Raw genomic sequence first — 57,671 nt, forward strand, 5'->3', positions numbered from 1 at the left:
TCTCGGACACGATCTGGTTCATCAATAAACCAAAGAAGGTTTACGTAGACGTAATTTTGGGATTAACAACTATGACGCTTATGAATAGTTGGTTGTCGATTTTTCGTACTATCTATCTATTTTTTAATGATGCTGTCCGCTTTGAGCAAAAACGCGAATGGCCGCCTGAATAATGTCCCGCTTGCGGTTGGGATCGGCTTTGCGTGGCATAGTTGGCCCCTGTTCATGCAAGTGTTTTGATTAATACCGACCAGTCGGTCATTAATATGCGCTATTTTTAGTTGAAGTCAACCCTTTTTTTCAATTTTAGGGTTTATATAATGCGGACGCTGAGCGGGGGGGACGCCGGGCTGTCCCAACCCAAAACAGCGAATATCGCTTGGTTCACAATAACAAACTGAAATTTATATTATATCGTAGCTCCCTGAGAAGATATGGACGTCGATTTATAGAGTGAGACAAAACTTGACAATCCCAATTGTGGTTGATAACTCAGGCCTTTTGTTTATAACTGCTATAGGTTTGAAATCCCCCGCAACCAATGCGAACCAATAGCACCAGAAGGACTTGATTTTTATAGCCCCTTACCCTGTGCCTCTCCCCTGGCGAGAGGGTACGCAAGGATGTGAGAGTTGAGTGTTTTGAAATTAAGGTGTTGTCCTGGTGGGGGTGAATAAGGATAAAAAGATCTGCAGTGCAACCCTCCAACGCCGATAGCCGCCGGCCGGTCCTCCCTCGCCCCCTCAGGGGGAGAGGAAAAATAAGATGCGCCAATCAGATGTTAACAATTATTTCTAACCTAACTCGTCAATCGAAATTTTTTTCGACAACTATCGTGACATCGTGACAAAAAATTGAGAGAAAAGTGAGGGAGTAAAGATGATGAGGCTTTCAGGGCTTTTTCTATTTATCGCTTTTGTTTTATCTGTATTACTTTCTTTTTCATCTTTTTCCTTTTCACAGGAGGCCCGGGTCTGGACGGACCTTGGACTCTATGGGGGTCAGGCCGTGGAAATCGCCATTGATCCTGTCAATCCGGACAAGCTGTTTGCCGCAACTTATATGGGGGATGGACTCTTTGTAACTGAAGATGGCGGCAATACCTGGCAGGCGGTGGGAACGGAAAATGATTCCGAATCAGAAAGCATATTTAAGAATCATTCTGTTATCGCGGTAAAGATCGCACCCAGCGATAATACTGTGATCTGGGCGGCATACAACCGCTATGTCGCAAAGAGCATGGATGGGGGCTGGACTTGGACCCTCATCGAAGTGCCTGACATTTATGTGAATGATCGGTTTTGCCATTCGCTTGCGGTTGACCCTTCTGATTCTCAGACGGTTTATGTGGGCACATCCGGACCCGTTGACGATGGTGACAATGGCGCGATCTACAAAACCGATGATGGTGGAGAAACCTGGACAAAAATGAATCAATTTGCCGACTTTGACTTTACGGTTATAGATATCGCTGTTGACCCGCAGAACAGTCAGATAATCTGGTCCGTTACAAATTCCGAGGGAACCGGCGGCGTATTTGGTGGGACCCTTTATCGAAGCGGCGATGGCGGTGAGAACTGGGACGCGATCTTTTCATTGACACCTCTTGGGGGTACTTTCTTCGCGGTCGCCGTAAAACCGGATGATTCAAATACTGTCTTTACCGCATCGGAGGGAGAATCAGGAAGTGATTATAGCTTGGGACTAATCAGACATTTCTTTGACGGTAACAACTGGAATCAAGAACAACCGTATGACAGTGACTGTGTCCTGGACTTAACGTTTGACCCGCAAGATTCAGATACGTTGTATGCATCTGAGATTGATCGTATCAGGAAAAGTGATGACGGAGGAGAAACTTGGCAGACGTATGATAATGACACCAGTTTTTGGTCCATCGCCGTTCATCCCACAGATTTTGATGTGATTTTTGGCGGTGAAAATAACCGAGGTGTCTATAAAGGTGTGTATGACGGGCAGGCGGACAATTACACCTGGACGCCCATGAACGATGGCCTCAATGCCGTTTTGGTTCAAGATATAGCCCTTGATCCCAACGACACAACCCATATCCTTGCCGGTACCATTTCAGGTCTTTATGAGAAAAAGACGGGCGCATCCTGGTCGCGTATCCTGGAAAGTAACACCCATTCAGTCCTGTTTCATCCGACCGACAGCGGCATATTCTATGCCGGCTTGCAGTATCGCTTGGCAAAAACAGTCGATGGCGGCACAACTTGGTCTTACTGGTCTCATGAAGACCATTTCAACTCCGTCGAAGATATCACCATTGACCCCACCAATACCGATACGTTGTTCATCGCTGTTGCCGGCTATGGAGGTCCCTACGGAGAGATTCACAAGAGTACGGATGGAGGAGAAACCTTTAACAAGGTATTGGATGGCATAAACCGGTACGGCGAGGAATATTTTTTCAACGTTGTCGCTATCGACCCTTCTGACACCAATCACATATTTGCAGGGGGCGGGAACTATTTTGCACCTACGGTTCTGGGAGATCTTTGGGAAAGTACCAATGGGGGGACCGACTGGAATCGAACCGGTCTCCAGTTTGAATGTGTGAATGACCTGCTGATTGATCCCCGCGATTCGAATGTCATGTACGCCGGCTGCGGTGATAGCGGCGGGACAAACGTCCCGGTGTATAAAAGCGTTGACGGTGGCGATACCTGGGTTCCATCGTATCAGGGTATCCCTGGTTCCGGTTCCGGGCTGGCAGGTCTCGGGGGGGCTTTGGGGGCTGATGTCTTTTGCGTGGGATATGACGGCAATATTTTTCATTACGATGGCGCTGCCTGGACCCCCATGCTTAGCACCGTAGAAGAAGATCTCAAGGACGTCTGGGCATCTTCCGGCGTGGATGTCTTTGCTGTCGGGACCAACAATACGATCCTTTACTACGATGGCAATAGCTGGTCGGCAATGGCAAATCCTGGAATACCTCACGGGCTGATAGGCGGGTTTCGAGGGGTATGGGGAAGTGCATCCGTAGATTCAGGCACCGGGTTGGCAAACGATGTCTTTGCCGCAGGAGATTATAACACGATCCTCCACTTTAACGGCAGCACCTGGGAGGAATCAATGGGAACCTTGGCGGCGGGAATTCTCCTTGATATATGGGGAAGCGTATCTGTCGCCCCGGACAGCGGGCTGGCAAACGATGTCTATGTTGTGGGTGTTGCGGGTAACATCTTCCATTATAACGGCAGTACATGGGATGCAATGCAAAGTCCGACGACAGAAATTTTATATGATATATGGGGGAGCGCATCTGTTGCCCCGGGCAGCGGGCTGGCAAACGACGTCTATATTGTGGGTACTACGGGCACCATCCTTCATTATAACGGCAGTAGCTGGGAATCAATGCAAAGCCCCACAACAGAACATCTTTTGGGTGTATGGGGAAGCGCATCCCAGGACGCTGGCAGCGGGCTGGCAAACGATGTCTTTGCCGTTGGTAATACAGGCACCATTTTGCACTATAACGGCAGCTCCTGGATTGAAATGATCAGTCCCACAAAAGAAGATCTCCAAAATGTGTGGGGGACTTCAGGTGCTGATCTTTTTACCGTAAGTGGCTGTGGCACCATCTTCCATTATGACGGCACACGTTGGACGGTCATGAGGCCTGCTGGAGCGTCAAATAATTCAGTCACAGACCTTGATTTTCACCGTCAAAACCAGGATGTCCTTTATGCCGGCACTGACCTGCAAGGGGTGTATGTCACCCCCAACCAGGCCGGCGCGTGGCTGAACATGGGCACACCCGCATATAATCTTTATGCTATCTCAACCGGATCACTGTATGCCGCGACACAGGGCGGGTTATTGCAATGCACCGGAACCGGTCTGATTGCCGGCCGTATTACAGATGCGCTTACCGGGAAAGCCATTGATAACGCCACTGTTTATACCGACCTGGGCGTCCAGTGCATCAGTATTGCCGGAGAATATATGATGGTCAATCCATCAGGAAACTTTTCGGTTACCGCCATTGCCGATAATTATAAGAATAATAGTGAAGAGAGTGTGACCGTATTGGGGGGGAATGTCGCTTGGAGAGATTTTAGTATGGAAAGTGGCTATCCTGATCCTGCTACACTTGGGTCCAGCGATACATCTTCCTCTGGAAACTATTGTTTTATCGCCACTGCTACCGGTGATTCACCTCTGGCGAAAATAGTTATAAGTCGTGCAACAATCAAAGGCTTTTTCTGCCTGTGCATTTTAATCTGCGGTCTTTTTGTTATCAGACGGCTTGATGCAAAGAGAACAGTCCTAACGCCCTTACCATCGAAATATGTGCTTACTATCACCCTGATTCCCATTTTTACGATTCTGATTTTTACAGGCAGCAGCTCGAATGCCGCAACGCTTTTCCAAAACATGGGAATTGCTTCTTCACCCAACCCGGTGGGGTCCGGGGCAAGAGCCATGGGCATGGGAGGGGCTTTTATTGGTGTGGCGGACGATGCCACCGCCGCTTCCTGGAATCCAGGCGGGATTATTCAATTAGAGAAGCCCGAGCTATCAATTGTTGCAGACTTCAATACCAGGAAGGAGGAATTCTCTTCCGGCAGTCAACCCCGCATTAATAATACAGGTGAGGTGGACGACCTTGAGCTGAATTATTTCAGTGTCACCTATCCCTTCCATTTCCATCGAAACATGGTGGTTTCGGTAAACTACCAAAGACTTTATGACTTCAAACGCAATTTTAGCCATCTCTATGACTATTCCTCGGCCGGCTTGGACCTCGAACAAAATAAACATTTTAGCCAGGATGGTACATTAGGCGCTTTGGGCTTGGCCGGCGCCGTTCAGATTACACCAAAAATTTCTCTGGGGGCAACCTTTAACATTTGGACGGACGAGTTGGGGTGGGAAAATGGATGGGGCGAAAACTATAGCGAGCATGGTGTCGGTACTCAGGGCGGCGTTCCGGTAACAATTGACACTCGGATCGAAGACCAATACTCAAATTTTAGGGGGATAAACGCGAATTTTGGCCTGCTTTGGTATGTTAACGCATATCTAACTATCGGCGCAGTAGTCAAGACACCTTTTACGGCTGAAATTAAACACGAGTTCAGCTATGAGCAGACACAGACCTACGGTGCACCTGTTGACGACACCTCGACCACCCATCAGCAGTTTAAAGAGGATGTGGAGCTTGACATGCCGTTGTCATACGGTATTGGCTTGGCATGGCGGTTCTCTGATGCATTTTCCATGGATCTGGACGTGTATAGAACCAATTGGAGTGAATACACGTTAACCGACGATCAGGGGAACGAATTCAGTCCCATCGATGGGCGCTCCAAAAGCCAGTCCAACGTTGAAGATACCACCCAACTTCGGATCGGTGCGGAATATCTTTACATCATGCAAGACAAGAATATGGTTATTCCGGTAAGAGCAGGTCTTTTTTACGATCCAGAGCCATCGGAAGGGGCTCCGGAAGATTTTTACGGTTTTAGTGTCGGATCAGGAATTGTATATAACCGGTTTGTCTTTGACCTAGTCTATCAATTAAGATGGGGAGAGGATATAGATACGGGTAATTTGATTGACGGCTCAAAGGCTGATATTACCCAGCATACTGTGCTCTCCTCGCTGATTGTGCATTTTTGAAAATTACTACTCGGATTCAAATAAAGAACGCCGGCTAAAAATATTGAGGGGCAATGAAAAAATGCCAATTCTTCAGGGCATAAGAAAAATGAGAACAGGCTCTGCTGGCCGAGTCGCACAACGAATTCTTGGCAGCGATTCAGTTGCTGCATGCTTGGTTTTTCTGACTATCACACTGGGTTTGACAGGATGTCAAACAATCCCTGAAAAGGCGCCCATAGAAAAAGACGGCAACGTTTACGGCACCACCAAAGGCCTTTTCCGGCATCGCTGGTGGAATTATTACGAGCGGGCGTTATCTTTTGCTGACGGTGGCTTCTGGGATGATGCCAGTTCGGACCTTCTGCAGGCCATCAGCCAGAGAACGGCCGATCAGAGACGAGCGCGAACTTATGGGATGCATTTTGTTGATTATTTTCCGCATCGTGAACTCGGGATTGTATTTTATAACAAGGGGCATTTGAATAAGGCGCTCAGTGAGCTTACGGCGTCCTTGGCATCGGTAAAGTCGGCAAAGGCAGAGCTTTATCTGGATAGAGTGCGCAAGGCGTTGATTGAAAGAGATAATCTTGACAGGCGTCCTCCTGAGGTGAATATCGATTCTCCCAAGCTACCATTTTTTACGAATGCCTCTTCCATTTTAGTTCAAGGTGTCGCCCATGACGATACTTTCGTCAGAGACATAAAAATCGGATCGGATGAGGTTCGCATCGACGTTTCAAACAAAAAAATACCTTTCAAAGTAAAAGTCCCTCTGGTTCCAGGGCTGAACAATATTCCGGTTGTGATTACCGACCTGGCCGGCAAAAAGAGCAAAACTTTATTGAAAATAGCAGTAGACCGGTCGGGACCGATAATAAGGATTGATGAAACAGCTGGTAGGGATACGTACCTCAAAACCGATTTTTCACTAAAAGGGCAGGTATTCGATGATCAGGGATTGGCCGAATTGGTTGTAAACGGACGCACATCTTCTTGCAGAGGCAAGCCAAGCCTTAAAATCGACCAATCCCTGTCTCTTGCGCCCGGGGAGCAAAAATTTTTAGTTGAAGTGCGCGACTTGGCCGGAAACACTACCACCGCGACTTTGGATGTCAAGCAAGATACAAAAAGGAAAGGCCAAAAAAATGCAACTAATAGAGAAAGGGACCACACGCCCCCCCTCATTTCGATAAGAGGAATAACGGAAAAAGAGACAACCTTTCTTGATCAGGCCTTTATCGAGGGAAATGTGCGGGACAACGACGTCGTCACTCAAATTGCTATAAACGGCGTTGATATTTTGGATAAACCGGGTCGTAACTTGTATTTCAGCAGGTTGGTCAAACTCAAGGCAGGTGTTAATGTTTTAAACTTTCGCGTTATGGATGGTTCCGGTAACGTCAATACCAAACAAATAAATATAGAGCGCGTCCCTTTGAAAATCCGCCAAGTCGGATCGCGTTTGCGGGTTGCCGTAAATGCTTTTAAAAGAGCGAGTATTGGAACTGATCAGCAAAAAAGCTACGGATTTGAAGATTTACTTACCGCGTCCATGATTAATCGGAAACGTTTTTCGGCCGTAGAAAGACAGATGTTGAGCTCACTACTTGAGGAACTTAAACTCAGCCAAACGAATATCGTGGATGAAAGTACGGCTTTGAAACTCGGCAGAATACTTGCAGCAGATTGTATGCTGCTTGGCTCTATCTTGGAAAGAAAGGAATCCGTTGAAGTTTATGCTCGTTTGGTAGACACAGAAACCACTGAGGTTCTGGCAGCTGTGGATGTATATGGCGAGGATGTCGATGTCGGCGTACTCAGGACACTCAGCGAGGGTATGGAGCTGAAACTGAATAATGAATTGCCCGTCGTTGAAGGATTGATCGTCAAGGGTGGCAGTAAGGAGTTCATTCTTGATATTGGAAAAGATGCGGGCATAAAAAGTGGAATGAAGCTGATTGTATATGACCTATGTGATTCAGTTGTTCATCCAAACAGCGGCCAGCTGATTGGCCGAGATTTCGTAGAAATAGGGCAGGCCCGAATCCAATCCGTCATGGAAGGGATGTCTTATGCGTTTATAATCGATGATATTAAAGAAGAGATGATCAAGTCTCGGCAACGTGTAATAACACGTTGAGTTTACAATTATAAATCCTTTATTTTACAATATCTAAGAAGTCCATGAGCCAAGTGTCAGTTTTTAGAGACAACTCATGACACCTGATAAAATTTCTCATTTTATTTCCCAATACTCGCTTCAATTTAGTCACATTGCATCATTTTGACGCAATAATTGAAATGTGTAATCATCACAGAAAAATAGCGAGATAACCACCGACAGTCTGCATCATTTTGAAGCAGTGGCTTGTTTCTCACCCCACCAAATATAACTTAACATTCTGTAATTAAATAGAAAAATGATATGGCATATTAATTGCTTATCAACGGGAATTGACAAAAAGAATTCCCAAGCTTCAATTCCTATCTCGATAGGCAAACGTCTGTGAGTTTTTCCTATCGCTGTTTCCATTTTTCTTTTTACCGATCTCAGATAACGAGATGATTTTATCAATTCAAGGGTCCATTTTTGGGCCTTTTCAAGAGCTGGATCTTTAATTATTAATCTTACAACGCAGAAAGGAGAAAAATGAGTAAAATTGGAAGACGGTTTCTTGGGAAAGGTTGCCTTTTGTTTTTCATCATTGCGATAATGGTTGTTGCCTGCGGGGGAGGCGATGACGATGGAAATGATCCAGTAATAAACAATGCAAATCTTGATGGTATCTGGCTTGGCAGTTATGGAGACAGAAGTACAGTCGTATATTTTTTTATGAATGATGGTGAAATGTACGGATTTGATGAAAACGGAACGATTTATGACGGAGATTATACCGTCTCTGATTCAGATGATAATTTCTCGGCAAGCATTCAAAGTGTTGCTGCAGACATTGAAATTACGGGCAGTGGTTCAGAGCAAGGCCAGATCAATGGTACCTACGTGAGTTCAAATGGCAATACGGACGATCTCAAATTAGCATTCGATAGTGATTACAACAACCCTTCGTCTTTTGAATTGTTGGCAGGTGAGTATGCATATGAAGAAACTAATTTTTCAATTGATACCGACGGAGGCGTTACTGGAACGTTATACGGCGAGTGTCAAATTTCCGGGGCTTTTTCCATCATAGATTCCGAACACAGTCTTTATGGCTTAGACCTTGATTTATCGCAATGTGAGGTCGAAGGGCAATACAATGGGCTGGCAAGGATTGATGGGGATGATATTTGTGTAGCCGTTTTTGCTAATACTTCCTATAAGTTGTTTATGAGCGGAGATAGACAATAGCCAGATAAACAAAACTGAAAAAGCACTCAATTGTGGATAATGAAGGAATGTGTGAAATCTAATATCAGACCTACAGTTATAGGAGGAAAGTGAATAATGAAGTGGCCTAATCTATGTTTCATCGGCATGCTGTCTATTTTTTTGATAGGATTGAGTGGATGCGCAAAAAATGTTGCTTTGAAAAAAACACTTTGGGAAAAGCCAGACGCTAAAGTTGGTATTGCCATTGAGACGTTGCCAGAGCTCCATACACAACAGAAGGGCGGTGGCTTGGGATTACTCGAAGTAGGTATTAACGCTTTGGTAAATTCAACTCTCAGAGACCATTTGAAAGAGACCAGTTGTGATAGTTTCTCAGGTATCAAGAAAAAATTTGCTGGTCGTATAAAAGCTGGCGGGCTGGAACCAATAATAATTGATGATTATATCGATGTTAAATCACTTCCCGAAGTAGAGAATAAACAAGAGGGGAAAAGCGACATCGATGTTAGTTCTCTTGCAGAAAAATATGATGTCGACTATCTTCTTATGCTTAAAATAAAATCAGTAGGAACTACCCGGAACTACTTTTTTGTCATTCCTGTAGGAGCACCTAAAGCATACTGTGTTGCGGGCGGTAAATTAATCGAAGGGAAAACCAACGAAGAGTATTGGGCCTACACCATGAAGCAAGATGAAGTGAAAGTCGATATTGAAGGAGAGTGGGATAACCCGCCGGATTATCCTGAGCTGGACGCTGCTATTGAGAAGGCAATCGCGCAGGCTGTCGCTCAGGTTGAATCGAACTTTAATTAGTGTCCATCCAGACCTCCAAAGGTGCGGGAAAAAAAATAATTGTACCAGATCGCGCCGGATTTGCGTTCGTCTACAAGGCGCATTCGCCGTTGCATATTTGGAATCTGTGCCGGCGGATGGAACGCCGTAGACGAGCGCAAGGACAAGCAGGATAAGGTAGATATTTTTTTCCTGCGCCCTAACCCAATCGGTGACCATCAAATTCCTGATAGCTGCTAATCGCTCACAATGGAATGCCAAAAGCAACAGCTGAAAAGCTGCGGCGGTTTTTTCATGGCGAACGCTATGCACTTCTAATTTACTCGATAAGTAAAACACAAAAAGGGAGCCCGGTATGAATGGAGGGCTTTAGAATAATAATGAAAACAATTATCCGACCGGAAATCCAAAAGATAGATTTCATTTTACCTATGACACCGAGGGATGGGAACCGCTTCAACAACCGGGTGTCTCTTGTGGTTATGGATTAGCCCCAAAAAATTCTCGCTTATTTTGGGGTTAAGAGATTGATCCCAAACTTAACCGAATTGCTACAGTAAGTACGGGGTCAGGCCTGCATGTTTTCAAGCCAGGGCGAACCGGGTTCTGTTGGATATACCCTTTTTGTACTGGCTACCAACCTGTCTTTGGAATTCAGTGGAATATTATCTTTCTCTCAATGATTTGTATCCAGATGAAGATTTTGAAATTGAATGGGAACAAAAGAGACTATAGGAGAAATACTGTGGGCAAAATAAAACCAAGCATACTATCTTTCATTGCTTTATTCCTTTTTACAACAGTTGTATCGGGTGCGGTATCCAAAAAAACCGATCCGGAGGTAATGACCAAAGCCAATCGGATAACGATTCCGTTCGTGGAAAACAAAGGTCAACTCGAGGAGCCGAACGTTTTATTTTACTCCAATACCTTTATCGGCAGAGTGTCGGTAAACAAGGATGCAAGCATCGGCTATGAGCTTGGGCCATCCAGTGGGGATAAAGAGAAACAGCACCATTCTATAAGGGAAACGCTTGGCGGTGCATTGAAACCGTTACCTTCGGGCGGGCAAAAGGCAACCGCCAAGGTCAGTCATTTCAGGGGCAAAGATCCTGCAAAATGGGTCAAGGATCTTTCCACATTCAACACTGTTGATATGGGAGAAGTGTACAAGGGAATTCGCCTCAGCCTACAGGCTCATGGCAACAATGTCGAGAAAATATTCCATGTCCAACCGGGCGCGGATCCGAAAGCGATCCAATTAACCGTCGAAGGGGCCGACGCCCTGCGGCTGACGCCGCAAGGAGAGCTGGAAGTCAATGCAGGTACTCGTTCGATGCGCTTTACCCGGCCGGTGGCCTATCAAAACGTTGATGGGAAAAAAACACCGGTGGATGTGGCTTACGCGGTCAACGGTAAATCATATGGGTTCAAGGTGGCTGCATATGATCGAACGAAAGAACTGATTATCGACCCGCTGATTACGGCAATTTTTCAGGGCACCACAAAGGAATACACGAAGCCGCAATGCATGGCTGCCGACAGCCAAGGAAATAGTATTTATGTTGCCGGACACTCGGCGAATCAGCTGGCTGTATTCAAGTTTGACAGTCAGCTTGAAACATTGCAGGGGTCGGCGCTTTTCGGTCAGTCCGGTGTTTTTTATCCCAGTGTCTACGACATCGCTATCGACAGTCAGGGTGCCGTTTATCTTGTCGGCAGTACAGAAGATGAGAATTTTTTCGTCACTGAAGGATCATTTGACACTGTTTTTGAATGCGGAGAGTACTATTACTTCAGAGCAGATGGATTTATCATCAAATATAATGCTGATCTAAACACGATCCTGGCATCGACCTTCATTGGTGAGGATGGAAATGACGTCGCCTTTGGACTGGCAATTGACTCCAACGACAATGTGTATGTGGTGGGAGGAATGAAAAATCCGGTCAATAGTGCTGATGCTGCTGAAGACGACACCCCTTTCCCGACCACATCTGGTGCCTATGACACCAACCCCGGTCAGTACAATAAAACGAAAGCGTTTGTCGCGCTACTGGACAGTGGCTTGCAGACCCTTCAGGCTTCAACCCTGCTGGGCAGTAATGGTGAAGAGAAAGGAAATGACCATTATATGAATGACAGCGCCTTTGACGTTGCCATCGACGCCGATGGCAACATCGTCGTAGCGGGCAGAACCAGATCATCGGACTTTCCTGTAACCGACAATTGCGCGGACGATAGTTTTCAGGGAGAATCAGAGGCCTTTGTCGCAAAGTTCGATCCAAACCTTCAGCAATTGCTGGCATCGAACTTTATTGGCGGCGCCAATGAAGAAAAAGCCAATGTGCTGGCGATCGATGCGAACAACGAGATCGTTGTCGCCGGATGGACCCTGTCCTCTGATTTCCCGGTTGTCCAAGGCAATTACGATACCAGCTATAGTGCGTATGAAGACGGTTTCGTGAGTCGGCTGAACAGCGAGCTTACTGCAATCACGGCGTCCACTTTTATTGGGGGAAGTGGTACCGAGCAGGTAAGCGATATGGTGATAGAGGATGACGGCACCGTGCTTTTGTGCGGCGGGACAGGCTCTTCTGATTTTCCGGTGACCGAGAACTGTCATGACGGCGCGTTCAATGGGGGCAATACGGATGACTTTTATGAAGGCGATGGATTTTTAACCATTATGGATCAATCGCTTACCACCTTGATCGGATCAACCTATCTTGGAGGAAGCAGGCAAGATCACGCTGCTGCAATTCTGGTCAATAATGATGACATCATCGTTGCTGGAGAAACCACGTCCCCTACTTTTCCCTATATGATCGAAACCACCGGTTACTCCGATGCTTTTGTCTGTCGCTTCAATGCCGAGGAGGAGCCGGAGGACCTACCATCTGCAGGAACCGGACATTGGTTGTCAAGTGAGCTTGGTAGCGCAGACAGTATTCACTTAGATATCAATATTTGCGGTGATGATTCTTTTACTGGTACATGGCAAATGTATATTTGCGGAAGTCTCGGATATTGCCTCCTTGTCGAAGATTCATCCAGATTACCAGTTTCAGGTACAATTAACTTTCAAGATGGTGGCGAAGATGGTGGCGGAACAATAACCCTGAGTGACGATTGTATCGATGCCCACTTTACTATTTATAAGCAAACAGCTAACCAATTGTTCATTCATATTAATCCGGATGGTTCAGACGCTAATTGTAGTTTGGAGGACTTTAAATCAATTCTCTACTACGAAGGAGAATGCGAAGCCGGCACATGTGAAAATGATGACGTCGATGACGATAATGATGACGGTGATGGCGGTGGCGGGTGTTTTGTTTCAACTTTATTTTGATCGGTAATCTTTCATTTTTGCTCCCCTCACCCTGTCCCTCTCCCCCGGGGGCGAGGGAACGCAATGATGCGAGATTTGAGCGAGGTTAAATTCTGGTGCATTCCTGGGACGGAGAAAATAATGTCTTCAGGCCAATCCTCCAAAGCCAATAGCTACCGGCTGGCGCTCCTTCGCCCATTGAGGGGGAGAGGAGCGGGGTGAGGGGTGGGCAAGAGGGATCGCCGACTTTATTTACTGTCCTTCCAGAAACGGCACCTATCACCCGACTACGGCGTTGGACAACAAATTCAAATCCTTAAAATTGGGGCAACCATCAAAGATATAAAAAAATCAATCTAATGCATGGCATCCTAATTCACTAGCCGATTCACCTTGGCAATGATGGTGTCGGCCAATGGCTCAACTTGATCCATGACCGATGCCGAGGACATGGCATCAATGTTGCGCTCATCCATGTCGGGCAGCACGTCACCGCCATCGGCGGTGGTCAGTACAATGATCGAGTTCATTGTACCGTATTTTTTAAGGAATTTCTCGACCGGCACATCCACGGTCCAGCCCATGGCGGTGTTGATGATCACCACTGCAGAATACGCGCCTGCATTTTCATCGGCCAGGTTTTCAATACCGATAATTTTTATGTAGATGGATCGATCAGCCAGTGCAGCGGTGATTTTATCGACCAGTGCCTGTTTGAATTCACTGTCTCGGGAGGCGATCAGCACTTTTTGTTCCAGGGACGGCTGATTGATCTCGCGCATCATCACGTCTTCTTGCTTCCAGATATAGTGGGGCGCGGTGCAGCCCCCGGCAATTACAAAAAATAGTAAAAACAAGCTGTTTAAGCGTTTCATCGTTCACCTTCTGCCATTTTTGCAATTGAATTGCTTCATCGAATAATACGAGAAATTGATAAATTTATACTGTTTTGTCGGCTTGTGTCAAACGTTGAATGGCAAGGGACGGTTGTGTTGCCAAATAACTTTCAAATATACTAATTTTGTATTGAATGTGATATACAAAACGAAGTCGGTCAGCAAAACTTTTTCAGTTCCTGCGAGGTCAACATGGATTCCTATGATGTTTTTCCAAATACACCGATTTTGTCTTCCGGCGCTGTCGGCAAGCAGTTTCTCGAGCTTGGCATAACCACATTTTCGGATGCCTGCCGATTTGTGCATGAACTGCCCTATGGCTATAATTCCAATCGTGACGATCTCATGATTCTTTTCAAAGAGAAGATGGGGACCTGCACCACCAAGCATGCGGTTATTGCCACTCTGGCATTGGAACTTAACCTGCCCATCGAGAAAAACATCGGTATTTATGCCATGACCGAGCAGATTGTCAATGGCACGGATCGGATTCTCGAGCAATATAATCTTCCCTATGTGCCTATGGTTCACTGTTTTCTGGCCCATGGCAACCACCGCGTCGATCTGACCGAGGGCAATGCCAACGGCAAAAAACAGGCTATCAGCGAATTTCTTCATACAGAACGTGTAGTACCGAACGTCTCTGCCAAGGACGAATATCTGAAGTACCGCCATGCCCTGAAGGAAAACATCCTGAAAAGAAGCGAAATGCAGGATATCGACATGAAGACGATTCTGCATGCCCGCGAGAAAGGGCTTGAGTTGCTCAAGGCCAATCTTGATGGATAGCCATCCTACCGATTTTTCCATTCCGGCGGCCGCCTTTCCAGGAAAGCCTTGATGCCGTTTTGGGCATCCTCGGCCATATTGTTCATGACGATGGTGTGCTTGGCATAGTGCAAGGCCTGGGCATCGGTCATATCGGCCTGGGCGTAAAGCCCTTGTTTGCCGGTGGCAAGGGCGAATCCGCTGGCCTCGGCAATTTGTTCGGCCATTTCCCATGTGGTGCGATCGAGCTGGTCAAGGGGCACCACCCGGTTGACCAGGCCAAGCGACTTGGCCTCCTGAGCCGGGAATTCACGGCCGGTAACGAGCATTTCCATGGCCGCCTTGCGACCAATGGCACGGGTGATGGCCACCATGGGGGTGGTGCAGAAAAGGCCGATTTTGACACCGGGCGTTGAAAAACGCGCACCCTCCTCGGCCACCACCAGATCGCACCAGGCGGCCAGTTGGCAGCCGGCGGCCGTTGCAATGCCCTGAACCTGGGCGATCACCACCTGGGGAATATCATGCAGCAGCATCATCATCCGGGTGCACTGGTCGAAAATGAATTTGTATTCTTTGACACCGGCATCGACCATTTCGGCCAAATAGTGGCCGGCGCAAAAATGTTTTCCCGCAGCCTTTAGAATCAACACCTTCAGGGTATCATCGGTTGCGATCTGGCCTAACAGATGGGATATTTCCTTGATCATGCGGATGGATAATGCGTTGATTTTACCGGCATTGTTTAGGGTCAAGACGCCGATGGCGCCTTCACGATCGAAAGTGATCTGAGTATAGTTCATGAGCAGTCCCTCAAGTGGTTTATATCGTGTTTAAGATATTGTTTTTGGCGAAGCCAGAGGGAGGAAGTCGTATTGTCATACTGCGACGACCGATAACGCAGCCCAAAAACATTATCTTGGATGCTATAGGCAACGATAGACTATTGACGGTTACCGGTTTTTCGGGTTGGGGTCAACCCCCCCTAGTGGATTCGGCAGCAATCGGTCGTCTTTTAAGGCCAACAAAAGAGCAGATGGCCATCGCATAAGGGCGTGTAAGATCGCTTATGGGCATGGCCGATCTGCTCATTTTATCGAATAAGAATGGATATGCTCAGGATCGCTTGCTATTGTGATAGATCCGCCATATAAACCAATTTTCTATCGATGTGATAAGTCCAGGGCAGCCCTTCGTTTTTCCATCCACCGAAAATCCGTTTGCCGTCATAAATACTATTGGGATTTTTGATTTTATCGCCCTCGAACCCGCCCAGCATATTGCAGACATTCTTTTGGTCCCAGCCGGCATCGATGGCGGCTTGGCAGGAGAGGCAACTTCTTTTCCCGCTACGACACATAAATATCAATTTATCCGTTTCAGGATTGAACCGGGCTAGCAGATCTTTGGAAAAATTAGAATTATCAACCAGTTCGTATCCTTTTTGGCCCAGCGTTCCATTCCAGAATTTTTTGGGTATGTTCACCGCACCGACGGGATGACCAACAAACTGATACTCCGCTTTCGTGCGGGTATCGACGATAAAGGTATGCGCCGGATCATTTTTAACCATCTCATAAGCCTGCGAGGGCGTCACATTTCCACCCGCATGGTCCGCTTTTATTGCATAACGAAACCCACCATAAGCCGAACCACTGATCAGAAACAAAAAAGCTAATACGAATGTAAATCTTTTTTTCATTTTTCCCCATGCCTGTTTTGTTGATGTGTGAAGATAAAACGAATACGGTGAGCGAATAGTCCATTCTTCAATTTTAAGAATAAGGCTAAACTTTTTTTAGCACAAGCCCATAATGGGGCGGATGTCTCTTATCGTGCCGCCTGAGAACCTAAGGTTGAGGGAAAATAATGTAATCCCTGTCAATGTCGCTTACCATTTATTACCCGTGGACAATGCAAAACACGTTGATGAATGAACGCGGGGTTAAGCAAAACGCATCCAATATCAAAAAAATAATCAACCTGTTGCTCAATAGTTGTGGCTTTTGGATTGGTTCTGGAACTCATTTTGCAATGGTTGTTCACATGTTATCGAAACGCCATGCTCAGCTGAAGTTACAGAGAAGACGAAAACCTCACTATCTATCTGAATTAAATGCGGATGAATTCTCAAAGAGAATTGGCCTCAGCGAACACCACCAACACAAATTGACTGCTTTGAAGGGTGACTAAATGAATTCATGGATGAGTTGCAAATTGGCTTTTTTTACACGGACCCTGATAATTTGTATTGGCATCATTATTTATACATCAGCATCTTCGATGGCAGCCGAAGTATCCCTGGCATGGGATGAGAATGATCCGCCCGTTGATGGTTATCTTCTGTTCATACGGGCTGCAGACTATTCCTATGATTATTCCAGTCCGGTATGGTCGGGTGTCGATACGACTTGTACAATCGAAAATTTATCGAACGGAACCTATTATTTTATCGTTCGTGCATATTCCGGTGATGCAGAAAGTCAGGATTCGAATGAGGTTGAGGTAACTATTTCCGACACAACCGAAACCGGATCGACTGACGATTGTGATGTTGATGGACTGGATGTCGCTGATTTTGTAAAAGGCGATAGTGAATTGGAACTATCTGTCCTTGCCGCTGCTCTCGGAACTGTGACTTGTCCCTAACCGATGGTGATTATCTTCTCTTAGAGATTTCTCAAAATCCCACAGAAGAAATGGCCGGCGTCGAAGGATGAATAATGTCATTGAGCGGGTGGTCGCCTTCGGCCAACCGCCGAGCGATCGCAGCAATGATTGGTGCGCATTCCCAGATTCCTTTGACCACGTAGTGGGCGCCGGCTTCCCGAAAGCGGGATTCGATGCCTGCCAGACGCTGATCAAGGTCATGGGCAGCGAGATCTTCCACTTGGTTTTGCGACAACCCCAGCGCATTGCCTGATTGCGTTACCCCAATGGTCCACATGCCGGCGTTCAAGCCTTCGATGAAAACGATCTACCAGGCACGTGCAGAGGCTTTCAAAAACCGTCGTCGGTGCAGGAAATTGATGACGCCGACCATGGACACCATAGAAAAAAGAGGTACATAGAAAATTGAGAAAGGAATGACCAGCAAACAAATCGGCATTTGCTTGATGGTTGACACCAGTGGGAGAACAAATGGCAGTGAGAATAAAGATAAAGAAACGCGCAGAATCAAATCTTTGAGCACGGATGTGCCGAATAGCATGCTGGTGAGCTGTAAACTCAGCCAGATGCTTTCAGACCGATTTAAATATATGAAATAATTTATCATATCGTCAAATCGAAAGATGTTCTTAAATAGATTGAGCGTCGAAAAAATAAACAACAGACAAAACGAGAAGACAAATAGGAGATGCAGGGGATTTTTTAGCCATACGTTATAGTAGTTGATAAAACATTGAAAGCCACCTGAACTCCAACGTATTTTTTGCCTGAACCATTTGCTTATCGTATCCGGAACATAGGTGCGGATCGGGCAAAAGCTTTGGTTCACCTGCCACCCCTTTTGATTTAATTTAAAGGCCAGATCCATATCTTCGGTAATGGCATTGACAGAGAATTTACCTGCATCCAGAAATGCTTCGCGTTTGACGGCAATGAAACCGCCCCACAAGGCAATTGCTGAAAAAACGTTATAGGCGCCCTGAACAAAGGTGAGCATGTTGTACTCAATCGTTTGCATCAGAGGAATAAAACCGGTGTTGGCCGCACGATAAGGGCAACTGACAGCACCCATTTCGGGGTGTTGAAGCCGCGCCAGCGCATCGGTCAACGATTGCCGGTTGACAATCACATCCGCATCCACAAAGACGACGATCCGATTTTCAGTGAGCGGGAAGTGGGTGTTCAGTGTTTTTGATTTCCCCATATTGGCAGGATTCAGAATTAACTTGAACCCATATTGTTTGGCCAATGCCTTGAGTTTTTCCCGACTGCCGTCAGTGCTGCAATCGTCAATGACGATCACCTGGGCGCTGGTACCGCAAACCGCATAGATGCTGTCGATGGTTTGGCCCACCGAATCGGCATCGTTGTAGCACGGTACCATGAACGATAACGGCGGCAAGGCCGTCAGGGATCGTTTTTTTCGCTGATCGATGAACCCCAACCCAGCCACCACAATAAACAGGGAAAGAATCAATAGTAATGGTAAAATTGTCAGCATATCATGGATTGCTTTCGTTTGCGTGTTCTCAGTGGAAGAAAGGTTATCGTGATCTACATCCAAAAGTGACGATTTCATACAAGGATGGTCAGCGTACTACAAGTTAACTTTTTGTTAGCGCCGAGGTGAGCCCGTTGGATAGGAGGGGATAATGCGGTAAATCTCCTTAAATGCCAAGAAGATGGGGATTGCTGCGGGATCGATCCGGAAAAAATGATATAGTTATCGGGCGTTTTTTACTCAGACGGACACACCGTCTGCCATAACGTCATCAGATGTCAACGATACGGCTGTAATCGCAGTTAAAAGGGCTGCCGACAGTATAGAACCATTGTCATGGGGGTGAGGGCCTTGGCCGGTTATGCGCAGTATACGGGGGGTTGCAAGGATGGTCGTTTTCCGTAATGATTCATTGCGCTGAACCTTTGCCTTGGCTTCCCACCCCCCATTGGCAATGGTATCTGTTGTTATTTGGTTTTATGCCTGTGGCAGCTACCCTTTCGATCCTAAGCGTAATCCGCCATGAATGAAAAAGGTTTCACCGGCCATGGCTTCGTTGCAATAGATATCGCCGACCAGTTGGGCCACCTCTTCCGGCTCGATCAGCCGCCCGATGGGAACCTGGGACAGAATTTTTTCCAAGGCTTTCTGGTTCATTCCTTTGACCATGGGGGTGCCGACGTAGCCCGGGGCGACGGCCACACAGCGGATACGGTCGGCCAGACCCCGACGGAAAAATTCGGCCGTGATCACCTTGGGCATCACCGACATGGCTGCCTTGGTGGATGAGTAGTTGATCTGGCCGGCCGTCCCCAAGGAGCCGGTAGAGGAGATCAGGCAGATCAATCCCTTGCATTGATGGTTGATCATCTGTTCGGCACATTCGCGGACCGTCAGGAAAACACCGGTCAGGTTGATGTCCAGGACCAGTTTAAAATCCTCCAACGCCATTTTGCGTGTAACCTTACCGGTATCCCGATCCGGGGAAACCAGCATGCCGTCCCGGATGATGCCGGCGAAGGGCGCCACCAGATTGATCTGCCCGAAGCGATCGATGGCATTTTGGGCCAACTGTCCGGCGTCGTCTTCATTGACGATGTTGGCTTCCACGGCAAGCACTTCTCCGCCCATGGCCGTAAGATCGGCTTCGGCACTACTGAGCAGCGACTCGGAAATGTCGGCAATGACCACTTTGCCGCCTTTTTTCACCCAGTACCGGGCGAGTTCCAATCCAATACCACCGCCACCACCGGTAATGACGGCTACAGAATTTTTGATTTCGAGCATCGTTTTCCTCCCTTTGTTAGGTTGTCATGGATGCGCTCATCTGCAGACGGTGGATTTTGGTGCTGGCAAGGGTAAGCGGTATCTATGAATCCGAAGCTGCATTGGTAAATGGTGTTTATGGATTGCAGTGTATTTGAGGACACCGTCCTGGATGCCAAATGACCGCAATTGAATGCGCTGGGTTAAACCTCACTTTCCTTAAGATGAAAGAGAATGGCTTCCTTGGTGGCGATCTCTTCCGTATTCAGTTCACGGCCGGCCACAGTGGTAAACTGGTCGATAACGGCCATGGCTTCGGTCCGATCTGCCGGGTCGGGAATCAGCTGCGGAAGCGCGGTGATGGCCGCTTCCCTGTCCACTTGAAGCAGGCGTGCCTGTGTTTTGACTATCTCCCGCAGTTTGCCCGGGGTGATGGATTTGAATTGATGCAGGCCGCGAACGATCCCTTCCGCCGTATCGTATTCCTCGCGAGTCAACTCCCGGTTGGCGGTCATGATGGCCAACAGGATGCGGACCACGGCATCCGGACAACCGCCCTGGTGCATACTGTTGCGTAACCGGGCGTTGTCTTTGCGCAGACGCTCTTCCATGGCCTGACGCTGCTCGGCAGCCTCGTCTTTGGGTGGCGGAAAGAGCATTTGGGTCCACGGATTTTCATAGATCATTTTGAACAGCAATTCCTGGCCGAGGTCGCGGGCATCCCGGTAAGCGTTGAGCATGGACACCATGTTCTGAGAAAAATTTTTCTCCATGGCCAGAAAAATATTGTCTGCCGACACCTGGCGCCGGCTCTCTTTGACCATTGGTGCGGCAGCCATGATCGGCCAGGTGAGTGGATTCAGATCGGAAACCGTATAACGCTGGACGCGCAAGGGGTGAAGTTGACGTATTCCTTCGGCCAATGGCTCCGTCATGAGCATCTTGATCCACGGGCTGACAAAGGTCTGATAGAGCGTGTTGTTGATCGTCGACACGGTGCGTACCGAGTAAAAGGCCTCTTCATCGGCCAGGCCGTCATCATAGCCCAGAATGTCGTCCACCTCACGTTCGACGAACCGTGCGCTGTAGCCCTGCTCGGGTGACTTTGGATTTTCTTCCTCAAAAACCAATTCATACAAACCAGGGGGCAGGAATTCGAGCATATCGAAACTGCCGATAATTTCCTTGTGCTGGGTGCGGGCGATTTTGGCGGAAACGAAGATACCCAGATGGCCGATGCTCTTATGCAGGACAAGCACGATCACTTGGCCCTTGCGTTTGATTTCCTGAGAAGAACCGTAGACCTTGGCCACCCAGTTGAACGCCTGCTGAGGGGGGGTGATGTTGTCGCCAAAGGAGGCGAACAACACCACAGGGGCCTTGAATTTGTTAAGATCGATGGATTTGCCGTGGCCGATCTCGAAGGACCCCTGCTCGAGCTTGTTGCCCACAAACAGGCAGTTGACAACGGTGGCGATTTCCTCTCTGGTCATGAAATAAAAACCGCCCCACCATTTCTCGAAATTCAAATACCGTTTTTCCTCGGTGTCCACCTTTGAATAAAGGTTGTACTGTTTGGACCAGAGAGTATTGGCCGGATTGAGGTTTTCGAAATTGGCCACCAGATCGGCGCCGTCAAAAAGGCCGTTGCCCAGATCACTCATAAAGGAATTCACCCATGATCCGCCCAATAGACCGCCGGCGTAGCGCATGGGGTTCACCCCCACCAGGCCACTCCAGTAGGAAAGCGGGGATCCGTTGAACGCCATGGGACCGGTGATATCGGGCCGTTCGGCACCGATCAGGGCCGCCGCCCAGCCCCCTTGGCAGTTGCCGATCACCGCCGGCTTGGGCGATTTTGGATGCCGGCGCCGGATTTCTTCCAGGAAGTGGATTTCCGCTTGCCAGACATCCATCAATGTCTGATTGGGTTCGGGATAAATGGAAAAGATGAGGAAGTAAACCGGATGGCCGGCATTGAGTGCCATGCCGATCTGGGAATCCAGCTTGGAACCGCCGATTCCCGGCCCATGGCCTGCCCGGGGATCAATGATCAAGATCGGCCGGTTGTTTCTGAACGCTTCTCCGACCAGCCCCTTGGGCTGGTCCCGCCGGTCGATGGCGGTTCCGCGTCTGTCGTTTTCATCCCCGTTCGTCTTGGATGACGTGGACCGTCGATCCGGTTGGGTGCCGCGATGATCGATGATTTGGACCAGGGAATAGTTTGCCGGTGGATCCAATTCGTGCCCGTCGATGATCGTGGTGTAGTCAAAAACAAGGACCGGCGGCTGGCCGTTGGCGCGGTGGTCGATATAGGTGTTGCCGCGCTTACGCATGATGTCCCAGTACAAAAGCGTGCGTTGGGCCGCATCCACGCTGTATTCCACAGCATCGGCTATCCAATTGACTTGTGATGTCTCTGTTTGTGCTGTCATTTGCCCATCCTTTGGGTAAGTGGTTGTTTGCGTTTGGATCGTTGAGCGCCTGTTTGATAAATCCGTCTAAGGCCGCTGTCTCATCTGAGTGAATGATGATCATTTCTCAATCCGGGAGGATGCCGCAGCCATTAGAAAGGATCATGTCGTGTCAGATTACACGCATCAGTCCCGGATTGGTTGTGATGTAATCCTGTCGATTGGGCAATCACAGCAGTCAACTGCAAGGAGGGATAGTATTGAAGATGGAATTGCCAACTGTTGTAAACCCACCAATCGACACAAATTTAACGAATAAATCGTTCATGCTAGTTGCATGTTAAAAAACCATTTGGTTTTTGTGTGTTGATTTATTTTTGCATTGGGTAGAGAAGCAATTGCAGCACCGGTTGGGAACCCACACAATCCCAACCGCCATGGGGGATACCAGATTCCTGTTGCCCTGATGTCTCGGATTTACCGTGGGGCTGGCCGGCCATCACTGGATTCTGTTCGCCTGATCAAACGCCAAGCAATTGGGTGGCGATGGTAAAATAAAAATAAACACTAACGATGTCGATGGCCGTAGTCACAAACGGTCCGGTGGCCACGGCCGGGTCCACATTCATACGGGCCAACAGCATGGGCACGCATGACCCCACCAGGGCTGCCACGGACATGGAGCAGATGACCGCCAAACACACGGCCAGTGCGAGCATGAGCATGCTGTATTGGGCCTGGGCCACTGATCCGATGAAGACACCGTAGACCATACCGAGAATAAACCCGACAGTCAACTCTTTGCCGACCACCATCCAGATATCACGGATGCTGAGACGTCCCGTGGCCAGACCGCGTACCACGATCGTGGAGGATTGGGTGCCGATGTTGCCGCCCATGCCCATGATCACGGGAATAAAGGCCGCCAGATAGGTGACGCGGCTCAGGCTCGATTCAAAATGACCGATCACGTAAAAGGCGAAGATCCCCCCCAGGCAGCTGGCGAAAAGCCATGGCAGACGAATGCGGGTGCTTTTGAAAATACTTTTGGTTTCCACAAATTCCTCGCCCGCACCGGCCATCTTGAGGATATCCTCGGTGGCCTCCTCACGGAAGATGTCAATAACATCGTCAACCGTGACAATTCCCACCAGTTGGTTGCTGTCGTCCACCACCGGTACGGCCAGGATGTCATAGCGGGCAACCAGTTTGGCCACTTCTTCCTGGTCCATGTGGGTTTGGACACAGATCACCTCCGAGTCCATGAATGCCTTTAGCGGGGTCTGCGGCTTGACCACGACCAACTGCCGCAGGGACGCCACCCCCACCAGCTTGCCATGCTCATCCACGGCATACAGATAAAACGGCATCTCAACGTCGGCAAATTCTTCTTGAATCTGTTTGATGGCGTCTTTTGCGCTGATTTCCTGATTCAGGGCGATGAAATCGGGGTTCATGATACCGCCGGCGGTATCCGCCTCATAGCCCATGAGGTTTTCGACCGCGTCGGAGTCCTCTTTCATCAGCTTGAGCAGACCATCGGCTGTTTCTTCGGGTAGATCGTGAAGCAGGTCGGCGACATCATCGTTGGGCATGGCTTCCAAAACAGCGACGATTTTCGCCTGTTCCATGCCGCCTACAAGGGGCACCAACAGGTCCTCGTCCAGCTCGCTGAGCAGGATTCCTTTTTGCTCCCCGTTTTTGATCATGTCGAACAGCATCAGCTGATCCTGCAGGGACAGTTCCCGAAAGAGGATGGAAAGATCCACCCCATAGGCCTTGTTGACGATCTTGCGCAAATTCCTGGTGGCATTGCGACGCAAAAGGCGTTTGACGCTGGCGGTCAATATGTGCTGTCGATCTTGTTTCATAGGTCCAATTGCCCAACAAAAAGTGCAAATGCGCTGAATATAGCAAGGTTACCGGTTTTTGACAATTGATTTGGGCCGCACTCACTGGGTAACTGCAATTGGGGTGATTTGATAATCCAAATCGCTATCGCTATCGAGAAGAGACGATACATGGACATACAGGCCTGATGGTCACCGACTTCGAATCAATAAATAAATTACATTGTCACAGCTTTCGATTTCGATAGCGATGCCGATGCCGATACCGATACCGATACTGATGCCGATGAACCTGACTTGCATGCGGTTGCCCTGGCCGCACCCACATCGCCGCTGCATTTTAAATCCGTATGGCGGCAATCACCAGATAATCCAAATTCAGGAGGCGGAGGCTGCCAACCGCTCGGAAAGGGTGCAGATCGGCTCGGCGCTGTAATCTGTCATCGCATCCACATCCACCGGGTCGATTTGAGATGGATCCAGGTACGCGTCGGCATAGCGCCGATACACCCCTGTGATGAGCAGGAGCCTGAACGTGTCCGGGCACAGGTGACCCTTTTCGCACATGGTTTTCATGGTCAAGATGGTTTCGCTTAAGGTCCGCGCTTTTTTATACGGGCGGTCGGCGGCGGTGAGCGCTTCAAATACATCCGCCACCGCCATAATTCGCTCGGGAACCGAAAGGTTCCGGCCCATCAATCGGCGGGGATAGCCATCGCCGCAATAGGCTTCGTGGTGATTGCCGGCCCATTCGGGCACGTGCCTGAGCTCCCGCGGCCAAGGCAGGGTGCTGAGCATGCGGATGGTTTGGATGAACAGAACATGCCAAACCCGCCACCGGATCCAGTGGACTCGATGGCCGGCTGTTTGAATGATGTTGTCTCGGCGAACGTTTTGGCCACCAGACGCGCAAACGGATACACGGTTGATGATCCCACAATACGGATGGTGTTTCTGCCGTATTGCCCATGGGCAATGGTCGCCAGCCCCACCACCAACCACAGTGCTTGGGCGACAATGACGATTCGATAGATGATGACCCGTTTGTCCATGGTCAATCACTATGGGGGAATTTTGTTACCATTCAATGAGCAAGGAAATAAAAGAATCCGGTTCTCCAGGAAGCTCAAGTTGGAGACGAAAAGTTCGCGACAAAGTTGTTTTGTAAAAGTGTTAAGTTTCAAGTGTTAAGTGTCAAGTGTTAAGTGTCAAGTGGCGGATCAGATCTAATTTTGTATAAGAATCGACAGGATACCTTTCCTTAACACTTAACACTGGCCCATCGATCAGTTAAAATATGCTACCATGCTGGAACAGATGTCAGCTGGAGCTTTCCGGAGAACCGGTTAAAAAAACGTCGGGCCAGTGGATGGCGTCTCACCCCTGGTTGTCCTCCCGTACCGGCGTGCCGGCATGGTGTGTGGGCGGCGTATAGCTTTCCCGCCGGGCGGCGGTCACGGCCCGGTTGGCGATATCCTGGACCTTTTCGTAGGCCAGCTCGCTTTTTTGGGATAAATCGGCAATCAGCGTGGCTTGAGATGCCGCCATTTTTTCGAGGGCCTCGATTTTACCCATCAGCACATTTTTTTCCCCGTCAAAACGGGCCTGTATGAGCGCTTTTTCGCTTTCAAACTCCCGCGTGAGCTGTTTGGTCGTATCACTTACCGCTGCCTTGACGGCAGCTTCGTTGCGTTGGGGGAATTTCTCCACCTCTTTTTGGAGTCTGTCCATTTCTTGCTCACGGTTGGCAATAGCGTTTTCACGATCATCCAGGGCCGTTGTGCGCTTGTTCGTATCGCTTTCGAAATTGCTGCGCTTTTCCGCAATTTCCTTTTCCAGGGTCTTGAGTTCGTCTTCCAACGCATTTTTACGCTGTTCTTTTTCCCTGGCAAACGCATATTCATAGGCTTCTTTTTCTCGTTGGCGCTCAAGATCCAGTGCCTCTTTCTGCCCGTTGACCTGCCGGTCATGCTCTTTTTTTTCCCACTGCCAGCGGGTGCGCAATTCATCCATTTCAGATTCAAAGGCCGCTTTCTGACTGGCCATTTCCTCTTCGAAGTGCTCTTTTTTGGCTCGCTGGGCATCAATCAAGGCGGCAAGGTCAGACGCGGCCGTTTCGACTTCGTAGATCGTGTCGAGCTCGGCCTGTTTGGCTTCAATGGCCGACTGGATTTTGCGATAGGTGTCGATTTCGTTTTCAAACCGCTCGGCAAGATCGCTGAGCTCACGACTGATTGCCCCGCGCAGATCATGCAGGCGTTTTACCGGATCCTGGGCCGACTGGGCGTCGGCCGTTGCCGTGGCCACCTGTTTTTCCAACCGTTTGCGGGCTTTCTCGGCATCCAGCAGATCTTTGTTCAAACTATCGAATTGTTTTTTAGCCTGCTCATAGGCATCCAGCAATTCCTTCTTGGTATTGGCCATGGAAACAGCGGGCAGATCGATCTGATCGTTCATAATTGCATCCTTTTATTAATGGGGGGCATCAATGGTTGCGGCAAATAATGTTACCAAATAATGTCAATCCGAGCATAAATGTTAGAGCCTGTTTGATAAATCCGTCTAAGGCCCGCTAACGGCGTCTACAAGTGTCTCAAAATGCTCACACATTACATATATGCTCCGCTTTTGAGCAACTTTCCGCCTTGTTATCGGACCTGATCCAGACTTCTCAAAAAGGCTCTTAGTGCCGTATCACGACTTCTCTTATCGGTCAATCGGAGGGGTGAACCGGCACAGGATAACCGCATTTGGAATTTCTTTTCTATTTTTTCTGAATGCACGGATTTACCCGCTGTTTTTGAGGCTGAAAAGGGCGGTTTAAGAAACCCAAGCTGAGATGTCAGCTTTTAGCAATTAGCCGTTAGCCCTGCTTTTTCTTTGATGACATGTTGATACCTGATTGAAGCCCATTCACGGCATTGGGGTTATCACGGCCACCGTAGGGGCACCCCCCAGTGGTTGCCCTTTACCCCTCCCCTTGATTTTGTTAGCCGATCCACACAACAAGATTTTGGCCCGACTTCAAAACCAGGGCAGGCACAGGGGCCTGCCCCTACGACCAGGATGGTGGCATATTTTTCATCATTTACGATTACGCGTACGAGCACGAAAAAACGCCAATGATCTTCGGTCGTGCTCGTGTTCAGCGAAGCGGTGCTCGTAATCGGAAAGTTCGACATGGCATAATTACAATTGCGGGTGAACCGGAAGCGATTACCCTATGAACCGATCGTCAACCCGCCGTGCGTGTGATGATGATCCGTGGTGATCCGGGAGGGCCGCTGGGACCTTGAAAACGATAGAAGACACCGTCAGGCAGGGCGAACCAATAGTCGCTTTTCCAAAAGGGGGCCAATAACCCCGAAAGGGTCAGCCGGATGTGAAGCAAGTCATCGTTGACATCAGATCGCTCCACCTCTTTTTTTATGGCTCTGATTTTGTAGGCTTTCAGTGTTTTCAGATGAATTGTCCAAAAAAGACGCTCCGTATCAGCCGACGCGACAAACTCGCGCAGGGACAAAGAGGTGGCCTGATACCATGGGCAATCGTCAATGGCCAGGACCTTGTCAACGGCTTTTCCTTCAAATCGGCCGCGAATGACGATGGTCCGACCGGTTCTCTCAGCTATCAATTGGGTTTCGCCGTCATTGCTGGACATTTGCCAGTGCCGGGTAATATAATTTCCATCAGTAACGGTGATGTGCTCTGCCTCGGGAGATGAGCAGGTCAGTGTGTAGTGATCGCCTTTGGTCAGACGCCACTGTACATTTTTGACGGTGTCGCCGTTATTTTCCCGGTAACGGTACACTTCATCCTGGGAGGCATAAACCACGTGCCCGGCAATCGGGGAGACGATGGTCAGGCAAACGGCCAAAACCCATAACAGCCGGCGTGCGAAGGATTTGCATTGACGGGTGCAGTGGTGTTGCATGTCAGGCTGAGTACCACATTGAGGCCGCATCCGGCAACTTTTTCAGAACGCTAACAATTTTCTAACAATTGTCTAATAACAAGGTACGATCACACGATCGGGAGGAGTGCGCTTTATCGAAACGCTGATGCGATCCGGCAGAAAGGAAATTGGTCTATAGGTCTATTGAATGGATTCGGACAGGCCAAAAGTTACGCACAATGAGTACTCAAACACAGGAAAAGCTGTCTACCGTAGATGGGGGTATGGTCGATCAATGGCCGGAACCCGAAGTCGTTAAAAATATAGTGGGCAACAAGCACGGGCGATTTATCAACCGCGAATTGTCCTGGCTCGAATTCAATCGCCGCGTGTATGAAGAGGCCATGAACCCGGCCCATCCGCTGCTCGAACGGTTGCGATTTCTTTCCATTTCGGCCAGTAACCTGGATGAATTTTACATGGTGCGGGTGGCCGGGCTAAAAGGGCAGGTCGCCTCGCGGGTCCGTGGGGTCAATCCCGATCGGCTCACACCGGCCCAGCAATTACAGGCCATTGCCGCCAAGGTCAATGCATTGGCCGCCGATCAGCACCGATGCCTGGAAGTGCTGCTGGAAGAAATGGATCGGGAGTATATTCAGTTGGTGGGGCCGGAAGCTCTTTCCACCGAGGACCAGTCCTGGCTTCACACTCAGTTCCGCCAGAATATTTTTCCCATCCTAAGCCCCATTGCCGTGGATCCGGCGCATCCGTTTCCCTTTATTCCCAATTTAGGATTTGGATTGGTGCTTGAACTGGCCGAAGGGGCGGACCATGAAACCATGGTCGCGCTGGTGATTTTGCCCAGCCAGTTGGATCGTTTTATCCGATTGCCGGGAGAAGGCATTCGGTTCATTGCCCTGGAGAAAGTCGTGTTGATGTTTTTGGATATGCTTTTTCCTTCCTTTGAACTGATTTCCAGCGGAACGTTCCGGGTGATCCGGGACAGTGAGATGGAGATCGACGAAGAGGCTGAGGATTTGGTGCGGACTTTTGAAAGCGCACTCAAGAGGCGGCGGCGGGGAAGTGTGGTGCGCCTGACCGTGGATGACGACATCAGCGAAGACCTGCTTTATTTTATCCAGGCCCAATTGGATGTTTCCAAACACGATGTGTTTTGCTTTCATGGCATGATCGGTATTGCCGATATCAACGAGCTGGTTGTCGATGATCGTCCGGACCTGCTTTTCCCGCCCTACCGGGCTAGATTTCCGGAGCGTATCCGCGATTACGGCGGTGATTGCCTGGCGGCCGTCAAGGCCAAGGATATTCTTGTCCATCACCCGTATGAGAGTTTTGATGTTGTGGTTCAGTTCCTGCGCCAGGCCAGCCAGGACAAAAACGTGGTGGCCATTCGCCAGACCCTTTACCGCACCAGCGAAGACTCGCCCATTGTCCAGGCCCTGGTGGAGGCTGCCGAGGCCGGTAAAAGTGTCACGGCCATGGTTGAACTCAAGGCCCGATTCGATGAGGAGGCCAATATCGGCATCGCCAGGAAGCTGGAGCGTGCCGGGGCCCAGGTGGTGTTCGGTTTTATTGAGTATAAAACCCACGCCAAGCTTTCGCTGGTGGTCAGGCGTGAAGGCGGAACGCTGAAATCCTATGCCCACTTGGGCACGGGCAACTATCATCCGGTAACTGCCAAGATTTACACGGATCTTTCCTTTTTTACCTGTGACCCGGATATCTGTGACGATGTGTTGCAGATTTTCAATTATATGACCGGATATGCCAAGCCCACCAATCTGAAAAAAGTGGTAATCTCGCCCCTGTCCCTGCGCTCGTTCCTGCGCCAGCAGATCAACAAGGAGATCGAGCATGCCAAGGCCGGACAGCCGGCGGGCATCTGGCTCAAGCTTAATTCACTGATCGATGCAGCGGTGATCGATGCGCTGTATGCCGCCTCCCAGGCCGGGGTCAAGGTCAAGATCGTGGCCCGGGGGATTTGTGGGCTCAGGCCTGGTGTGCCAGGGCTCAGTGAGAATATCGAGGTCAAATCCATTGTCGGCCGGTTTTTGGAACATTCGCGCATCGCCTGCTTTGGCAACGGCCATGAACTCCCGTCCAGAAAAGCCAAGGTGTATATCTCTTCGGCCGATTGGATGCCGCGCAATATCGACCGGCGCATCGAGGCCATGGTGCCCATCGAAAATCCAACCGTTCATCGCCAGGTGCTGGACCAGATCATGGGCGCCAATTTCAAGGATATTGCCCAAAGCTGGATCTTACAGGCGGACGGAACCTACACGCGGTGCCCCAAGGAACCGGAAATGTTCAGTGCCCATCAGTTCTTCATGACCAATCCCAGCCTTTCCGGAAGGGGATCGGCGCTGACAACCGGCGGCCGGGCCAAGAAAAAACGTAAAACACGTTCCAAATAAAATGTAGACAAGTATGCTTGTCTGTTTGAGAACATGAGGATTGGATCATGAAAACCCTGTACATCCTGCGGCATGCCAAATCCAGCTGGAAAGATCCGAGCCTTTCGGATCACCAGCGGCCGCTCAATAAACGAGGCAAGCGCAATGTGCCCGATATGGGCGCACGCCTCAAGGCACGTCGAATAAAGCCTGACCTGATCATCAGCAGTGATGCCCGGCGGGCTCTGGATACGGCTGTCCCCATCGCCAGGATGATCGGTGTGGATCCCACCACGATCAGGCACCAGCCCGCCCTATATCATGCCACGCAAGCGCAGATTTTGAAGCTGGTCAAAGGGTTGGATGATCGCTTCAGGCAGGTGATGGTGGTGGGCCACAATCCAGGGCTCACTGATCTCGCCAACCGCTTCCTGTCTCAAACCATCTCTAATTTGCCGACGGCGGGAATCGTTGAGTTGCAGTTTGACGTGGATGCCTGGCAGGCCATCGATTCTATCCACCTTGTCCACAGTAGCGAGGATTTTCCGAAAAACAAACCCTGACGGATTCGTAATAAGTCGAAATTTCCAATTCGGGGTCATTCCGGTGTAGGCCGGAACCCAGTGTTTTCAATAAGTTCTGGATACCGGATCAAGTCTGGTATGACGAGTCTGGCACTTTTTACGAGTGTATCAACCCTGACCAAAAAACAACTTCTGTCTCAGTGGGCTGGACGTATTGCCTTGAGCCACATCCGTGGTTACCATATCCCAAAGTGAACAATTGGCTTTTAGCAAAGGAGAACCCGCATGGATAAAAAACTGAAAAAGAAATCACTGTGCAAGTGGAGTAAAAGTGATGTCGAGGATAACTGGTCTGAAATGTTTGATATCGTGGGTAAATCAAAGTTCATGTGCGAGCGCTGCCTGCGTTCGGCGCGCCTGAAAGGCAACCTGTGCAAACCGGAAAAGCTCCCCAAACCGGCCTGATGGGCTCCGGAGTTTTTACATTATGCGGTTCTCTATAAAGCTCAAGTTAGAGACGAAAAGCTCGCGACACGGTTGTTTTCTAAAAGTGCTAAGTTTCAAGTGTTAAGTGTTAAGTGTTAAGTGTTAAGTGGTGGATCAGATCTAATTTAATATCAGAATCGATAGGATGCCTTTGCTTAACACTTTAAACTTAACACTTAACACTGGCCCGTAGACCAAGATAAATTATGCTACCAAGCTGGAACAGATGTCAGCTGGAGCTTTCCGCAGAACCGGATTACATTATTCGCCTGGTTTTCCATTTTTTGCCAACCACTTATTTTTATACCGCTTGTCCTCGGTGACCTCGGCACCGAACCACTCGGGCGGGGCGAACTGCTGACTGGCTTCAACCGATGAGAACTCAACTTCTACCATCTCAAGGCCTGCCAGATCCCCGTCAAAGCGATCCAGTTCGGCGGTATACTCGCCCACCAGCACCTTGTATCTGATTTTGCTCACCCGGCACCCGCTGGTGTGGGGCCACAGGCAATCGAACTGATCCTGGGAAAGGTCGATTTCGATCTCTGTTCGTGAAAGCCCTTCGCCCATTTTGATTGTCTGGAAGCAACGCCCGGCCTTTTGCCGGACGCGCAGTTCAATGCCGGTATCCGTGGCGATCAGATACCCCTGGCGGATTGTGGTATGCGGATAACTATCGATTGCATCCGGCAGATGCTTGACCAGAAATTTACGTTCGATTTCAATGCCCATGGGATTCACCTTTAAGGATATGATTGTCGATTTCGGTCCAGTCAATGTCCAGATTGCTATAGGACAAGTCCGCGGGCAGCAAATCAAGATTTTCAAAATCAGTGCCGCGGATGGCTTTGTCGATCTTTTTGCCACCTTTAAGGAATTTACGGCTGTTGTATTTGCGTTTCGGCTGGATGCGGTAGTAAAAGGTGGATGCCCCTTGAGGGTCCAGATCGCACAGCAGGGTCGGTCCCCTCTTGCGGGCTGCCAGATGGGCCAGGTTAACGCATGCGGCGGTTTTGCCGACACCACCTTTAATGCTGTACAAAGCAATGCTTTTCACGGGAAACTCCTTTCAAGCAAAAAGTCTCTTGAAGCGCGCTTTGTTTTCATGGGAACTGAAGACCTCGAAGACGCTCAAGAAATCGGAACGAACCCGTCCCTGCTCAATGGCCAGCCGGGTGATCAGCCCGCCGGTGGCAGCGGCCAGGATCACCGCGTGGGCTGTCTGCGGCTGGATGGTTTCCAAATGAAGGGCTAAAAAATCCTGTTGAACACATAGGTCGTTGAAATCGCCTAGATTATCCTGAAGGCGCTTGAGTTGTTTGATGAGCATTTTCATCTGATCGGCAGGGAACACAGAGGTGAAAAACTCCAGCAGGTAACGCAGTTTTTTGCAGTCAATGCGCAGTTCATGCAGTTTTTCGTCCGCTGTCCGGGAAGTGATACGGCGGCCTTTCTTTATTATCCGGCGATAGCGTTTATAAATTACCGTTTTGGCCAATTCACCGATGGGGGTGTGGCCTGCGGTATCCCCGTGTGCCGATGGGTCGGAATTAACGAACTCGTCCAGTGCCGCCAGTGCTGCCTTGAATTCGTCACCCGCCATGGCTTTGAGCATACGATCCTTAACGGTGCGCCGCTTGCGTTGCAGCACGCGGAACAGTTGCAGAATCCCTGGCTTGAGCACATCGGGGACATAATCGACATAGGTCGATTTTTTTAGCAGATAGACATCCAGGTCTCGCACATCGCCGGTGATGGCGCCCATGGTTTTCAAATGCGTTTGCAGCGCGGTGGTGGTTCCCGTGGTCAACACGCCTTTGGTCTGGCCGAGCAGGCTTCGGGACCTGCGGACCGCTACCCGAAAGTCATGCAAAAATTCGCTGTCAATATCCTCGAGAACCCCATCAAGATTTTGGTGCATCACTGACGTCAGGTTTTTCAGGATGTGCTGAAGCGCTTCTGCTGCGGGCATTTGTGCAGAAAGCTGAACATTGACTTTCGATGAATAGGCACCCGGCTGGGCGCCGGATTGCTGAAGAACATCGACCAGCGGTGAAACCTCGGACGGTTTGAATTTTAACTTTTCGAGAACTTCCATGGCCTTGCGCGATTCTTTGCCGTATCCTCTGACCGGCAATAGCCGGCAACGGGCCGCCGCGTGCGCGTTACCTTTGACGGCTAACGACTCAAGTTCAAGCCTGGCAACGGTTTTGTCGTCCGTGTTGCACAAGGCAAACTGATTGACGGTTTTTTCAATGGTGGCCAAGGGGATGAGCGCACGCATCTCAATAACCGGGCCAAGCTTATCGGTAAAATCCGACGCCGGGAAATCCCAGCTGAATTGTCTGGCCTTTTTCCCATCCACCGAAATATCACTGATTCGTCGCCCGGTGGCCGCGTGGATGATGGTGTAATTGTCGGCATGGCGCAATAGCTGCCAGCCATGGTGATGAAGCCGCCAATCAAAGGTGTCATAGATGTCTACTGTCATTTGCTCGGTGGTCTCTTGCAGCGAGGTGAAGCATTGGCTCAGCTTGGATTTCAATGCGTCAATGTCGGAGGGGGTAGAAATGTAATAGTCGATCAGCTTCATGGGCATCCTTATGTATCAACATTTGAAAAGAATCGTATCGGTTTTTGATTCGTATGGTTATACACTGCGGCAGGCATTTGGTAAACTCTCATTGAAAAAATGGATCGGCCGATGGCATGATCCATTTCTCCCTTGCAGGTACGTGCCCCAAAAAACTTGCAGATGGCTGATAGGCCGCTTGTTCTAATGCAATTGTTTACCGAAACGGGGCGATGCTATTGCATGGAAAGGCTGGGGCAGCATGTTTTTTTTGCTACATGGCAGCCGGTTCCGGGATTTTTTTTAGGGTTTTGCGCTTTTCCTTATGTTGGTTGGCGTGCTTGTACATCAGCCGCACCAAGCCGTCAGCCAATCCGGTCTGCGGAACCGAAATGGTCTTGATGCCACTCCATTTCATGACGGAAATATAAATCTTAAGGGCCGGCATGATTACGTCGGCACGGTCCGGTTTCAGACCCAGCCTGGTAATCCGTTCATCGTAGGAAAAAAAGCTCAGGTAATCCCTGACTTCTTTCATCTTTTTGCGGGTAATGGATTTTCCATCCGTGCATTTGGCCAGTTTGATGATTTTATTGATGTTGCCGCCGCTGCCAATGGCATCGATGCTGGAAAATTTGTGCGTGTGTCTTTGAATCCACGTTTTCATTTCCGACCATTGTGCTTTTTCGACCAGGTTTTCAAACAGCCGAATGGTCCCGATGCCAAACGAGCGGGACTTGGTTTTACCATTCGAGAAAATAGTGATTTCCGTGCTGCCGCCGCCCACATCAACAAAAAGCCAAGCGCTGCCTGGGGCCACATGCCGCCAGGGGTTATTGGCGAAAATGGCCCGCGCTTCTTCCTTGCCGTCGATAATTTCTATATCCACGCCGGTCTGTTTGTAGATTTGTTTTTTTATTTTCGTGCCATTGGCCGCCTCGCGCATGGCTGACGTGGCACAGGCACGAATGTTCAAGGGGCGGTAAGCATCGATCAGATTTTTAAACCCGCGGATGGTTTGCGTCAGCCGGTTGGCGCGATCCTTGGAGATTTTGCCAAGGATAAAGGCGTCTTTGCCCAAACGTATGGGCATCCGAATCAGGGAAATCTTTCTGAAATAGGGTCCATTGTCAGTCTCGAAAACCTCGGACAGTAATAGCCGCACGGCGTTGGAGCCAATATCGATCGCGGCATAGCGTTCACTGATCAGCATATGAAATATGGCCTTTCGGTATATGTCAGGTGGTGATGTCACCTGCTGATATGCATAAAAATGAAGCGTTCGCTGCCTTATTCTTGCGGTACCCGCCAATCATGGAAAATGGCGAAATGGTATGAAATTTTTTACCACCAAAATGTTAGGGGCTTGTTAGCAAGCCCATTCCAATTCACAATCTCCGACTAAAGCAAGCCCGCACCAATAGTAGCGGCTTCATCTACAGATCCGTTAAATTATTTTGACAATTAACAATAACCTAACATTTGTCAGGCAAACTTCAATTAGAAAAGAAAACTGAATGATGAGGTAATCAAATGACTGGCTTTGGGATACACTTTATATATAGCGGATTGGCGGTTCTGATCGGATCCGTTGCACTGATAAAAATTTTTGATTTTTTGACGGGACAACGCATTAAAAAGTTTTTGGGAATGGAAAACAGCACCCAAATGCAATCAGGGATGCGCGTTTCAATCCCCAAACGATCAATTTGATCGAATGCTTATGCTTTGCTCAATAAAAAAGGCGGCGCTTTTAGCGCCGCCTTCAAATGGTAACCGTGGGTGTATTATAGCTTTATAGCTTTATCTTTCTGCGGACCAAACCGCAAAACCCAAGCAGTCCGGAACCCAGGAGAAAAATAGAGGCCGGGACGGGAACCGGGCAGTTGCTGTGAACGGTTGCCCACAGCTGGGTGGCGTTTGAAACGGTCTCGGAAGTATCCAGACTGGGAAACAATGAATTTTCATCAAGTCCGAAGCCCATCAGCTCCAACGTGTATGCAACACCTTCAACCTCAAATGTTTGAATGCTGATGATATCATTGTTGGCCGCATTGCTCAGGGGTGTTGCGGAATTGACCGTTGCATCGATATCAAATGTAAATTGAAAGATTTCATTCACATCTGTCGGATCACTGAAAGAGAAATTGACGGTCAGGTCCGCAGTCGAGGGAGATGTCCCGATCGAATTGGCGGCATTGAAATGGGTAAGCGTTCCTAAAAGGAACGTTTCGCCATCGGCAAGGGTGATATCACTACCCCCGATAAATTCGAGGCTACTGATGTCTTCATCGCCCCAGTTGAGCTGATTGGTTCCGATACCACTGATTAAATCACTTCTGCCCTCGGTAAAATTAGTCCATTGCCCGCTGACCGAATCAATGGTGAACGCATTTGCAGCTCCTACCGTCACGACGAGCATAAATACAGCCATTAACAAAGTGAACCTTTTTTTCATTGAATTCTCCTATCAACGCTAAAATAAAAAGAGCTCGTGTGAATGGAAATGGTAATGTCTCGTGTCTTTTTCGATAACGACTCCAGATACCGAACAAGAATTCAGATTCTGTTCATCGGTGATTAGATGTTAATTAGAATTTTCCCCCTTCCCGCAAACAGCAACATAAATGGAGCAATTTATTATTGAAAATAGAACATATAGAGAATTCTGCTGATTCATCTCAGCTTATCGCCAAATCTAAATACCAAATATCAGCAAATTGTCAAGTTTATAGAAGGGTATTCCAGAGTAACCGCATTTGACACCCGATATGAGAAATCAATGTTGAAGGCATGGCCAGCGCCTGCATCGAAAGCCCCATTCATGGTGAGATCATGCGCATTTTTCTCACGATCTCTAATAATACCGTAACAATCCTGTGAAATTCTTTTTATCGATGCAGGCAGGGATATAATTGTTTTCAGTTGAACGGTAACATTTATTGACACGGAACGGAGGATAGTTGAGATGAAATTGTTTAAACGGGTAATGAAGATTGCCGTTGTGGCAGGTGGGTTGACGGCCATGGTGGGCGGCCATGCGCTGGCTTATCATGGACATTCCTGGCTCGACCATGCTCACCGGCATGGCTATAAGAACGTCATCGTGATGATTCCCGATGGTTGTGATGAGGCCGTGCAGACGGCGGCCCGCTGGTACAAGGGCGAGGATTTACAGGTGGATCAGATGCAAAATGCCGCCGTGAAAAATCATATGGCCAACTCGGTGATCACTGGCTCGGCGGCTGCCGCTACCGCATTTGCCACCGGCCACAAAACAACCGTGCGGTTTCTCGGTGTTGGTCCCCGTACCGATGATCTGCTCACCGGTTTCGAGCCTACGGCCGAGCCCTATGCGCCGGTGGCCAGCATCCTTGAGGCTGCTAAACTCAAGGGCATGGCCACGGGTATCGCGGTGACCTCCCGGGTGACCCACGCCACGCCGGCGGCCTTTGCCTGCCATATCGAGGATCGCGGATGGGACAACGACATCATGGAGCACATGGTCTATGAGAACATTGACGTTGTGTTTGGCGGCGGCGCCCGTCATTTGATTCCCAGCGGGGAGAGTTATACGACCAGTTTCGGTGATAGCTGGGAGGGCGAACGCGAGGATGGTGAAAATCTCATGCAGGTGCTGACTGATCGCGGTTATCAGTTCGTCGACAGCCAGGAGACCATGGAATCGTTGACCTCCGGCAAGGTGTGGGGCCTTTTTGACGACAGCCATATGCAGCCGGACATCGACCGTCAGTATTTTGCCGAAAACGAACCCAGCCTGGCCGACATGGTGGGCAAGGCCATCGAGCTGCTCTCCCAGGACAAGGACGGTTTTTTTCTGATGGTGGAAGGCTCCCAGGTGGACTGGGCCGGCCATAACAACGACCCCATTTACATGATCACCGATTTTATTGCCTTTGACGATGCTGTCAAGGTGGCCTGTGATTTTGCCGATGAAGACGGCCGTACCCTCGTTTTGGCCTACCCGGACCACAACACCGGCGGGATGAAAATCGGTCATTACTTCACCAGCATGGGTTACACGGAGACAACCATTGAAGACTTGGTGGACCCGCTGCTGGGGATGAAAATGTCCGCTAACGGTGTCGTTGCCATGATGGGTGACGATTCGGACCAGGCCTTGATAGGCTCCGTGAGTGAGAATTGGGGATTGGCTATCACGCAGGAGGACGTGGACGAAATTCGTGCCTATCAGGAGAATATGGGGCAAAGTTTGTCCTACTCAATGGCTGCCGTGATAAGCAAAAACTATACGGCGATCGGCTGGACCACCCACGGACACAATGGTGAGACGGTTCCCGTATGGGTCCACGGCGGGGATGCGCCGGTGGGGACCATTGACAACACCGACCTGGCGAAAATCGCCGCTGATGCCATGAAAACGGATCTGGACAGGGTCTCCGCCAAGCTGTATGTGGATCTGAGCGAGGTGACCAGCGATTATGAAATCGTGGACGACGGTCTGGGCAATCTGACCCTCAAGGTAAGCGGTGCTGAACTGCCCATCAGCAAGGATTACATGACCTACAACGGCAAAACGATTCAATTGCCCGGGTTGACGGTCTATGCACCGGCGACCGACAAGGTCTATGTTTCCAAAAAAGCGCTGCGCATGCTGTGTTTGCTGTAATTGCCGCAAGCAAAAAGAATACTTAGCAAAAGGGGACAGCCCGATAAAGGGGCTTCCCCTTTCTTATTTTAAACGGGATGGGCGATTGCTATTTGAAATGGATCGGCAGCACAATTTCAGACTCGGTGTTGTGCTCACCATAGGGGTCGAAGTCCATGAATTGGCACAGCCGCTTGATTTTGTTTTCGAAAGCAGGACTGTTCAGGGTGCTGCGTGTGATTGCATAGGACCCGATTTCACCGTTGAATTCCACGGCCATTTTTATTTCAACAAGGCCTTTGAGATTTGGATTGTCTTTTCGTTGCTGCTGATACAGGTCCCGGGCCTGGCAGACAATCGGCCACAGGTTGTGGGTCACGTTCTCTGGTGATCGGGCGCCGGTCACGGTCATGCCAACGATGCTATCAGGCATGCTTTCCATGCAGCTTTTGGGGGCTTGAGATGAGTCCTTGCCGTTGCAGGCAAGGATATTTGAGATGAGTAAAGCCAGTACAACTAATTTTTTTTCATGCATGATGATTCCTCCAGAAATACGCACACTGAATAATGGCTACCGGACCGTCCAATCCTGTTGCCCCAAATCGAGAAACAGCTTTTGTCCTTCGGGCAAATAAATGGACTGAACACCGACTTCCGAGAAAATTTTTCCGACGGTATCCTGAACAAGCTGTGATTTCACCACGGCGGGGTTTTTCTCATACGCGGGCAAGAGCTCGGCGAAGCGCGAGGCCGACGCACGGGCCCGTTGAATGGTGGTGGTTTTCTCACTTCGTGCTTCATCCAGGCACTGCCTGACATTGCCGCCGATTTGGCCGGCCAAAAGCATTGCTTCGACGGCTTCGAACGCGGCCGGCTCGGCTGCTGAATCGGCGGTATGAAGGAGTCGTTCATAGTCGTCAATGGTGTCCAGCAGGTCCTGCCAGCCGCTGCCGGACAGTTCATTGAGCGCGGACACCCGCTGCCTGGATGCTTTTTCGATGGCCAATGCTTTTTGGCTTTCCGCCTGGGTAACTGCTTCGAAATCCGGAGCCAAAACTTTCGGCACGGCGTACTGGCTCGCCGTCACACTGGTGACCGTCAGCCCGGTTTCCAGTTGTCTCAAACGAGTGGCGATGCGTCTGCCGATGGCTCGATTGTCGATCCGGCCGGCAACAAAATCAGCGACCTGGGTTTGTGATACAACGCTGACAATAGCAGCTTGGGCAAGGCGGCGAATGATCGCCTGGGCGCGTCCCATGGACCCCACATGGTTGACAAAACAGGCCGCCGTAGGGCCGGCCGTGAGTCTGTCGTCATCATCATCCAGCTTGTAATGGATGACCCACACGCCCTGAACGATATTCTTGTCTGCGGTGACCAGGGATCCATGCACTCCCGGTCGAAGGGCTTTGCTTTGCGGCCGACTGTCAATGGTCGGCACGCTGTCCTCGGTCTCTGACCAGAAGGCCTTGTAAACCACCGTTTTCTGAATGGTTGTGGGGATGCGGATGATTCGATCCAGGGGAAAGGGAAGCGCCAGATAAGGACCTCCCGGGGGGTGGATGGAACCCGCATCCTTGCCGTTAATCCGGCCGAAACGGGCCTGCACCGCCACGAATCCCTCGGGAACCCAGTAAATATTGCTGAGAACAAAAATGATCGCCAGGATGATCATGATCCATTTCATCAGACCAAAGCCGACCTTGAGCGCACTCGAGAGTGAATCAAGGCTATTTGCCGTGTCGGTTGGATTCCCATTCTTTGATGCGGGGGAACACGGTTCCTGTTGAATGGTTGGGGAGAAGCGATCTTGTTCAGGCATGGTCTGTGTCAACGGATTATTTTATTCCTTTAGCAATGTGAAAGGCTCCGATTTGGTGTCTATCACAAATGTGGTGTTGGTTTTCAAGCTCGTTTGCAGGGCTTCCAGTTTTCTCAAGAACAGGGCAAAATCCGGATTTTTGTTGTATTCGGCGTAGTATTTGGCCGCTGCGGCATCGCCCTGGGCGCGAATATTCTGGGCCACCCGTTCGGTGAAGGCCATGATGCGTTGTTTGTCACTGTTGGTTTCGGCCATGATGCGCTGGGCAATGGCCTTGCCCTCCGACCGGGCATTCTGAGCAAAGCGTTGACGGGTCTGCTTCATCCGTAAAAAGACCGAGCGGGTAATGCGTTCGGGAAGCAAAATGCGGCTGATGCCCATGTCCACCAGCGCGATGCCGCAGGGATGATCGGATAAATCTGATCGCATACGGCCGAGCAGGGCGTTTTCAATCTGATCGAGTTTGAGTTTGGCGGGGTCGGCATTGGTCAGATCGTCAAAGGTAAAGCGACTGATTTCGGCTTTGGTGGCCCGCAACCGATCCTTCACCAGAGCCTCGGCTTCCATCCGGGAGCCGAACGTGCGATGGAATTGAAGCGGGTCTTCAATGCGCCAGATGGCAAAGGTCTTGGCGATCACAACATGACGGTCCCGGGTTTCCTGCTGTTCGAGCTGGTCTTCCAGGATGAACAGGCGCCGGTCCATGCGGATGACCTGTTGGATGGGCCACGGCCATTTGAGATGCAGGCCGGCTTGATTGCCACTACGGTTGACCACGGACCGGTCCGTGGCCCGACCGAATGTGGTGACGACAACCACTTCGTCAAAATTGACCTGATAGGTAAACAGCATGCCGGTGAAAAAAAGCAGCAGCCCCGCGGCCATAGCAAATTTAATGTACCGGTTCATCGTGTGTCGAGCTCCCTTGTCGCCTTTGTCGGCAACGATTTTTTTTAGGATGCCTGCTGTGCGCCGTCAAAAGTCACCGCCTCCAGGTAGGTCACCGATGCTCAGACCTTCTCCGATCCCCACGCGCATCAAGGTCTTGTGGGTATCTCCCATCAGGACGATTTTACGGCTGTTGGACAGGCCGTTTTCTATAACCGAGAAATAGTGATCAAAGCGGTAATTTTGAGGGGAGGCCTGAAGGGCCTGCAGCTGCTTGCCGAATCGGTCGGTTTTTCCGCGTTGCCCATTCTCTCGGCTGAAGCGGTAGGCCTGGGCTTCGGTCAGCACCTGGGAGACCGCACCGCCGCACCGTTCGAGCAATTGATTCTGCTCGGTGCCATCCATATCCGGCCCGGTCCCGTCACCGTCGGCCAAGGCTGCCAGCCGGGCAAATCGTTGGGGGTCACCGGTGGTTTCGGTTTGAATGCGCACGGCTGCCTGACGGGCCTCCTGGACCCGGGTTTCTCGCTCCTGCATGGCGGCGACGGTTTCTTCAAAGGCGTCGGCCACATCCACCGGTGGATGAACAGCCGTAATGGCCACGTGCACAATCCGGACACCGAGATCGCACGCGTCGCATGCGGATTGGATGGCATCTTTCAGGCCCTCAACGGCTTCCAGACGCGCGTCGCAAAACAGCCCATCGATATCGTAGCGATAGATGAACCGTGATGCACAGGCTTCGGCCAGTCGCCGCAGCAGCCGTTCCGGCTGGGACGAAGACCGCACATGGGCCAGCACGTTATCGATGATATATTGAACCTGAACATCGGCGGCGGCCAGGGATACCGAGGGGACTCTGTGGCTGCCCCTGGGCGGCTGCGCCGGGTTGCCACGGCCATTGATCCGACTCAGGGGCGATGAACAAATCAGCAGCTCGTCCATATTGAACCCGTGCATGTTGGTCCACAGGATCGGCACGCCCTTGCGGTACACTGAGCGGTTTTTGTCTGCCGGCCGGTGGGAACCGACATGAATGCTGCGGATTGCCGATACGGTATAGTGGCGGGCCATGCCGATGGGCCAGGGAAACTTGAAATGAAGCCCCGGCCCCAGCGCTGCTGGTTGCAGGCGTCCCAGGGTCATGACGATAGCCTTTTCCTGGGGCCGGACAATGACGATGGTGGAAAAGCCAAACAATAAGAAGGCAACCAGCAGGACCGCCGGTACGATCAAGGTCTGAGCACGCTTACCAACGGCGGTCTGGGTGATGTCGAACCCGAAGATATTTTCCAGCATGGCGGCGAAGACAAATCCGCTTTGCATGGGCTGGGAAAGCCCTTCGAGCAGATAGAAATCAAACGCCGGCCGGAAAACAGTATCCGGTGGGCGAGGGGTGAACAATCGCAACAGCATGCAAAACAGTATTTCCGTACCCAGCAGACTGTTGATGACAACAAAGACCCAGCCCACAACACCAGATACACCGGAGACACCGAAATGCCGACCGCCGGTACCGGCCAAGAGGCCGATGACCATGACCGTCATCAGCCCGGAAACATTGCGGGCGCATTTGATTGGCTGCCATGCGCCAACCCGCATCAGGTGGGTGAGATAAACGGTGAAGACGACCAGGACCATTGTGCCGATCGAAAGGATGGCGACCAGCAATAGATCGCTGAATGCAGTCGGTGGCAAGTTTGCCGGCTTTCCGTCCAGGCCTATGCGTAGGCTTTGAAACAGCAATGCGGCGGCGCCCAGCTCCAAAACCGGAACCAAAAACCGGGCATAGGCCAAGCGGCTGATGCGACTTTGATGGTTGTCGCGGTTGATCGCCTTGGCCTCGCTTGCTGTCCAATTCCCGTTTTTGGCATGGCCTCCACGCTCAGCTTCCCGTTCTATCAGCAGGAAGGTCAATATCAGGTGAAGCCAGACAATCAGTCCCGTGCAGGCGGCCCACAGAACATGGGAGGCATTGGCAACGCGCACCCCGCAGGCCAGCCAGACCAACACAGCGGTGAGTAGAAGCTGGACAAAAAAACCGGTCAGGCTGTGGATGACACCCCGGCGCAATAGACCCCATTGCCTTGTCATGAGATGGCCTCACCCACCCGCAACAACCGGGCGGAATTAAAAACAACAAACAAAGAGCTGCCGGTATGTAAAATGGCCGCCAGAACCGGCGAAATCATTCCCCCGGCGCTCAGGAAAAACACCGCGATAATAAAAGTGGTACTGAAAACAAGATTTTGGCGGATGGTGGCAACAACCCGGCGGGATAGTTCGAGGATGAACGGCACCCGGTTCAGTCGGTTATTCATCAAAATGATGCCGGCGGAATGAATGGCCACCTCACTGCCCGCAGCGCCCATGGCAATGGACACATCTCCGGCCGCCAGGGCCGGACCATCATTGATGCCGTCACCCACCACCCCCACCACCGCGCCGCGCCGGTGTGCCGCCTCGACCCGGGCCATTTTCTGATCGGGTAGCACCTGTGCTTCGACATCGCAGGCCAGGTGCTCGGCGATGCGATCAGCGGCGCTTTGGCGGTCACCGGTCAGCATGATCACCTGTCTGGAAGAATCGGCTTTGAGATCTCTGATCACAGCCGGGGCATCCGGACGCAACGTATCGGCAAGGTCGACTGTACCGATCAGATGCTTTTCCTGAGCCACATAAAGACGGGTCGTTCCGCTTGCCGTCTGTCCGGTTGACCTTTCGGCGATGCATTTTGAGCAATGCTGGTCGATCCAGTTTTTTCGGCCAACGGCAACACGCCGGCCGTTGATGATGCCCTGAATCCCGCATCCCGGCTCTTCCTTGACCTGCTGGGCGTTCAGTGGCGGTACTTCACGGTTGACTGCCTCGGCCATCAGGGCGCTGGCCACCGGGTGGGTCGAGTATTGCTCAACCCCGGCCGCCAGGGCCAACAGTTCGGTTTCACTCACCCGGCCGTTGACGGATATCCCAACGACGGTCAGCACACCGGTGGTGAGGGTGCCGGTCTTGTCGAAAATCAAGGTGCTGATGCGGTTGGCGACCTCGAGGGCATCAAGGTCCTTGATGATGACCCCGAGCCGGGCGGCCGCACTCATGGCCGCCACCAGGGCGGTTGGCGTCGAGAGGATGATCGTGCACGGGCAGGCCACGATCAGCATGGAAATCGCGCGATCGATGTCATGGGTGAAAAAAAGAACGATCGCCGCACACATCAGGACGATGGGCGTATACCAAGCCACATAACGGTTGATCAGACGGGATACGGGCGTGCGGTTGGTTTCTGCCTGGCTGATCAGGGTCTGAATTTTTGACAGGGTGGAATCGTCGACCGCAGCCGTAATTTGAATGATGAGCAGGCCGGTCAGATTGATCGTTCCGCTGAACACGGGGTCGCCGGGCTTTTTCCCCACCGGCAGGGATTCACCGGTAATGGCCGCCTGGTTCACACTGCTGACCCCCTCGGTGACAATGCCGTCGCCCGGAATCTGGGCGCCTGGCCGGACCTGAACCCGATCGCCCTTGACCAGCGCCGTTGCCTCGATTTCTTCAACGTTGTTGGTTCTCACCACCCATGCTTTTTGTGGGGCCAGGCGCAACAAGGCTTCAATATTTTTACGGGCGCCAAACTGGGAACGATACTCGATCAGCTGAGATGCGATCAGAAAAAAAGCGATCAATGCCGCTGCCTGATATTGCCGGCTGCCCAGCGCTACCACAAAGCTCAATGCGGCCAGCTCGTTCATCTCCGTGCGATCATTCCATAGATCGGACAGTGCGCTGTAAACCAGCGGTGAACCAAGCAGCAGGGCCGCACCGAAAGCCGCCAGGGACGGCAGTTCCACACCATCGAACACCATCGCCGACAGGTAGGATACACCCAACAGGAGGCCACCGATAAGGCAGGCCGCCAGCTGCAATCGGAAATTGCAGGCATCCGCCGCGATCATATCCCTTACAAAACCATGCGGCATTTCAACGTGCTTTCCCGGGAATCATTAACATAAAGGTCCACTTTAGTATTGCCTGTCATTTTCAGCCAGGTCCTTTTGATCATTTGAAAAACATGTATACTTACAATGTCTTTGTTAGAAAATTGTGAGGGGTGTGTTTATTGTAACCAATTGTATTGCTTGGCTATTTTTTAATTGACGATATCCTTCATTTGACATTTGGATCTTGGCCTTTGACATTTCTTTCCCAAATAGATGATGCCCGATGAATCCATGAGCTGACGCCCAATCGAACTCCAGCCACCCGATGTTACCAAGGCGGCTTGCTTGAACTGGTCTCGGTAAGGTGATATGTGATGTAAAGACAACATGTTTAGTTCAGGCCACCCTATCGGATGAGGCAACCATGAAAAAGATTATCCCCCTGTTGATTCTCAGCTCCTTGATCATGCTGGTCATCGGCTGCGCCAAGGACCCCAACCCCATTGTCATCCCCGACGATGCCGCCGAGATGATGGTGTCTTTTTCATGGGATGGTATCAAGGCCTGCACCCATGAATCCCCTGAAATCCGGGTGGCCCGAATCCCGGATGGCACGGTAACATTGCAGGCGCTGCTCAAGGATATCAACGTGCCGACCTACAATCATGGCGGCGGCAGTGTTAAGAATGACGGTTCCGGAATTATTCCCCCCGGTGCCTTGACCATTGGATATAACGGCCCGTGTCCTCCTGCCAAGGAACGTCACAAATATGAACTTTCCGTGATGGCCAAGGATGCCCAGGGAAATATCATTGGTTTTGGCAAGTCCCGTGAGCTGTTCCCACCGAAAAAGTAGGCGTGTGTGGGAACAATACAATCTGTCAAGTGGCTCGCGCATCGTGAAATTCGTTCGTGTCCATCTATTTCAAAACTGAAAGAACCTGAACCCCGCCGTTGCCGTATCGGGGGGTGAATGCCTCCACGCTCAAGCGTTCTCCAACGATCGTCCACTGTACTTTTTTCTTATCTATTCCCGGTAGATACCGATATAAGTAATCAATACCACCGAAGTTAATCATTTATTATCAAAATCCTGATTGAGACGCGTAAGCGATCTGTTTTTGTAGGACACGGCATTTCTGTCTGGAAACCCACGTTGGGATGTTTTTTTTGCGAACAGCATTGAGACGGGAAAGGAGAAACAGGTTATGAAAACGAATCAAACAGATGCAGCTGGCAGAGGCTCCCTCTGGAAGGCACTCACCCATGTGCTGATCGGTGTCATGGTGGCGGCAATGATCGCCTGTGGCGGTGGGGGTGACGGGGATGGCACCACCACAAGCACGGACACCGGAAGCTCGGATGGGACGATTACTTACAGTGGGTCGGGAACCGGGTCGGCCGATGGCGGGACCATCGACGCGGGGAGTGTGACCATCAGCATCCGGGCACAGGCGCTTGCCGATGATGTTAATTTCACCGTCAGCGAAGTCGATACACCGGCGACGCTGCCAACCGGCTTGAAACAGGTGGGCAGCGCCATGGATGTGTCGGTAGGCGATTCAGACTACGAAAAAATCAATGGCCCGGTGACCTTTACCGTCAAATACGATGATACGGGCATGGCCGATGAGACCAAGCTGCTGGTCCTGCATTATGATGATACCTGGGGGTATCAGGCGGTTCGGGTTCTTGATCAGGACACCACGGCCAATACGATCACCTTTGAATCGCGGACATTCAGCCCCTTTGTTCTTGCGCTTCTGGATCTGCTGTTGCCGGATGATGCGGATACCGGTTTCACCGCAACCGCAAATGGTTGGAATATTAATAATTTTGGCAGCTTCTTTTCACCTGGCGGCAACTGCCTGGGGATGTCCGCCTATGCCACCTGGTTTTATCAGGGGCGCTCCAGTGAGGAGCTGAACGGGAAATTCAATTCCACGATTGCCCAGTATACGGCCTTGCGCGCCCACATGGCACAGAGCCAGAGTTGGGCAAAAACTGAATGGCGCGAAGAGCAGCTTCTGCAGGATGCACACCTGATTACCCTGATGAAAGCTTTTCTTTATATCACCGATCAGCCCTTGATTCTTCTGATGGGGGTGGATGGCAGTCCGCGTCATGCCAGCGTTGTTTATGGCTACGATGCCAGTAATTTTTACTTTTATGACGTCAACAGCCATGACACACAGCAGACCCTCAGTTATACCGCCAGCGGTTTCGGGACTTACGGCTCATACAACAGTTTCGGATTTGTCGCTCTGCCCAGTATGGGGCGCACCCAGGATTTCGAAGCCTTGACCGTTGAAGCGGAAGCCGGGTTCACGACGTCTGAGGATATTACGCTCACCGCTCCCACGGCCGGCGAAGAAATTAATGCCCATGAGACGGATCTGACGGGCAGCCTGTCCGGCGACCTCAACAGTTCGGCGCAACTGCTGGCCAATGTCAAGGGTGTCTGGCAGACCGTTCCGGTGTCAAGCGGCAGTTTTGACGTTACGATTCCGATTTCATACGGTGACAACACTATCGTTTTGTTGGCCGGTGTGTCGATCAGCAATCAGTCCAATTGGTATAAGAACAGCGCTGTTTTGTTCCGCGATGTGGAAGGGACCCTGGCCGCTACTGATCTGCTGACCACATTGACCTGGAATCAGAGCAATACCGACGTGGACCTGTATGTTACGGATCCGGCAGGAGATACAGCTTACTACATTACCGACGGGACCTCCAGCGGTCTGGTTCTGGACTTTGACAACACCAGTGGATACGGGCCCGAGCATATCACCCTGACCGCCGATACCAGTGGAGAAGTTCTCGATGGCACCTACACCGTACGGGTCCACTATTACAGCAACCACCGTGACGAAGATTCCCTGGCCAGCGGCACGGTGACCATTGTTGTCAATGAGGGACAGGAAAATCAGGCCAGCGAGTCGGTGGCGTTTTCCTTTACCACGGATAATCCAAGCAACGCCTCTCCCGGCAGTACCGGTGCAGACTGGGTTGATATCGCCGACGTCGATATTGCCAACGGCATTATCACGCTGTATTGATCAAGAGCGATCAATGAAAATGCAACCGGCAATGCCTGCAGGCATTGCCGGTTTTTTATGTGGCGGAACTGATCAGGGCGATTCCGGCCGGTAGACAGCCCCCATGAACAGGATTCGGCCGGTGGATTGATCCTCTATCAGGCAAAGAAACGGTCGATTGGCAATGAATTCGAAAGGTGAGGCCTGGGGCAGGGCAGACCCGAACATCTGTACCGTGGTCACCGCCGCGGCTTCACTGCCCGCTTCATCCACTTTGAGAAAACAGTGGTGATTGACATCGGATATGGCAAAAGGACGCGACGGGGTGATCCCGCTGAAATCGGCCTTTTGCGCATCAAAGGCGGCTGCCATGCCCATCTTGATCAATGGCTGCCGAAGGCTGACACCGGTTTGGATCTGAAAGCGCGGCAGTACCACGCGTCCCTCGGCGCGGGTCATCCGTTGGCGCCATCCATTGATCATGGCCGGGGTCAGGGTGTCAATCAATGCGTCCATTTTCATTTCCGAAGGCGGCAGAATCACGAGCATTGAAAATCGGGGATCCCGGTAGGCGATCCTGACGGCCGTGAGACCCTTTGTGGACAGGTAAGCGAACCAACCCCCGCGAGCCATGTAGTGAGCGGGCATGGTGTCCTCGTCGTTCAGAAAAAACGGTCCCTCGGTCGTGCCTTCGATGGGGAAAGGGGTTTGCCATGCATCCTTGAAATAAGCGGCATTGATGAGTAAAAGGGCCAGGTTCGGATCGATTTGGTCAATAACCTTAGTGATCTTTCCATGGGTTTGCCCAGTGACCCATTGATTGATCATACCTGCGGGATCCTTTTTCGGCAGGGGACGAATTATCGCCCGAAATTGTTTCTCCATCCGGTTTACATAGGCGTCTTCCAGTGGAATATTTCCCGCCGTCCAGATGGCATTGGCCAATTGAAGGGTGGCCGCGCCCTCTTTTTGATCGATCGGCGACAGATAATCACCCATCTGTTTTTCCACTTGAGCCCACTTGGATGGATCCACTCCGAGCACATCAGCCATGGCTTCCAAGGTGGTTCCGCGTGCACCACCGGCCGTCATGACCAGGGCACTGTAAATACTCACAGGAGAGGTGAGGATGTTGGCTTTTGGCTGCAGTCGGCAAAGGGTTTTAAATAAGGCCAGCGCGAACCCCTGATCCGGTGGAGACAGGACGACGGGCGCAGCGGGAATCCCCCCGGCATGGGCTGGCGATGTGACAAAGAAAATACCGGCCAATAACCATCCACAGCTTTTGAAAAAAGCGTTCCAGTGCATATGCGTCCCTTTATGATGGGGTGACAGGCAACGGCCAAGACATTGACGGAATCGTAAAAAGCCCAATATCGGCGTTACGCTTCATCCTTCGTCACTGCGGAGTACTCTATGTACGCTGCCTACGGCACCAGCGATAGCGGTATTCCCAAGGATTCGCAAGCCTTGATCTCGGGCTTTTTACGATTCCGTCCGAACGGCAACTTTTTACGAGTTTTCAAAACATTTAATCAGAAAAGAATCTTTTTATGTTTGCTTGGCCTGACAATCCGGGCAAATCCCAAAAAAATCAAGTCGATGGCGGGTAATGGCAAAGCCGGTCTGGCGTGCGAGTTCCTCGGTCATGTCTTTAAGCGCCGCCACATCCGGGTCAAGGATCTTTTTGCAACGGATACAGACCACGTGGGGATGATCGTAAGGTTTGTTGCCGTCATAGCGGTTGCTGTCGTCGCTGAAACCCAGCTCAAGGACCTGGCCCAGCTCTTTGAGTACATTCACATTTTTATAGATCGTTGCCAGGCTGGTGGTGGGAAAATCGGGTTTGACCTGGGCATAGATCGATTCGACGCTGGGATGCCCCTTGCTCTCGGCAAGCACCTTTAGAATTGCCAGTCGCTGGGGGGTAATACGATACTGATTTTCCCGCAGGGCGTCCACCATTTTGCGAAGTCGGATTTCCGGATCAGGCATATGAATCGTCATTTCAAATCGGTTATCTGTGGAAAATTGTTATCAACAAATAGCAGGCAGAAATTTTGCTGTCAATAGGCCTTGATGTCTGGCAGGCGTTTCAATTCGGATAGATCCGTTTTTGAATTATTTCTTTTCAGATTCCTCTTGATCCTCCTTGTCCGGTGTGAGGATATCAATCGAATCGGTACCAATGATATCTATGCCCTCGAATGTTTCGCCCGTCAAGGTTGCTGTCGTGGCATCTTTTGCCAATTCAAGCTCCTCTGCCAGGAAGTAGAGCAACATATCGTGGTCCCCATCCTTATCGATATCTTCCATTTTCCAGCGCAGCGGATAAGCCCCTGCAAAATCACAAGAGATGAGGTCTACGTCATAGGCATCGAAATCATCGGTGGTCAAGATGGCAACCGACACCTGGCCTTTGGGGGATATGTTGATGGAATTGGGGTAACTTCCTGGAATTATATCGATATCAATAATAATTGTGGCGGCTTTAATGGGACGTACCGCCAGCACATGGCCGCTGTTGGTTTTTGGGCCACTGACAATGCCCGAAAGTTGCCCGTTGGACGTTCCCAAAGCCATATGCCACGCTTGCTCGATGTTGCCGGCATTGGTCGTACTCGACCAATACGGATCAGCTTGCACGTCGGTAAACGGATGTTCCAATGGGAGAAGGGGGCTGTTTTTGCCATGATCGATCAGGCTGCGAAGCTGCTTTATGTTGGCCAAATGCCACTGTCCGGCAGTCGACCCATCCCTTAACCCACATTGTCCGTCAGCCAGGTTATTGGAAGCGTTCAGCGCGTCGTTCCAGTTTTTGCTTCCAAAGCAGTTGGCGTTTTTAAGCCAGATCAATTCCGTCATGTTGTCCGTCACCGTGCCATCGCCGTTGTCCGTGAATCGAGGATACGGCCATCTCACGCCGGCCTGCAGGCCACCGTCGTCTCCTGTGGCATAGTGTTGGGTCTGGCCTGTTTTGGGAACTGGTGATGCAGCAAACATCGCCTCATTGCCAATCCGAACCGGCCAAACGCCCCGGCTTTCGTATTTCGAAGCATCATGAAGAATTGTCGCATTGCCCGGTTCGGGTACCATGTCGACAACCAATGCGGCCTCACTACGACTGGCGAGGGTGGTGCTCGACCAGTAGGTATTGGAATGGACATCGGTAAACGGATGCCCGGAAGATAGCGCCGGGCTGTAATTGTCATAATCGATCAAGCTGAGAAGCTCCCTTGCGTTGGCCAGATGCCATCCTCCAGGGGCCGATCCGTCGCTCAGCCCGCACTGTCCCTCGGCCAGGTTGTTGGCGGCGTCCAGAGCATCAGCCCAATTTTTGGTTCCAAAGCAGTTGGTATTTTTGAGCCAGATCAGATCCGTCAGGTTGTCTGTCACCGTGCCATCGCCGTTGTCGGTAAATCGAGGCGCCGGCCATTTCACTCCTGCCTGCAGGTAGCCGTCGTCTCCAATGGCATAACTTTGGGCCTGGCCGGTCTTTGCCACAAAAGCGAATTGTTGCGCGATGGCCATCGGCTGAGCAATCAAAAAAAGCAAAGCCACCAGTAACAAGACCTTTTTAAAAGAACGCAATCTATTATTTTTTTCCATTTTTAGTCTCAAACATGTTGTCTCTGAAAAAACACGCGTGTTGATCAATAACCATAACTTCTTATCGGAATAAAACGCAGGGAGTTGAGTGTGATGAACCGATCAGCCATGGTAAAAAAAACGTAAAGGCTGCGCATGATCTTTGGGTTTTGGTGTTAAAATGTTAATTTTTTATAATAAATTCAGTTTACCCCCAAAGCATAAATGCTGTCAAATTGTTGTTTATCAGTGTTTTTTATGAAGACTTATTTTTTTTGTTGGCCAGGCGGGTAAGGATGAGTCCACCGACAATGGCCGTGGCAGGTGCGACCAACACCAGTCCGATGCTGCCCACAAGTGTGCGCATGATCTCTGCGGCTACGATTTTCAGATTGATCATGCGCATGATGCTGGGCTCTTTTACCCGGAAAATCATCAGCAAGGTCAGGTAGCCGCCTGTATAGGCCAGCAACAGGGTGGTTGCCATGGTGCCGATCACATGGCGTCCCACGGTAAAACCGGAATGGATCAACTCCCTGGCCTTGATATCCGGTTTTTTCGATTTCACCTCATCCATAGATGCCGCGATGTCCATGGCAATGTCCATGGCGGCTCCGGAAGCGCCCAGTATAACCGCGCAATAAAAAATCTGACGGATGTCCAGATCGTAGTAACCGCTGAAAATCAGGGCGTTGACATAGGGTTGGGTCATTCCGAAAAGGCCGGTTTTGCCGCCGAAAAAGAGGGTGATAAAAAAGGTTGCCAGCAATCCGCAAAGGGTACCGATGAACGCGGTAAGCCCCTTTCTGTTTACACCGGCCACCAGAAAAATAATGACCGCAGCCATAAGCACAAGGGTGTAGGTCGTGGTCAGCAGTGGGCTGTGCCCCTGCAGAATTCTTTGGATGAGGACCTCCCAGATAATGAATACCGTAAGCACGAAGGAGATCAGGGCCTTGATGCCAACCACGCCGGCATACAGAAGCAGCGCGCCGACAAACAGGCCGAACAGGGCCAACAAGGTGTCCTGCCGATACAAATCCACTGCCTTGACATGACTGATGGCTCCGTTTTCCAAAATGACGGCCGCGATGATGACATCTTGAGGATGGTACAGGTTTTCCAGGTCAGTCTGGCCGACCAGGCTATTGGTGGCGCGAAGGATTTTGCCTTTGTATTCGCCTTCCAGGATTTCAACGCTCAATTCCTGATGGCCGATGTTGGAAAGCCCTGACGAACGCACATCGGTGTTGTCAACGTCAAGCACCCGGGCCTTGACCTCGATGGCATCGGTGGGCCGGCTGCCATGTCCCGCACGAAAGGTGTAGAAGGCGACGATGCCGGCAAGAACGAGCACCAGGGCGAGAAAATGGGTGGTCAGTTTTCGATAGGCGGCAAGGGGCATGGTGCGTTGACTCTTAAGGCGTGTTGGAAGATCCCTCCGCCGGAGGGTACAAAGCCTGCTCAACAGTAGAGCAGGCTTTGCGTGCGTTTTCAAGCAGGATGTATTCGGTTTGTTTTGTTAAACTCAACTTGGACTATAGCGAAAACCCCAATACCTGAGCCATGGCCCGAGCGATTTCCGTGTTGTCCTTGTACCCGGAAAATTGGTCGGCAGCCGTTCCGGTGGCGGACATGGGGATCATGGTGGCTGTATGAATGGTGGTGGTCCAGCTGATATTGGCCCGCTGGGAGAGGATGTGGGCCGCCGTCAGCGCAGCCGGGTTCACCTGGTAGTATCCGACGGTTTTGCCGGCGTCCGCATCCAGCATGGCCTTTTCCAGCCGCGCTTTTTCATCTTCGGTCAGGTTTTTCAGACCGAATTGGGCTTCAAGGAACTGGTAGTAGGCTGCTTTGTCTCCTTGGTACTGTCCATCACCGTAGTTCAGGGTGTCCTCCACAGACACCTTGGTATCCATCAGGCAAGTCAGATCCAGTTTGTAGCCCATGGAATCCATGCCGAGCCCCATGCCCCCGGTTTCATGGTCGCCGACCACGACGATGAGTGTCTCGTTTTTGTGACTCAGATAGAACTCGTACGCCGCTTTTATGGCATCGTCAAAGGCGATCGTATCGTAAATCACGCCGGTGGCATCATTGGCGTGGGCGGCGTGGTCGATGCGTCCCCCTTCGACCATGAGAAAAAAACCGTCCGGATCATTGGACAGCACGTCGATGCCGGCCCGCGTCATCCGGGCCAGTGAGGGAAGATGCGTGTATTGGTGGATGCGTTCGATCTCATAGGGCAGATGGGTGTAGGTGAATGCGGCAAATACCTTGTCCACAGACGAGAAGTCCGTGGTAGCGAATGCCTTGGCCCCTTGCATGCCGATAAAGGTCCGGTACCCTTTGGCTTCAAACTCCTGAACCAGGTTGCGTTCGTCTTTACGTTTTGATTTGATGGGTTGTCCCACGGCATCGGTATTTTTTAAGGCCTCTGACTGGGGGATGAAATGGCGAATGCCGCCGCCCGCCAAAAAATCCACATCGCTGTTCAAATAATCATTGGCAATTTCATTCTCATTGTCCCGGCTGATGTTGTGGGCGGCAAAGGCAGCGGGCGTGGCATGGGTCAACCGGGTGGTGGTAATCAGGCCTGTGGCCATGCCGTCGTTTTCAGCCGCTTCGACCAGCGTTTTTACATTTTTTCCGTCGGGGGATTTGCCGATTACCCCCTTGTTGGTTTTCACGCCGGAGGCCAGGGCCGTACCGGCGGCGGCTGAATCCGTGATGAGCGTGTCGGCGGCATAGGTGGAATTGATGCCGGCGACTTCAAAGGTGTTCATTAACAGCTTCCGGGATGGATTGTGGGTTTTCGCTCTCAAGAAAAATTCGCTGAACTGCCTTTGGGAGGCACCCAACCCGTCTCCGATGAAGTAGAATACATACTTGGGCGTGCCGGCCAGCGCCGGAGACACCATCAATAGCAACACCAGTATCCCGCCGATTATTGTTCTTGCCTGTTTCATGGGGCTGTCTCCTGATCAATTATTCAATGGCCTGAAATTTACGCATAAATTTGCGATCGATATAGTCTTTGATGATAAATGCAGGGCGGCCGCCGAACTCCAGCCGGCGCTTTTTAAGTACACCCACCCCCCCACCTAAATTAAAAATCAGTAGGTAATCGCCGCCTGGGTCAAAGGGGGTTAATTCGCGCCCTTCAAGCTGAGCCACCATGTTTTGATAGAGTACCGGATTTTGACGGACGGCATACACGCCAACCTTGTCCAAGGGCTGATCCTCAAAGTAGATGCAATCGCCGCCGCCAAAAATATCCGGATACTGGGTGCTCTGCAAGAATCGATTGACCTTTAAGCCACCGTCGGGGCCGGTGGCGATGCCCGAGTCGGCGAAAATCGGTGACGGCTTGACACCAAGCGCCAGAAAAATGAAATCCGCCGGCAGGGTTTCCCCGTTATCCAGAGCGATTCCCGAGCTTGAAATGGACTTCATATACACGCCTTCGCGAATTAAGATTCCCCGCTGTTGCAGCACGTCGGCAATGCGTTGGCGTACCGTGGGGGTAAACCGCCCCATGAAGGTTTTGCCGGCGCAGATCGTTATGATTGGTTGGTGGCTGCCGACGTCCGTGCCCAATTGCCAGACATTACCGGCCACTTCTGCGGCAGACGGCCCGCCACCAATAATGACGATTCGGGGGCGGTGCCGGGCGAATTGGTTGACCAGCCGGCTTTTGGCCTCCATCAGCCGTTCAATGGGTTTGACGGTAAATACATCGGTCAGGTCACCCTCGATGCTTGGACGCGGCACGTGGCTGCCGGCATTGCAGGAGAGCACATCATATGAGATGGATGTGTTATTTTCGAGGATGACATGTTTGCCTTGCGGATCAATGCGGACCACCTTGCCACCGATGAACGTCCCGCCCATTTTTTCCACCACATGGCGCGTGGCGAATCGGATATCCGTGGGCCGATAGGTGCCCGATAGCATCCCCGGTCCCATACCGGAATAATAATGGTGGTCCGACGGACCGATAACGGTGACGTCGTGGCCTTTATCGACAATTTTCCTTAAATTGGCCAGCGTGACCATGTGGGCATGGCCGCCGCCGATCAGCACGAGTTGTTTCGGCATGGCTAAACCTCAGCTTCGGTTAATTGCTTTTTAGGCTGAAGGCTGAAGTGGAACATAAGCCTCCATCAAGTGCGGTTGCACTTTCCCTTCAGCCTAAATCGCTTCAGTCTAAACGGCTTCCAACGTTTCCTCCATCAGTTGTCCTAACCTGGCCAAATGTGTTTTTTCCTCGTTGGCAATCTGAATCAGTGCATTTTTTCCGGCTTCATTTTGCGCTTTTTCCGATGCCCGTAAATAAAGATCCATGGCCTGGGCTTCAATGGACATGGCCAGTTCGATAATTTCTGTTATTGTATCATAACTGGGCATCAGCAGATTGGCATATTCCTCGGTGGTCAGCCCGCCTTCCAGCACGTCGGGCAGTTTTTGGGCTTCAAAGGTATCCCGGCTCACCGTCTGGCCGGTCAGTTCGGTGTATTGTTCCAAAATTCGATCCTGGTGTTTCACTTCTATTTGAGACAGTTGGTGAAACAGTTGTCTCGCTGGGTCACTTTCCACTTTTACGCTCATGGAGTCGTAAAAGTCTTTCAGCCCTGCCTCGAGTGAGTAGGCCACGGTCAGCGCCTGTTCTACCGAGGTGACCCCGTCAAAAAGCGCCAGCCCTTTTTCCTCACTCAGAAAGGCCGTGTCACTCGTCCAGGAATTGAACCCACCGGAAAGATTGAGGATGTTTTTAAAACCCTGGCCGGAGAGCAGTTGGGCGGCAACACGACTGCGTCCGCCCACTGCACAATACACGAGTACCGGTTTTTGCCGATCGATGCGATCCATATGATCGGTAAGATTTGGTAGCGGCGCCAGCACTGCGCCGGGGATATGTCCGGCTTCATACTCTTTGGGTTGGCGTACATCCAGAATGGTCACTTCATCGACTTTTTTATCGGCCAGATAGGTTTTGGCCTGGTTGGCATCGACAGATTTTACGGGGGTTAAAAATTGTCGCCAATTCATATATTCCTCCATTGGTAGTGTTAATTGGATTGCACGGGCGGGTTGGATGATAAAAATAATTATACACAAAACAAAACTTGTCCACCATTGATTTTTAGATGGCACACGGTTTGCTTTAATTGTAGAATTATTAGGCACCATCCGGCACATTACCTATTGTCCTTTTTTTTGAAGCCATAGGAGGAAACCATGAATCTTTCCGAGTATAAAAAAATCATTAAACAGGCCATTGCAAGTGAAGTGGAAGCCAGAAAGTTTTATGAAGATGCGGCAAACACCCTGAAAGATCCATACCTGAAGAAACTGTTTACCTCCCTGGCCGAAGAGGAGAAAAAACATCGCGATATCCTGACCCAGATCTACAC

The 57,671-nt window shown here is 50.7% G+C and carries 45 protein-coding genes (1 of these 45 running past the window's edge); 15 read left to right on the forward strand and 30 right to left on the reverse strand.

From position 1 onward, the window contains the following. Positions 1–879 precede the first annotated feature (879 nt). From Dvar_RS07705 to Dvar_RS07725, 5 genes are all read left to right on the forward strand, one after another. Positions 880–5,655, forward strand: a complete 4,776-nt coding sequence (locus Dvar_RS07705) for a hypothetical protein (protein WP_419661110.1) — start codon at positions 880–882, stop codon at positions 5,653–5,655. Positions 5,656–5,716: 61 nt separating this feature from the next. After that, positions 5,717–7,777, forward strand: a complete 2,061-nt coding sequence (locus Dvar_RS07710) for a CsgG/HfaB family protein (protein WP_419661111.1) — start codon at positions 5,717–5,719, stop codon at positions 7,775–7,777. 510 nt (positions 7,778–8,287) lie between these two features. Further along, the gene (locus Dvar_RS07715) at positions 8,288–8,986 is read left to right on the forward strand and encodes a hypothetical protein (protein ID WP_419661112.1); all 699 of its coding nucleotides are present in this window, start codon (positions 8,288–8,290) and stop codon (positions 8,984–8,986) included. A gap of 96 nt (positions 8,987–9,082) precedes the next feature. Then, a complete protein-coding gene (locus Dvar_RS07720; RefSeq protein ID WP_419661113.1) occupies positions 9,083–9,781 on the forward strand; it encodes a hypothetical protein in 699 nt (232 codons plus the stop codon). A 724-nt stretch (positions 9,782–10,505) separates the two neighbouring features. Then, positions 10,506–13,115 (forward strand): hypothetical protein, encoded by a 2,610-nt coding sequence (locus tag Dvar_RS07725; RefSeq protein ID WP_419661114.1) that lies wholly within the window; start codon positions 10,506–10,508, stop codon positions 13,113–13,115. 350 nt (positions 13,116–13,465) lie between these two features. Here the strand turns inward: Dvar_RS07725 and Dvar_RS07730 are convergent, their stop codons facing one another. After that, positions 13,466–13,969 (reverse strand): hypothetical protein, encoded by a 504-nt coding sequence (locus Dvar_RS07730; RefSeq protein ID WP_419661115.1) that lies wholly within the window; start codon positions 13,967–13,969, stop codon positions 13,466–13,468. A 213-nt stretch (positions 13,970–14,182) separates the two neighbouring features. Here Dvar_RS07730 and Dvar_RS07735 point away from each other — a divergent pair, with 213 nt between their 5' ends. Next, positions 14,183–14,779, forward strand: a complete 597-nt coding sequence (locus Dvar_RS07735; protein ID WP_419661116.1) for a hypothetical protein — start codon at positions 14,183–14,185, stop codon at positions 14,777–14,779. Positions 14,780–14,784: 5 nt separating this feature from the next. On the opposite strand, the gene Dvar_RS07740 is transcribed toward Dvar_RS07735, so the two are convergent. Together Dvar_RS07740 and Dvar_RS07745 are read right to left on the reverse strand one after the other, a co-directional pair. Further along, on the reverse strand, positions 14,785–15,561 hold the full coding sequence (locus tag Dvar_RS07740) for an enoyl-CoA hydratase (RefSeq protein WP_419661117.1): 777 nt from the start codon (positions 15,559–15,561) through the stop codon (positions 14,785–14,787). A 326-nt stretch (positions 15,562–15,887) separates the two neighbouring features. Beyond that, complete coding sequence (locus Dvar_RS07745) at positions 15,888–16,460, reverse strand: rhodanese-like domain-containing protein (protein WP_419661118.1); 573 nt, start codon at positions 16,458–16,460, stop codon at positions 15,888–15,890. Between the two features lie 212 nt (positions 16,461–16,672). Between Dvar_RS07745 and Dvar_RS07750 the strand changes: the two genes are divergently transcribed. Both Dvar_RS07750 and Dvar_RS07755 read left to right on the forward strand, forming a co-directional pair. Beyond that, positions 16,673–16,951: a hypothetical protein gene (locus tag Dvar_RS07750; protein ID WP_419661119.1), complete on the forward strand. Its 279-nt coding sequence runs from the start codon at positions 16,673–16,675 to the stop codon at positions 16,949–16,951. Continuing rightward, complete coding sequence (locus Dvar_RS07755) at positions 16,952–17,407, forward strand: fibronectin type III domain-containing protein (RefSeq protein WP_419661120.1); 456 nt, start codon at positions 16,952–16,954, stop codon at positions 17,405–17,407. Positions 17,408–17,438: 31 nt separating this feature from the next. Here the strand turns inward: Dvar_RS07755 and Dvar_RS07760 are convergent, their stop codons facing one another. The 10 genes from Dvar_RS07760 to Dvar_RS07805 form a co-directional block, all read right to left on the reverse strand. Continuing rightward, entirely contained in the window at positions 17,439–17,705 is a 267-nt protein-coding gene (locus tag Dvar_RS07760; RefSeq protein WP_419661121.1) for a hypothetical protein, read from the reverse strand. A gap of 30 nt (positions 17,706–17,735) precedes the next feature. Further along, a complete protein-coding gene (locus tag Dvar_RS07765) occupies positions 17,736–18,929 on the reverse strand; it encodes a glycosyltransferase (protein ID WP_419661122.1) in 1,194 nt (397 codons plus the stop codon). Between the two features lie 492 nt (positions 18,930–19,421). Further along, positions 19,422–20,216, reverse strand: coding sequence for an SDR family NAD(P)-dependent oxidoreductase (locus tag Dvar_RS07770; protein ID WP_419661123.1), 795 nt, complete (start codon positions 20,214–20,216; stop codon positions 19,422–19,424). 182 nt (positions 20,217–20,398) lie between these two features. Then, positions 20,399–22,630, reverse strand: a complete 2,232-nt coding sequence (locus tag Dvar_RS07775; RefSeq protein ID WP_419661124.1) for a DUF3141 domain-containing protein — start codon at positions 22,628–22,630, stop codon at positions 20,399–20,401. 500 nt (positions 22,631–23,130) lie between these two features. Then, positions 23,131–24,480, reverse strand: a complete 1,350-nt coding sequence (gene mgtE / locus Dvar_RS07780) for a magnesium transporter (protein WP_419661125.1) — start codon at positions 24,478–24,480, stop codon at positions 23,131–23,133. A 171-nt stretch (positions 24,481–24,651) separates the two neighbouring features. Continuing rightward, positions 24,652–24,798 carry a hypothetical protein gene (locus Dvar_RS07785; protein ID WP_419661126.1) on the reverse strand — a complete coding sequence of 49 codons (147 nt, stop codon included), beginning with the start codon at positions 24,796–24,798 and terminating at the stop codon, positions 24,652–24,654. A 39-nt stretch (positions 24,799–24,837) separates the two neighbouring features. Then, complete coding sequence (locus Dvar_RS07790; RefSeq protein ID WP_419661127.1) at positions 24,838–25,257, reverse strand: HD-GYP domain-containing protein; 420 nt, start codon at positions 25,255–25,257, stop codon at positions 24,838–24,840. Beyond that, positions 25,155–25,511 (reverse strand): substrate-binding domain-containing protein, encoded by a 357-nt coding sequence (locus Dvar_RS07795; RefSeq protein WP_419661128.1) that lies wholly within the window; start codon positions 25,509–25,511, stop codon positions 25,155–25,157. Before Dvar_RS07795 ends, Dvar_RS07790 begins: the two co-directional genes overlap by 103 nt. Before the next feature lie 325 nt (positions 25,512–25,836). Continuing rightward, the gene (locus tag Dvar_RS07800; RefSeq protein ID WP_419661129.1) at positions 25,837–26,916 is read right to left on the reverse strand and encodes a hypothetical protein; all 1,080 of its coding nucleotides are present in this window, start codon (positions 26,914–26,916) and stop codon (positions 25,837–25,839) included. A gap of 778 nt (positions 26,917–27,694) precedes the next feature. Then, a complete protein-coding gene (locus tag Dvar_RS07805; RefSeq protein WP_419661130.1) occupies positions 27,695–28,393 on the reverse strand; it encodes a hypothetical protein in 699 nt (232 codons plus the stop codon). Positions 28,394–28,593: 200 nt separating this feature from the next. Here Dvar_RS07805 and Dvar_RS07810 point away from each other — a divergent pair, with 200 nt between their 5' ends. From Dvar_RS07810 to Dvar_RS07820, 3 genes are all read left to right on the forward strand, one after another. Beyond that, complete coding sequence (locus Dvar_RS07810; protein ID WP_419661131.1) at positions 28,594–30,792, forward strand: RNA degradosome polyphosphate kinase; 2,199 nt, start codon at positions 28,594–28,596, stop codon at positions 30,790–30,792. A gap of 47 nt (positions 30,793–30,839) precedes the next feature. Beyond that, complete coding sequence (locus Dvar_RS07815) at positions 30,840–31,334, forward strand: SixA phosphatase family protein (RefSeq protein WP_419661132.1); 495 nt, start codon at positions 30,840–30,842, stop codon at positions 31,332–31,334. A gap of 246 nt (positions 31,335–31,580) precedes the next feature. Further along, on the forward strand, positions 31,581–31,760 hold the full coding sequence (locus Dvar_RS07820) for a hypothetical protein (protein WP_419661133.1): 180 nt from the start codon (positions 31,581–31,583) through the stop codon (positions 31,758–31,760). Between the two features lie 282 nt (positions 31,761–32,042). Here the strand turns inward: Dvar_RS07820 and Dvar_RS07825 are convergent, their stop codons facing one another. From Dvar_RS07825 to Dvar_RS07845, 5 genes are all read right to left on the reverse strand, one after another. Continuing rightward, a complete protein-coding gene (locus Dvar_RS07825; protein ID WP_419661134.1) occupies positions 32,043–32,513 on the reverse strand; it encodes a CYTH domain-containing protein in 471 nt (156 codons plus the stop codon). Beyond that, positions 32,503–32,838: a ParA family protein gene (locus Dvar_RS07830; RefSeq protein WP_419661135.1), complete on the reverse strand. Its 336-nt coding sequence runs from the start codon at positions 32,836–32,838 to the stop codon at positions 32,503–32,505. The genes Dvar_RS07825 and Dvar_RS07830 overlap by 11 nt, the downstream gene beginning before the upstream one ends. 12 nt (positions 32,839–32,850) lie before the next feature. Beyond that, on the reverse strand, positions 32,851–34,374 hold the full coding sequence (locus Dvar_RS07835) for a CHAD domain-containing protein (RefSeq protein WP_419661136.1): 1,524 nt from the start codon (positions 34,372–34,374) through the stop codon (positions 32,851–32,853). Between the two features lie 253 nt (positions 34,375–34,627). Next, complete coding sequence (locus Dvar_RS07840) at positions 34,628–35,566, reverse strand: exopolyphosphatase (protein WP_419661137.1); 939 nt, start codon at positions 35,564–35,566, stop codon at positions 34,628–34,630. Between the two features lie 582 nt (positions 35,567–36,148). Continuing rightward, positions 36,149–36,811 carry a THxN family PEP-CTERM protein gene (locus tag Dvar_RS07845; RefSeq protein WP_419661138.1) on the reverse strand — a complete coding sequence of 221 codons (663 nt, stop codon included), beginning with the start codon at positions 36,809–36,811 and terminating at the stop codon, positions 36,149–36,151. 510 nt (positions 36,812–37,321) lie between these two features. Here Dvar_RS07845 and Dvar_RS07850 point away from each other — a divergent pair. Next, complete coding sequence (locus Dvar_RS07850; RefSeq protein ID WP_419661139.1) at positions 37,322–39,004, forward strand: alkaline phosphatase; 1,683 nt, start codon at positions 37,322–37,324, stop codon at positions 39,002–39,004. Between the two features lie 88 nt (positions 39,005–39,092). Here Dvar_RS07850 and Dvar_RS07855 read toward each other — a convergent pair whose 3' ends face one another. The 5 genes from Dvar_RS07855 to Dvar_RS07875 form a co-directional block, all read right to left on the reverse strand. Continuing rightward, positions 39,093–39,518, reverse strand: coding sequence for an AgmX/PglI C-terminal domain-containing protein (locus Dvar_RS07855; protein WP_419661140.1), 426 nt, complete (start codon positions 39,516–39,518; stop codon positions 39,093–39,095). Between the two features lie 36 nt (positions 39,519–39,554). Then, positions 39,555–40,805: an SPFH domain-containing protein gene (locus tag Dvar_RS07860; protein WP_419661141.1), complete on the reverse strand. Its 1,251-nt coding sequence runs from the start codon at positions 40,803–40,805 to the stop codon at positions 39,555–39,557. 21 nt (positions 40,806–40,826) lie between these two features. Beyond that, positions 40,827–41,714 (reverse strand): protease modulator HflC, encoded by an 888-nt coding sequence (gene hflC, locus Dvar_RS07865; protein ID WP_419661142.1) that lies wholly within the window; start codon positions 41,712–41,714, stop codon positions 40,827–40,829. Positions 41,715–41,780: 66 nt separating this feature from the next. After that, positions 41,781–43,787: an SPFH domain-containing protein gene (locus Dvar_RS07870; RefSeq protein WP_419661143.1), complete on the reverse strand. Its 2,007-nt coding sequence runs from the start codon at positions 43,785–43,787 to the stop codon at positions 41,781–41,783. Continuing rightward, on the reverse strand, positions 43,784–45,667 hold the full coding sequence (locus Dvar_RS07875; RefSeq protein ID WP_419661144.1) for a heavy metal translocating P-type ATPase: 1,884 nt from the start codon (positions 45,665–45,667) through the stop codon (positions 43,784–43,786). Before Dvar_RS07875 ends, Dvar_RS07870 begins: the two co-directional genes overlap by 4 nt. A gap of 385 nt (positions 45,668–46,052) precedes the next feature. Between Dvar_RS07875 and Dvar_RS07880 the strand changes: the two genes are divergently transcribed. Both Dvar_RS07880 and Dvar_RS07885 read left to right on the forward strand, forming a co-directional pair. Then, positions 46,053–46,484, forward strand: a complete 432-nt coding sequence (locus Dvar_RS07880; RefSeq protein ID WP_419661145.1) for a hypothetical protein — start codon at positions 46,053–46,055, stop codon at positions 46,482–46,484. Positions 46,485–46,836: 352 nt separating this feature from the next. Further along, the gene (locus tag Dvar_RS07885; protein WP_419661146.1) at positions 46,837–48,687 is read left to right on the forward strand and encodes a YfaP family protein; all 1,851 of its coding nucleotides are present in this window, start codon (positions 46,837–46,839) and stop codon (positions 48,685–48,687) included. Positions 48,688–48,759: 72 nt separating this feature from the next. Here Dvar_RS07885 and Dvar_RS07890 read toward each other — a convergent pair whose 3' ends face one another. The 7 genes from Dvar_RS07890 to Dvar_RS07920 form a co-directional block, all read right to left on the reverse strand. Then, entirely contained in the window at positions 48,760–49,974 is a 1,215-nt protein-coding gene (locus Dvar_RS07890; protein ID WP_419661147.1) for a serpin family protein, read from the reverse strand. Positions 49,975–50,217: 243 nt separating this feature from the next. After that, entirely contained in the window at positions 50,218–50,661 is a 444-nt protein-coding gene (locus Dvar_RS07895; RefSeq protein WP_419661148.1) for a Fur family transcriptional regulator, read from the reverse strand. Positions 50,662–50,787: 126 nt separating this feature from the next. Continuing rightward, positions 50,788–52,275 carry a DUF1566 domain-containing protein gene (locus Dvar_RS07900; RefSeq protein WP_419661149.1) on the reverse strand — a complete coding sequence of 496 codons (1,488 nt, stop codon included), beginning with the start codon at positions 52,273–52,275 and terminating at the stop codon, positions 50,788–50,790. Between the two features lie 235 nt (positions 52,276–52,510). Further along, positions 52,511–53,659 (reverse strand): YibE/F family protein, encoded by a 1,149-nt coding sequence (locus tag Dvar_RS07905; RefSeq protein ID WP_419661150.1) that lies wholly within the window; start codon positions 53,657–53,659, stop codon positions 52,511–52,513. Between the two features lie 133 nt (positions 53,660–53,792). Further along, on the reverse strand, positions 53,793–55,223 hold the full coding sequence (locus Dvar_RS07910) for an alkaline phosphatase (RefSeq protein ID WP_419661151.1): 1,431 nt from the start codon (positions 55,221–55,223) through the stop codon (positions 53,793–53,795). 19 nt (positions 55,224–55,242) lie between these two features. Then, entirely contained in the window at positions 55,243–56,355 is a 1,113-nt protein-coding gene (locus Dvar_RS07915; protein ID WP_419661152.1) for an NAD(P)/FAD-dependent oxidoreductase, read from the reverse strand. A 108-nt stretch (positions 56,356–56,463) separates the two neighbouring features. Continuing rightward, complete coding sequence (locus tag Dvar_RS07920; RefSeq protein WP_419661153.1) at positions 56,464–57,306, reverse strand: rhodanese-like domain-containing protein; 843 nt, start codon at positions 57,304–57,306, stop codon at positions 56,464–56,466. 189 nt (positions 57,307–57,495) lie between these two features. Here Dvar_RS07920 and Dvar_RS07925 point away from each other — a divergent pair, with 189 nt between their 5' ends. Continuing rightward, a protein-coding gene (locus Dvar_RS07925) for a ferritin-like domain-containing protein (protein WP_419661154.1) crosses the window boundary here: on the forward strand, positions 57,496–57,671 show its start. The gene runs 280 nt beyond the window's last position; 176 of the gene's 456 nt are visible here — the first part of the coding sequence; the start codon lies at positions 57,496–57,498; the stop codon falls past the right edge of the window.

It is taken from the genome of Desulfosarcina variabilis str. Montpellier, from assembly GCF_048565275.1.
Classification (GTDB): Bacteria; Desulfobacterota; Desulfobacteria; order Desulfobacterales; family Desulfosarcinaceae; genus Desulfosarcina; species Desulfosarcina variabilis.

What these genes read in the sequence shown, in the direction of transcription:
- Dvar_RS07705 (WP_419661110.1), top strand. Translation starts at nt 880, where the DNA reads ATGATGAGGCTTTCAGGGCTTTTTCTATTTATCGCTTTTGTTTTATCT.
- Dvar_RS07710 (WP_419661111.1), top strand. Translation starts at nt 5,717, where the DNA reads ATGCCAATTCTTCAGGGCATAAGAAAAATGAGAACAGGCTCTGCTGGC.
- Dvar_RS07715 (WP_419661112.1), top strand. Translation starts at nt 8,288, where the DNA reads ATGAGTAAAATTGGAAGACGGTTTCTTGGGAAAGGTTGCCTTTTGTTT.
- Dvar_RS07720 (WP_419661113.1), top strand. Translation starts at nt 9,083, where the DNA reads ATGAAGTGGCCTAATCTATGTTTCATCGGCATGCTGTCTATTTTTTTG.
- Dvar_RS07730 (WP_419661115.1), bottom strand. Translation starts at nt 13,969, where the DNA reads ATGAAACGCTTAAACAGCTTGTTTTTACTATTTTTTGTAATTGCCGGG.
- Dvar_RS07735 (WP_419661116.1), top strand. Translation starts at nt 14,183, where the DNA reads ATGGATTCCTATGATGTTTTTCCAAATACACCGATTTTGTCTTCCGGC.
- Dvar_RS07740 (WP_419661117.1), bottom strand. Translation starts at nt 15,561, where the DNA reads ATGAACTATACTCAGATCACTTTCGATCGTGAAGGCGCCATCGGCGTC.
- Dvar_RS07745 (WP_419661118.1), bottom strand. Translation starts at nt 16,460, where the DNA reads ATGAAAAAAAGATTTACATTCGTATTAGCTTTTTTGTTTCTGATCAGT.
- Dvar_RS07750 (WP_419661119.1), top strand. Translation starts at nt 16,673, where the DNA reads ATGCAAAACACGTTGATGAATGAACGCGGGGTTAAGCAAAACGCATCC.
- Dvar_RS07755 (WP_419661120.1), top strand. Translation starts at nt 16,952, where the DNA reads ATGAATTCATGGATGAGTTGCAAATTGGCTTTTTTTACACGGACCCTG.
- Dvar_RS07760 (WP_419661121.1), bottom strand. Translation starts at nt 17,705, where the DNA reads ATGTGGACCATTGGGGTAACGCAATCAGGCAATGCGCTGGGGTTGTCG.
- Dvar_RS07765 (WP_419661122.1), bottom strand. Translation starts at nt 18,929, where the DNA reads ATGCTGACAATTTTACCATTACTATTGATTCTTTCCCTGTTTATTGTG.
- Dvar_RS07770 (WP_419661123.1), bottom strand. Translation starts at nt 20,216, where the DNA reads ATGCTCGAAATCAAAAATTCTGTAGCCGTCATTACCGGTGGTGGCGGT.
- Dvar_RS07775 (WP_419661124.1), bottom strand. Translation starts at nt 22,630, where the DNA reads ATGACAGCACAAACAGAGACATCACAAGTCAATTGGATAGCCGATGCT.
- mgtE (WP_419661125.1), bottom strand. Translation starts at nt 24,480, where the DNA reads ATGAAACAAGATCGACAGCACATATTGACCGCCAGCGTCAAACGCCTT.
- Dvar_RS07785 (WP_419661126.1), bottom strand. Translation starts at nt 24,798, where the DNA reads ATGCAGCGGCGATGTGGGTGCGGCCAGGGCAACCGCATGCAAGTCAGG.
- Dvar_RS07790 (WP_419661127.1), bottom strand. Translation starts at nt 25,257, where the DNA reads ATGCTCAGCACCCTGCCTTGGCCGCGGGAGCTCAGGCACGTGCCCGAA.
- Dvar_RS07795 (WP_419661128.1), bottom strand. Translation starts at nt 25,511, where the DNA reads ATGGACAAACGGGTCATCATCTATCGAATCGTCATTGTCGCCCAAGCA.
- Dvar_RS07800 (WP_419661129.1), bottom strand. Translation starts at nt 26,916, where the DNA reads ATGAACGATCAGATCGATCTGCCCGCTGTTTCCATGGCCAATACCAAG.
- Dvar_RS07805 (WP_419661130.1), bottom strand. Translation starts at nt 28,393, where the DNA reads ATGCAACACCACTGCACCCGTCAATGCAAATCCTTCGCACGCCGGCTG.
- Dvar_RS07810 (WP_419661131.1), top strand. Translation starts at nt 28,594, where the DNA reads ATGAGTACTCAAACACAGGAAAAGCTGTCTACCGTAGATGGGGGTATG.
- Dvar_RS07815 (WP_419661132.1), top strand. Translation starts at nt 30,840, where the DNA reads ATGAAAACCCTGTACATCCTGCGGCATGCCAAATCCAGCTGGAAAGAT.
- Dvar_RS07820 (WP_419661133.1), top strand. Translation starts at nt 31,581, where the DNA reads ATGGATAAAAAACTGAAAAAGAAATCACTGTGCAAGTGGAGTAAAAGT.
- Dvar_RS07825 (WP_419661134.1), bottom strand. Translation starts at nt 32,513, where the DNA reads ATGGGCATTGAAATCGAACGTAAATTTCTGGTCAAGCATCTGCCGGAT.
- Dvar_RS07835 (WP_419661136.1), bottom strand. Translation starts at nt 34,374, where the DNA reads ATGAAGCTGATCGACTATTACATTTCTACCCCCTCCGACATTGACGCA.
- Dvar_RS07840 (WP_419661137.1), bottom strand. Translation starts at nt 35,566, where the DNA reads ATGCTGATCAGTGAACGCTATGCCGCGATCGATATTGGCTCCAACGCC.
- Dvar_RS07845 (WP_419661138.1), bottom strand. Translation starts at nt 36,811, where the DNA reads ATGAAAAAAAGGTTCACTTTGTTAATGGCTGTATTTATGCTCGTCGTG.
- Dvar_RS07850 (WP_419661139.1), top strand. Translation starts at nt 37,322, where the DNA reads ATGAAATTGTTTAAACGGGTAATGAAGATTGCCGTTGTGGCAGGTGGG.
- Dvar_RS07855 (WP_419661140.1), bottom strand. Translation starts at nt 39,518, where the DNA reads ATGCATGAAAAAAAATTAGTTGTACTGGCTTTACTCATCTCAAATATC.
- Dvar_RS07860 (WP_419661141.1), bottom strand. Translation starts at nt 40,805, where the DNA reads ATGCCTGAACAAGATCGCTTCTCCCCAACCATTCAACAGGAACCGTGT.
- hflC (WP_419661142.1), bottom strand. Translation starts at nt 41,714, where the DNA reads ATGAACCGGTACATTAAATTTGCTATGGCCGCGGGGCTGCTGCTTTTT.
- Dvar_RS07870 (WP_419661143.1), bottom strand. Translation starts at nt 43,787, where the DNA reads ATGACAAGGCAATGGGGTCTATTGCGCCGGGGTGTCATCCACAGCCTG.
- Dvar_RS07875 (WP_419661144.1), bottom strand. Translation starts at nt 45,667, where the DNA reads ATGCCGCATGGTTTTGTAAGGGATATGATCGCGGCGGATGCCTGCAAT.
- Dvar_RS07880 (WP_419661145.1), top strand. Translation starts at nt 46,053, where the DNA reads ATGAAAAAGATTATCCCCCTGTTGATTCTCAGCTCCTTGATCATGCTG.
- Dvar_RS07885 (WP_419661146.1), top strand. Translation starts at nt 46,837, where the DNA reads ATGAAAACGAATCAAACAGATGCAGCTGGCAGAGGCTCCCTCTGGAAG.
- Dvar_RS07890 (WP_419661147.1), bottom strand. Translation starts at nt 49,974, where the DNA reads ATGCACTGGAACGCTTTTTTCAAAAGCTGTGGATGGTTATTGGCCGGT.
- Dvar_RS07895 (WP_419661148.1), bottom strand. Translation starts at nt 50,661, where the DNA reads ATGCCTGATCCGGAAATCCGACTTCGCAAAATGGTGGACGCCCTGCGG.
- Dvar_RS07900 (WP_419661149.1), bottom strand. Translation starts at nt 52,275, where the DNA reads ATGGAAAAAAATAATAGATTGCGTTCTTTTAAAAAGGTCTTGTTACTG.
- Dvar_RS07905 (WP_419661150.1), bottom strand. Translation starts at nt 53,659, where the DNA reads ATGCCCCTTGCCGCCTATCGAAAACTGACCACCCATTTTCTCGCCCTG.
- Dvar_RS07910 (WP_419661151.1), bottom strand. Translation starts at nt 55,223, where the DNA reads ATGAAACAGGCAAGAACAATAATCGGCGGGATACTGGTGTTGCTATTG.
- Dvar_RS07915 (WP_419661152.1), bottom strand. Translation starts at nt 56,355, where the DNA reads ATGCCGAAACAACTCGTGCTGATCGGCGGCGGCCATGCCCACATGGTC.
- Dvar_RS07920 (WP_419661153.1), bottom strand. Translation starts at nt 57,306, where the DNA reads ATGAATTGGCGACAATTTTTAACCCCCGTAAAATCTGTCGATGCCAAC.